Annotated in this window: 52 protein-coding genes (1 of these 52 only partly in view); 18 read left to right on the top strand and 34 right to left on the bottom strand. The window is 58.3% G+C overall.

Annotated elements, in window-relative coordinates; translation table 11 throughout:
• On the top strand, positions 1-737 hold the end of the coding sequence (locus IM284_RS02190; RefSeq protein ID WP_047368622.1) for an MFS transporter. 751 nt of this gene lie to the left of the window's left edge; only the last 737 of its 1,488 coding nucleotides appear in the window; its start codon lies beyond the left edge, outside the window; the stop codon is at positions 735-737.
• A 66-nt stretch (positions 738-803) separates the two neighbouring features.
• On the opposite strand, the gene IM284_RS02185 is transcribed toward IM284_RS02190, so the two are convergent.
• From IM284_RS02185 to IM284_RS02155, 7 genes are read right to left on the bottom strand one after another with little or no spacing between them, the layout of a single operon-like run.
• Entirely contained in the window at positions 804-2,030 is a 1,227-nt protein-coding gene (locus IM284_RS02185; RefSeq protein ID WP_193055709.1) for a Zn-dependent hydrolase, read from the bottom strand.
• Positions 2,027-2,509, bottom strand: a complete 483-nt coding sequence (locus IM284_RS02180) for an L-2-amino-thiazoline-4-carboxylic acid hydrolase (protein ID WP_028013263.1) — start codon at positions 2,507-2,509, stop codon at positions 2,027-2,029. Before IM284_RS02180 ends, IM284_RS02185 begins: the two co-directional genes overlap by 4 nt.
• 17 nt (positions 2,510-2,526) lie before the next feature.
• Complete coding sequence (locus IM284_RS02175; RefSeq protein ID WP_041909827.1) at positions 2,527-3,684, bottom strand: branched-chain amino acid ABC transporter substrate-binding protein; 1,158 nt, start codon at positions 3,682-3,684, stop codon at positions 2,527-2,529.
• Positions 3,685-3,712: 28 nt separating this feature from the next.
• Complete coding sequence (locus IM284_RS02170) at positions 3,713-4,432, bottom strand: ABC transporter ATP-binding protein (RefSeq protein ID WP_047368620.1); 720 nt, start codon at positions 4,430-4,432, stop codon at positions 3,713-3,715.
• Positions 4,425-5,192, bottom strand: coding sequence for an ABC transporter ATP-binding protein (locus tag IM284_RS02165; protein ID WP_028013260.1), 768 nt, complete (start codon positions 5,190-5,192; stop codon positions 4,425-4,427). Before IM284_RS02165 ends, IM284_RS02170 begins: the two co-directional genes overlap by 8 nt.
• Complete coding sequence (locus tag IM284_RS02160) at positions 5,189-6,295, bottom strand: branched-chain amino acid ABC transporter permease (protein WP_047368619.1); 1,107 nt, start codon at positions 6,293-6,295, stop codon at positions 5,189-5,191. The genes IM284_RS02165 and IM284_RS02160 overlap by 4 nt, the downstream gene beginning before the upstream one ends.
• A gap of 8 nt (positions 6,296-6,303) precedes the next feature.
• Positions 6,304-7,254 (bottom strand): branched-chain amino acid ABC transporter permease, encoded by a 951-nt coding sequence (locus IM284_RS02155; RefSeq protein ID WP_047368618.1) that lies wholly within the window; start codon positions 7,252-7,254, stop codon positions 6,304-6,306.
• Between the two features lie 170 nt (positions 7,255-7,424).
• On the opposite strand from IM284_RS02155, the gene IM284_RS02150 reads away from it, so the two are divergent.
• Complete coding sequence (locus tag IM284_RS02150; protein ID WP_047368617.1) at positions 7,425-8,369, top strand: LysR substrate-binding domain-containing protein; 945 nt, start codon at positions 7,425-7,427, stop codon at positions 8,367-8,369.
• A 55-nt stretch (positions 8,370-8,424) separates the two neighbouring features.
• On the opposite strand, the gene IM284_RS02145 is transcribed toward IM284_RS02150, so the two are convergent.
• Together IM284_RS02145 and yddG are read right to left on the bottom strand one after the other, a co-directional pair.
• Positions 8,425-9,534: a porin OmpC gene (locus tag IM284_RS02145; protein ID WP_028013256.1), complete on the bottom strand. Its 1,110-nt coding sequence runs from the start codon at positions 9,532-9,534 to the stop codon at positions 8,425-8,427.
• A gap of 476 nt (positions 9,535-10,010) precedes the next feature.
• Positions 10,011-10,889 carry an aromatic amino acid DMT transporter YddG gene (gene yddG / locus IM284_RS02140; RefSeq protein ID WP_028013255.1) on the bottom strand — a complete coding sequence of 293 codons (879 nt, stop codon included), beginning with the start codon at positions 10,887-10,889 and terminating at the stop codon, positions 10,011-10,013.
• Positions 10,890-11,110: 221 nt separating this feature from the next.
• On the opposite strand from yddG, the gene fdnG reads away from it, so the two are divergent.
• From fdnG to fdnI, 3 genes are read left to right on the top strand one after another with little or no spacing between them, the layout of a single operon-like run.
• Entirely contained in the window at positions 11,111-14,158 is a 3,048-nt protein-coding gene (gene fdnG / locus IM284_RS02135; protein ID WP_120247360.1) for a formate dehydrogenase-N subunit alpha, read from the top strand.
• An 11-nt stretch (positions 14,159-14,169) separates the two neighbouring features.
• On the top strand, positions 14,170-15,054 hold the full coding sequence (gene fdxH, locus IM284_RS02130) for a formate dehydrogenase subunit beta (RefSeq protein ID WP_047368615.1): 885 nt from the start codon (positions 14,170-14,172) through the stop codon (positions 15,052-15,054).
• Positions 15,047-15,703, top strand: a complete 657-nt coding sequence (fdnI, locus tag IM284_RS02125) for a formate dehydrogenase-N subunit gamma (protein ID WP_193055708.1) — start codon at positions 15,047-15,049, stop codon at positions 15,701-15,703. Before fdxH ends, fdnI begins: the two co-directional genes overlap by 8 nt.
• Before the next feature lie 48 nt (positions 15,704-15,751).
• On the opposite strand, the gene IM284_RS02120 is transcribed toward fdnI, so the two are convergent.
• The 3 genes from IM284_RS02120 to ppk2 all read right to left on the bottom strand — a co-directional run bounded on the left by IM284_RS02120 (position 15,752) and on the right by ppk2 (position 17,184).
• A complete protein-coding gene (locus tag IM284_RS02120; RefSeq protein WP_047368614.1) occupies positions 15,752-16,075 on the bottom strand; it encodes a CcdB family protein in 324 nt (107 codons plus the stop codon).
• A complete protein-coding gene (locus IM284_RS02115) occupies positions 16,075-16,263 on the bottom strand; it encodes a type II toxin-antitoxin system CcdA family antitoxin (protein ID WP_045260590.1) in 189 nt (62 codons plus the stop codon). Before IM284_RS02115 ends, IM284_RS02120 begins: the two co-directional genes overlap by 1 nt.
• A gap of 102 nt (positions 16,264-16,365) precedes the next feature.
• Positions 16,366-17,184 (bottom strand): polyphosphate kinase 2, encoded by an 819-nt coding sequence (gene ppk2 / locus IM284_RS02110; RefSeq protein ID WP_045630464.1) that lies wholly within the window; start codon positions 17,182-17,184, stop codon positions 16,366-16,368.
• Between the two features lie 164 nt (positions 17,185-17,348).
• Here ppk2 and araJ point away from each other — a divergent pair, with 164 nt between their 5' ends.
• Positions 17,349-18,524: an MFS transporter AraJ gene (gene araJ / locus IM284_RS02105; RefSeq protein ID WP_041909850.1), complete on the top strand. Its 1,176-nt coding sequence runs from the start codon at positions 17,349-17,351 to the stop codon at positions 18,522-18,524.
• 6 nt (positions 18,525-18,530) lie between these two features.
• Here the strand turns inward: araJ and IM284_RS02100 are convergent, their stop codons facing one another.
• From IM284_RS02100 to IM284_RS02070, 7 genes are all read right to left on the bottom strand, one after another.
• Positions 18,531-19,622, bottom strand: a complete 1,092-nt coding sequence (locus IM284_RS02100; RefSeq protein ID WP_047368613.1) for an alkylhydroperoxidase domain protein — start codon at positions 19,620-19,622, stop codon at positions 18,531-18,533.
• 10 nt (positions 19,623-19,632) lie between these two features.
• On the bottom strand, positions 19,633-20,622 hold the full coding sequence (locus IM284_RS02095; RefSeq protein ID WP_047368612.1) for a putative FMN-dependent luciferase-like monooxygenase: 990 nt from the start codon (positions 20,620-20,622) through the stop codon (positions 19,633-19,635).
• Positions 20,619-22,226, bottom strand: coding sequence for an ABC transporter ATP-binding protein (locus IM284_RS02090; protein WP_047368611.1), 1,608 nt, complete (start codon positions 22,224-22,226; stop codon positions 20,619-20,621). Before IM284_RS02090 ends, IM284_RS02095 begins: the two co-directional genes overlap by 4 nt.
• Positions 22,223-23,074 (bottom strand): ABC transporter permease, encoded by an 852-nt coding sequence (locus tag IM284_RS02085; protein ID WP_047368610.1) that lies wholly within the window; start codon positions 23,072-23,074, stop codon positions 22,223-22,225. Before IM284_RS02085 ends, IM284_RS02090 begins: the two co-directional genes overlap by 4 nt.
• Complete coding sequence (locus tag IM284_RS02080) at positions 23,071-24,015, bottom strand: ABC transporter permease (RefSeq protein WP_047368609.1); 945 nt, start codon at positions 24,013-24,015, stop codon at positions 23,071-23,073. Before IM284_RS02080 ends, IM284_RS02085 begins: the two co-directional genes overlap by 4 nt.
• A 10-nt stretch (positions 24,016-24,025) precedes the next feature.
• Complete coding sequence (locus IM284_RS02075) at positions 24,026-25,645, bottom strand: TIGR04028 family ABC transporter substrate-binding protein (RefSeq protein WP_047368608.1); 1,620 nt, start codon at positions 25,643-25,645, stop codon at positions 24,026-24,028.
• Between the two features lie 140 nt (positions 25,646-25,785).
• Positions 25,786-26,988, bottom strand: a complete 1,203-nt coding sequence (locus IM284_RS02070; RefSeq protein ID WP_193055707.1) for an NAD(P)/FAD-dependent oxidoreductase — start codon at positions 26,986-26,988, stop codon at positions 25,786-25,788.
• A gap of 130 nt (positions 26,989-27,118) precedes the next feature.
• On the opposite strand from IM284_RS02070, the gene IM284_RS02065 reads away from it, so the two are divergent.
• On the top strand, positions 27,119-27,625 hold the full coding sequence (locus IM284_RS02065; protein WP_028013240.1) for an Rrf2 family transcriptional regulator: 507 nt from the start codon (positions 27,119-27,121) through the stop codon (positions 27,623-27,625).
• 43 nt (positions 27,626-27,668) lie between these two features.
• Here the strand turns inward: IM284_RS02065 and adhP are convergent, their stop codons facing one another.
• From adhP to IM284_RS02035, 6 genes are all read right to left on the bottom strand, one after another.
• Positions 27,669-28,679: an alcohol dehydrogenase AdhP gene (gene adhP / locus IM284_RS02060; protein ID WP_041909867.1), complete on the bottom strand. Its 1,011-nt coding sequence runs from the start codon at positions 28,677-28,679 to the stop codon at positions 27,669-27,671.
• Between the two features lie 196 nt (positions 28,680-28,875).
• On the bottom strand, positions 28,876-30,588 hold the full coding sequence (locus IM284_RS02055; RefSeq protein WP_047368605.1) for an ABC-F family ATP-binding cassette domain-containing protein: 1,713 nt from the start codon (positions 30,586-30,588) through the stop codon (positions 28,876-28,878).
• A 351-nt stretch (positions 30,589-30,939) separates the two neighbouring features.
• Complete coding sequence (locus IM284_RS02050; RefSeq protein WP_028013235.1) at positions 30,940-32,637, bottom strand: NAD-dependent malic enzyme; 1,698 nt, start codon at positions 32,635-32,637, stop codon at positions 30,940-30,942.
• Positions 32,638-32,813: 176 nt separating this feature from the next.
• On the bottom strand, positions 32,814-32,951 hold the full coding sequence (gene sra / locus IM284_RS02045) for a stationary-phase-induced ribosome-associated protein (protein ID WP_008501714.1): 138 nt from the start codon (positions 32,949-32,951) through the stop codon (positions 32,814-32,816).
• Between the two features lie 95 nt (positions 32,952-33,046).
• Positions 33,047-33,262 carry a biofilm-dependent modulation protein gene (gene bdm / locus IM284_RS02040; RefSeq protein ID WP_023335793.1) on the bottom strand — a complete coding sequence of 72 codons (216 nt, stop codon included), beginning with the start codon at positions 33,260-33,262 and terminating at the stop codon, positions 33,047-33,049.
• 232 nt (positions 33,263-33,494) lie between these two features.
• Positions 33,495-34,346, bottom strand: coding sequence for a Vmh family MBL fold metallo-hydrolase (locus IM284_RS02035; protein WP_047368604.1), 852 nt, complete (start codon positions 34,344-34,346; stop codon positions 33,495-33,497).
• Positions 34,347-34,456: 110 nt separating this feature from the next.
• Between IM284_RS02035 and IM284_RS02030 the strand changes: the two genes are divergently transcribed.
• Positions 34,457-35,332: a LysR family transcriptional regulator gene (locus IM284_RS02030; RefSeq protein WP_047365094.1), complete on the top strand. Its 876-nt coding sequence runs from the start codon at positions 34,457-34,459 to the stop codon at positions 35,330-35,332.
• A gap of 7 nt (positions 35,333-35,339) precedes the next feature.
• Here IM284_RS02030 and IM284_RS02025 read toward each other — a convergent pair whose 3' ends face one another.
• On the bottom strand, positions 35,340-36,299 hold the full coding sequence (locus IM284_RS02025) for a hypothetical protein (RefSeq protein ID WP_047368603.1): 960 nt from the start codon (positions 36,297-36,299) through the stop codon (positions 35,340-35,342).
• A gap of 115 nt (positions 36,300-36,414) precedes the next feature.
• On the opposite strand from IM284_RS02025, the gene IM284_RS02020 reads away from it, so the two are divergent.
• Positions 36,415-36,843, top strand: a complete 429-nt coding sequence (locus IM284_RS02020; RefSeq protein ID WP_028013230.1) for an OsmC family protein — start codon at positions 36,415-36,417, stop codon at positions 36,841-36,843.
• Between the two features lie 23 nt (positions 36,844-36,866).
• Here IM284_RS02020 and IM284_RS02015 read toward each other — a convergent pair whose 3' ends face one another.
• Positions 36,867-37,772 carry a LysR family transcriptional regulator gene (locus IM284_RS02015; RefSeq protein WP_047368602.1) on the bottom strand — a complete coding sequence of 302 codons (906 nt, stop codon included), beginning with the start codon at positions 37,770-37,772 and terminating at the stop codon, positions 36,867-36,869.
• A 112-nt stretch (positions 37,773-37,884) separates the two neighbouring features.
• Between IM284_RS02015 and IM284_RS02010 the strand changes: the two genes are divergently transcribed.
• On the top strand, positions 37,885-38,634 hold the full coding sequence (locus IM284_RS02010; RefSeq protein ID WP_047368601.1) for an SDR family NAD(P)-dependent oxidoreductase: 750 nt from the start codon (positions 37,885-37,887) through the stop codon (positions 38,632-38,634).
• On the opposite strand, the gene IM284_RS02005 is transcribed toward IM284_RS02010, so the two are convergent.
• From IM284_RS02005 to IM284_RS01975, 7 genes are read right to left on the bottom strand one after another with little or no spacing between them, the layout of a single operon-like run.
• A complete protein-coding gene (locus tag IM284_RS02005) occupies positions 38,631-39,560 on the bottom strand; it encodes an ABC transporter ATP-binding protein (RefSeq protein ID WP_047368600.1) in 930 nt (309 codons plus the stop codon). The genes IM284_RS02010 and IM284_RS02005 overlap by 4 nt on opposite strands.
• Entirely contained in the window at positions 39,553-40,539 is a 987-nt protein-coding gene (locus tag IM284_RS02000; RefSeq protein ID WP_047368599.1) for an ABC transporter ATP-binding protein, read from the bottom strand. The genes IM284_RS02005 and IM284_RS02000 overlap by 8 nt, the downstream gene beginning before the upstream one ends.
• Complete coding sequence (gene ddpC / locus IM284_RS01995) at positions 40,539-41,432, bottom strand: D,D-dipeptide ABC transporter permease (protein WP_041909883.1); 894 nt, start codon at positions 41,430-41,432, stop codon at positions 40,539-40,541. The genes IM284_RS02000 and ddpC overlap by 1 nt, the downstream gene beginning before the upstream one ends.
• Positions 41,429-42,451, bottom strand: a complete 1,023-nt coding sequence (locus tag IM284_RS01990) for an ABC transporter permease (protein WP_041909885.1) — start codon at positions 42,449-42,451, stop codon at positions 41,429-41,431. The genes ddpC and IM284_RS01990 overlap by 4 nt, the downstream gene beginning before the upstream one ends.
• A 23-nt stretch (positions 42,452-42,474) precedes the next feature.
• Positions 42,475-44,007 (bottom strand): ABC transporter substrate-binding protein, encoded by a 1,533-nt coding sequence (locus IM284_RS01985; protein ID WP_047368598.1) that lies wholly within the window; start codon positions 44,005-44,007, stop codon positions 42,475-42,477.
• Positions 44,008-44,021: 14 nt separating this feature from the next.
• Entirely contained in the window at positions 44,022-44,597 is a 576-nt protein-coding gene (ddpX, locus tag IM284_RS01980; RefSeq protein WP_047368597.1) for a D-alanyl-D-alanine dipeptidase, read from the bottom strand.
• A gap of 12 nt (positions 44,598-44,609) precedes the next feature.
• Complete coding sequence (locus IM284_RS01975) at positions 44,610-45,464, bottom strand: MurR/RpiR family transcriptional regulator (protein WP_045630451.1); 855 nt, start codon at positions 45,462-45,464, stop codon at positions 44,610-44,612.
• A 266-nt stretch (positions 45,465-45,730) separates the two neighbouring features.
• On the opposite strand from IM284_RS01975, the gene IM284_RS01970 reads away from it, so the two are divergent.
• The 8 genes from IM284_RS01970 (at position 45,731) to IM284_RS01935 (ending at position 56,716) form a co-directional block, all read left to right on the top strand.
• The gene (locus IM284_RS01970; RefSeq protein WP_047368596.1) at positions 45,731-47,212 is read left to right on the top strand and encodes a carboxylesterase; all 1,482 of its coding nucleotides are present in this window, start codon (positions 45,731-45,733) and stop codon (positions 47,210-47,212) included.
• Positions 47,213-47,307: 95 nt separating this feature from the next.
• Entirely contained in the window at positions 47,308-48,519 is a 1,212-nt protein-coding gene (locus tag IM284_RS01965; RefSeq protein ID WP_028013219.1) for a diguanylate phosphodiesterase, read from the top strand.
• Between the two features lie 88 nt (positions 48,520-48,607).
• Complete coding sequence (locus IM284_RS01960; protein ID WP_047368595.1) at positions 48,608-49,498, top strand: aminoimidazole riboside kinase; 891 nt, start codon at positions 48,608-48,610, stop codon at positions 49,496-49,498.
• Between the two features lie 172 nt (positions 49,499-49,670).
• Positions 49,671-51,188, top strand: coding sequence for a carbohydrate porin (locus IM284_RS01955; protein WP_028013217.1), 1,518 nt, complete (start codon positions 49,671-49,673; stop codon positions 51,186-51,188).
• Between the two features lie 66 nt (positions 51,189-51,254).
• Positions 51,255-52,625 carry a sucrose-specific PTS transporter subunit IIBC gene (locus IM284_RS01950; protein WP_193055706.1) on the top strand — a complete coding sequence of 457 codons (1,371 nt, stop codon included), beginning with the start codon at positions 51,255-51,257 and terminating at the stop codon, positions 52,623-52,625.
• Positions 52,625-54,031, top strand: a complete 1,407-nt coding sequence (locus IM284_RS01945) for a sucrose-6-phosphate hydrolase (protein ID WP_047368593.1) — start codon at positions 52,625-52,627, stop codon at positions 54,029-54,031. Before IM284_RS01950 ends, IM284_RS01945 begins: the two co-directional genes overlap by 1 nt.
• A gap of 28 nt (positions 54,032-54,059) precedes the next feature.
• The gene (locus IM284_RS01940) at positions 54,060-55,076 is read left to right on the top strand and encodes a LacI family DNA-binding transcriptional regulator (protein ID WP_047368592.1); all 1,017 of its coding nucleotides are present in this window, start codon (positions 54,060-54,062) and stop codon (positions 55,074-55,076) included.
• 89 nt (positions 55,077-55,165) lie between these two features.
• Positions 55,166-56,716, top strand: coding sequence for a methyl-accepting chemotaxis protein (locus IM284_RS01935; protein ID WP_047368591.1), 1,551 nt, complete (start codon positions 55,166-55,168; stop codon positions 56,714-56,716).
• The last annotated feature ends 329 nt before the right edge of the window (positions 56,717-57,045 follow it).

Raw genomic sequence — 57,045 nt, 5'->3', positions numbered from 1 at the left:
TCGACATGCGCCTGTTCTGCCATCGCATCATTCTGAGCGGCGTGGTCATGGCGATGACGGCGATGATCGCCCTGGTGGGCTTTGAGCTGCTGATGGCGCAGGAGCTGCAGTTTGTTCACGGCTTTACGCCGTTTGAAGCGGGTATGTTTATGCTGCCTCTGATGGTCGCCAGCGGGTTCAGCGGGCCGATCGCGGGCGTGCTGGTTGGGCGATTAGGGCTACGCATCGTCGCGGCGGGCGGCATGGGGCTCAGCGCCGTCAGCTTTATTGGCCTGTCGATGCTCGACTTCAGCACGCAGCAGTGGCAGGCGTGGGGGCTGATGGTTCTGCTTGGTTTTAGCGCCGCAAGCGCGCTGCTGGCCTCGACCTCCGCCATTATGGCTGCCGCGCCGAAGGAGAAAGCCGCTGCCGCAGGAGCGATTGAAACCATGTCCTATGAACTGGGCGCCGGGCTGGGGATCGCTATTTTTGGTCTGCTGTTGACCCGCAGCTTCTCGGCGTCCATTGACCTGCCGCAGGGGCTGAATGCCTCGCTCGTCGATAAAGCCTCGTCATCCATTGGTGAAGCGATGAAGGTGGCGCAGGAGCTGACGCCGTCCCTCGCGGAGCCGGTGATTGAGGCGGCGAAAAGTGCGTTTATTACCTCCCACAGCGTGGCGCTGGGGAGTGCGGGCGGAATGCTGCTGTTGCTGGCAGTGGGGATCTGGTTTAGCCTGGCGAAGGTGCCGAAGCCGTAAAACACGCCCGGTGGCGCTGCGCTTACCGGGCCTACGGGCGCGGTTGTCCGAGCCGCGCCACCCGGTTTATTTTTCCCGGGCCGCGGACAGGACGCTGAGCAACAGCACGTTCGCCCCTTTCTCCGACCACTCTGGCAGGATCCTTTCCGCTTCGTTATGGCTGATGCCCTTCACGCAGGGGATAAAAATCATGCTGGCAGGGGCAATTTTGCTGACATAGCAGGCGTCATGTCCCGCGCCGGAGACCATCGGTTTCGCCGAGTAGCCCAGTTCCGCCACGGCCTTCTCTGTGCGGGCCAGACATTCGGCATCAAACGCGATGGGCGCGTAGTCAAAGATGCGCTCAACGACAGCCGCCACCCCGCGCAGGCTCAGGCTTTCAGCCACCTTATGCAGCGCCGCCTCCATGGCTTCCAGTGCCGTCAGCGCCGGATGGCGAAACTCCACGCTGCAGACCACCCGAGACGGCACGACGTTGCGCGAGTTTGGCGTAACCTGCGCCATACCGATGGTCGCACGTCCGTCCGGCGCGTGCCGATAGCCAATCTCCTCCACCTTCAGCGCCAGCTCCGAGAACGCGGTCAGCGCGTCGCGTCGGCTGTGCATTGGCGTGGTGCCCGCGTGGGCGGCAAACCCGTCCAGCGTCAGGGTAAACCAGCGCTGGCCCATTGCCGCGCGGACTAACCCGATATCCAGGGCTTCGTCTTCCAGAATCGGGCCCTGTTCGATGTGCAGCTCGTAGCAGGCGTGAACCGGAAACGCGCGGGCAGGGGCTTCACCCCGGTAGCCGATGCTTTCCAGCGCTTCACCCACGCTGATACCGTCGCTGTCCGCGCGGGCATGGGCGTACGCTTCGCTAAATTGCCCCGTCCAGACCCCTGAAGCGAGCATGGCTGGCGCAAAGCGCGCGCCTTCTTCGTTGGTCCAGTTGACCAGCACGATGTCACGCTCCGTCTCAAGGTGATGGTCATTGAGGGTGCGCAGCAGCTCCAGCCCGGCCAGCACGCCGTAAACGCCGTCGTAGTTCCCTCCCAGCGGCTGGGTATCCACGTGCGAACCGGTCATGACTGGCGCGAGTTGCGGGTTTTTCCCGGCGCGGCGGATAAACATATTGCCCATGCTGTCGACGTCACAGGTAAAACCGGCGTCCAGCGCCCAGTCGCGCAGCAGGTTACGCGCAATACGATCTTCCTCGCTCAGTGCCAGACGGGTGACGCCACCGGCGGGCGTGCCGCCGATCTGCGCCATCATCTCAAGCGTTGACCACAGCCGTTCGGCATTGACGCGGATCATGGCTTGTCCTTACCGCTGCGGTAGCGGAAATCACAGCACGCACCGCCCTGCATAATGGTCGTGGTGCGGGTTAGCTCTACGTCCGGCGCATAGCCAACGATGAATTTCTCATCGCGCGCGCAGGAGAGCAGATGACCAATCTCGCCCAGCCCCATCTCGTGGTACATCTCCGCGTAGCGACAGCGGGTTACGTTGTAGTTGTACTGCTGGTCGTCAGCGTCGATCACCTTCACGTCCAGGGCGTTATCTTTCTCCCACAGATACTGCAGGGCGATAAAGCTCTTGATGTTCGCGCCGTTGGGTTCTTTGCTGGCAAACCCTTTACCAGCATCAATCGCAGCCTGCTCAATGGCCTCGCCAATCACCGCCTGGGCGCGGGCTTTCCCTATCTCGCGCACCAGGATTTCATAAATTGGCTTAATAATTTCAGCTTCAATTTTGCGGCGGGCGAGAATGCCCAGCTCATTATTATCACTCATCACATTGCCTCGCTGCGTTACTTCGCTTTTGCGCCGCCCAGCACGGTCTGCGGCTGCCATTTGCCGTCGACAACCTTATAGACCGTGAACGACGGCGATTTCAGGTTGCCCTCTTTATCAAACGCGATCTGTCCGGTAACGCCGGAATAGCTGATGGCGCGCAGGGCGGGCAGATAGTCTGATGGCTCAACGGAGTCTGCTTTTTCCATCGCCGCAACCAGCACGCGGGTGGCGTCATAGGCGAACGGGGCGTGCAGTTCGATATGGGTGTGGTAGCGGGCCTGGTAGGCCTGTTCGAATGCCTTTCCACCCGGCATCTGGTCAACGGGCAGGCCCGGCTCCAGCGCCACAACGCCTTCGCCTTCTTTCTGCGCCAGCTTCAGGAACGTCTGGCTGACGAATCCGCCTGCGCCCATCAGCGTGGCATTCATGCCCAGCTGTTTAATGCGGCGAGCCAGCGGTGCGGCCTGGCTGTCGACGCCGCCGAAGAAGATCAGATCGGCGTTTTTACTGCGGATGGCGGTCAGCACGGCGCTGAAATCGACCGTTTTGTCATCCACGTACTGACGGTCGACAATTTTCACGCCCTGGGCTTCCAGCGATTTAATAAACTGGTCTGCAAGCCCCTGACCGAAGGCGGTACGGTCGTCGATTACCGCAATGCGTTTGGCTTTGAGGGTGTTAACCGCGTACTGACCGGCGAGCTGGCCGCCGTCATCGTCGTGTCCCATCACGCGGAAGCTGGTATCAAAACCTTGTTGCGTATAGGCGTGACCGGTTGCGACCGGTGCTACCTGGGCGATGCCCGCATCGTGATAAACGCGGGCCGCTGGAATGCTGGTGCCGGTGTTCCAGTGGCCGACCACGCCCGCCACATCGCTGTCCACCAGACGCTGCGCGACGGCTACGGCAGTGCGCGGGTCAGACTGATCGTCTTCGGACTGCAGTTTGAAGGTGACCGCTTTGCCGCCGATGGTCGGATGCTGCTTGTTAATGTCGTCAATCGCCAGCTGCGCGCCGTTCTCCAGATCTTTCCCGATACGGGCGGACGGGCCGGTAAGCGGGCCTGCCAGACCGATTACCACGGTTTCGCCGTCGGCGGCCCACGAAGACGTTGAGGCAAGACCGCCGAGCAGAATAGCGGCGCTGAGCGCACTGATTTTTACTGTTTTCATTGTATTTCCCTGATGTTGGCTGGTGTGGTTAAACGGGCATTTCGCCCAAATAAATGTGTGCAATCTGGTCGTCGTGAAGCAGTGCTGTCGATTCGCCATGATGAACAATGCTGCCGCTGTCCATCACCCACGCGCTGTCGGTCACTTCCAGCGCGAGCCGGGCGTTTTGTTCGATAAGCAGCAGGGCGACGCCGCGCTCGCGCAGCCCGGCAATAACGGCAAATATGTTCTCGACCATCTTCGGGGCAAGGCCCATCGACGGCTCGTCGAGGATCAGCAGGCGCGGGCGGCTGAGGAGGGCGCGGTTCAGGGCCAGCAGCTGTTGCTCGCCGCCGGACAGCAGCCCGGCAAGCTGATGCTGGCGCTCGCCCAGACGCGGGAAGCGTTCGAAAATCTCGTTCATCTCGAGCTTAACGGTGACAGTGTCACGTCTGAGCCAGGCGCCCATCTGCAGGTTTTCCAGTACCGTCATGCGGGAGAAGATCCCGCGGCCCTCCGGGACCATGACCAGCCCGTCGCGAAGCAGGGTCTCCGGGCTCTGTTTACGGACCGGCTTACCGTTGAATTCAATACTGCCGCTAAAGCTTTCCAGCCCGGTAATGGCGCGCACGGTGGAGCTTTTCCCCGCGCCGTTAGCGCCGATCAGCGTAGCCTGTTCGCCCTCGTGCAGGGTAAAGGAGACATCGCGTACGGCCTGAATCCCGCCGTAATGCACGTCCAGACGTTCTACCTTCAGTAATTCAGACATGGGCGTTACCTCCAAGCCAGGCGGCGATCACTGCCGGGTCGCGCCGCACGCTTTCCGGCGTACCGCTGGCGAGCGTTTTACCGTAATCAAGCACCGTCAGGCGATCGCAGATGCCCATCACCAGCTTGACGTCATGTTCAATCATCAGCAGGGTTTTGCCGTCATCGCGGATGCGGATGAGCAGCTCGCCGAGCGCCACTTTTTCCGCCGCGTTCATTCCTGCGGCGGGCTCGTCCAGCGCCAGCAGCAGCGGATCCGTCGCCAGCGCGCGGGCGATTTCAAGGCGACGCTGATGACCATAGGCCAGATCGCAGGCGCGATAGTGGGCGAACTGCGCAATGCCGGTATAGTCCAGCCAGTGCCAGGCCAGTTCGCGGGTCTGCTTCTCTTCCTCGCGGGCGCGTTTATGGCGGCTCAGCGCGGCCCACAGGCCGTTACGGGTGCGCACGTGGCGGCCCACCATCACGTTTTCCAGCACCGACATCTCGTTGAAGAGGCGCACGTTCTGGAAGGTGCGGGCAATCCCGGCGGCGGTGACTTTCTCTATGTGCTTTGGGAAGTAGGGCTTATCGGCAATCGAAAACTCACCGCTGTCCGCCGGATAAAGCCCGGTGATCAGGTTAAAGCAGGTGGTTTTTCCCGCGCCGTTGGGGCCAATCAGCCCGTAGATTTCCCCTCTGTTGACGGTAATCGAAACGTCATCTACGGCAGTCAGCCCGCCGAAGCGTTTTGACATGTTGCGTACGGTTAACAGGCTCATGCCTTCACCTCCTTGTGGCGTACCGGCCAGAGGCCTGACGGGCGCACCAGCATGACCAGCACCAGTGCCAGACCGTAAAACAGCTGGCGCAGCACTTCCGGGTCAATCAGTACCGTACCGAACAGCGCCTGCTGAACCGGCGCTGCCTGGCTGCGCAGCAGTTCCGGCAGGGCGGTAAGCAGTACCGCGCCCAGGATCACGCCCGGTATGTGCCCCATACCGCCCAGCACCACCATCGCCAGTACGGCAATCGATTCCTGTAAGGTGAAGGATTCCGGGGAGACAAAGCCCTGAAACGCGCCGAACAGCGCACCTGCTATGCCGCCAAAGGAGGCGCCCATCGCAAAGGCGAGCAGCTTATAGTTACGCACGTTGATGCCCATCGCGCGGGCCACGTCTTCATCCTCGCGGATGGCGTGCCAGGCGCGGCCAATACGGGAATGCTGCAGGCGCAGGCAGACAAAAATAATCGCTACAATCACCAGCATCAGCAGGTAGTACCACAGCCACAGGGCGGGCACTTTGAAACCAAACCAGTGGTAGACGCCGCTAAACTTCAGGCCGAACAGGTTCAGCGTATCCACCCCGGTAATGCCCTTTGCGCCGTTGGTGATGTTTACCGGACGGTCGAGGTTGCGCATCAGGATGCGGATAATTTCGCCAAAGCCGAGGGTCACTATCGCCAGGTAGTCCCCGCGCAGCTTCAGCGTGGGCGCACCGAGTAAAATCCCGCAGACTGCCGCCACGAGGGCCGCCAGCGGAATAATAAGCAGATACGAGGTGTGCAGCCCGTCCGGGAACCAGACGCTGAGGATCGGAAACACCTCCAGCAGGTGTGGGGAGGCCATCAGTGCCGCGAGGTAGGCGCCGACGGCGTAAAAGGCGATAAAGCCCATGTCCAGCAGGCCGGTATAGCCGACCACAATATTGAGCCCGAGCGCCAGCATGATGTAGAGCAGGGCGAAGTCGATAACGCGCACCCAGTAGTTGCCGCCGAGCTGTGTGGCCACCACGGGTGCAATCAGCAGCGCGAGGCAGAACAGGCTCATGCCTGACCAGAATTTGCGCGTCGTCGCCGGGGCCTGAATTTGAAGTGTTGTCATGGTATTCCTTACGCCCTGTGCGCTACGCGCTCGCCCAGCAGGCCAGCCGGACGGAAGACCAGCACCAGGATCAGCACCATAAAGGCAAAGACATCCTGATAGTTGCTGCCAAATACACCGTGGGTCAGTTCACCCAGGTAGCCTGCGCCCAGCGCTTCGATAATGCCGAGCAGGATGCCGCCAATCATGGCACCCCGAATGTTGCCAATGCCCCCCAGCACGGCGGCGGTAAAGGCCTTGATCCCGGGTAAAAAGCCCATCGAGAAGCTGGCGTTACCGTAGTTGCTGGCCATCATTACGCCTGCCAGCGCGGCAAACGCCCCGCCAATGGCAAACGTCAGGGTGATAATGGCGTTTGGGTTAACCCCCATCAGCGTGGCCACGCGCGGGTTTTCCGCCACGGCGCGCATGCCGCGCCCCAGGCGGGTGTATTCCACCAGCAGCCAAAGCCCGGTCATCACCGCCAGCGCCAGCGCCACGGTGACAATACCGGTAACGGTCACGATGGCGGGAGGGTGCATTTCACTTCCTGACGTCACGGTAATCGGATCCATGGGCAAGATCTGCGGAAACATCAGCGGGTTGCGCGTCCAGATAATCATCGCCACGGTTTGCAGCAGGACGGAGACGCCGATACCCGAGATCAGCGGCGCCAGGCGCGGAGCGTTGCGCAGTCGACGGTAGGCAAAGCGCTCCACGGCCATGGCCAGTAGGGCGCACACGGCCATGGCAATCATCAGGGCAACGCCGAGCTGCAACAGCAGCGGCATATGCGGGAAGGTGGTATTCAGGGCGTTAATGGCGGAGAGCGTGGTGAGCGCGCCGACCATCAGAATATCGCCGTGGGCAAAGTTAATAATGCGCAAAATGCCATACACCATGGTATAGCCCAGCGCGATCAGCGCGTAGATGCTTCCCAGCATCACACCGTTGATCAGTTGTTGTATGAGTGTATCCAACGTCTGTTCCCGCAAAGTGCTCGTTCTGCGGCTACCATCCAATAAATGAATTAAATTGTAAAATACGCATCTATTATTTCTTATGATAAATAAATATTGTTTTATGTTTATGATTTAAATGAAAATAGTTAATGCCTGCTTTTGGGTAAAAAGCCTAAAGAAATCAACATATGAATAAAACAGAACAATTGGTGAGCCTGACGGCGTTTGCAGAGAGCCGCCTGGCAAACGATCCGCCGCTTCGGGCCGTACGTGCATTCGAGGCCATCGCCAGGCTGGGGAGCGTCACGCTGGCCGCGCAGGAGCTGGATATCTCTCCGTCGGCCGTCAGCCATCAGCTCAAGGTGCTCGAAGGATACCTGCAAATGCCGCTCACGGAACGTCAGGGACGCAGGCTGGTGCTGAGCCAGCACGGGCGGGAATATTACCGCTCGATCCGTGCGGCCTTTAACGTGTTGCGCCAGGCGACGGAGCACCTGGCGGAGCAGGCGCAAACGCGTCAGGTCACCATCAGCCTGATTCCGCTTTTTGGTATGGGGTGGTTTATCCCGCGCTTGCCTGCGTTCATGCGCGCCAATCCCCAAACCGAGATCAACGTGGTGTATGCCAACCACCGTAACTATCTGAGCGACGCGTCGGATATGTCGATTCGTTTTGGTAACGGGCAGTGGGCGGGGTATCAGAGTGAAAAGCTGATTTCCGGCCAGATGGTGCCGGTGTGCAGCCGCGCGTTTTTGCGCGTTCATGGCCATATCGACACGCCTGAACAGCTGCTGCAAATGCCGTTGCTGCACGATGAAGAGCGTACGAGCTGGACGCAGTGGTTTTTGTTGCAGGGGGTAAAACGTCCACTCCGGCGCAGCGGCCCGCTGTTTGAAGACGGGCTGTTGACGCTGGCGGGCGTTCAGGCCGGGCTGGGATGTGCGCTCATGCGTGAGCCGCTGATTGCGCCATATCTGGAGAGCGGCGAGCTGGTCAAGATATTTGACTTACCGATTGATGACGGGCGCGATTATTACCTCTGCGTGCGTTCAGATTCAGAGATGACCGAAGACGGCAAGCTGCTGCAAACCTGGCTGCGTCGGGCGGCAGGCGGGGAGTTGTCTGTCGGGTAAAAGCGGAAGATAAAAAAAGCCAGCGTGTTACGCTGGCTTTTTGACAGACAAGATTTTAGAACTGGTAGGTCAGACCCAGCGCCACGATGTTGTCGGTACCGATACCTGCCTGGCGAGTGAACTGGTTGTCGTCCAGCAGGTTGATTTTGTAATCCACGTAGGTGGACATGTTTTTGTTAAAATAGTAGGTGGTGCCGACATCAATGTATTTAACCAGATCCTGGTCGCCGAAGTTCTCGATGTCTTTACCTTTAGACTGCAGGTAAGCGATGGATGGACGCAGGCCAAAGTCGAACTGATACTGAGCCACAACTTCGAAGTTTTGCGCCTTGTTTGCAAAGCCGTAGATGTCGCTGCGGTTACCGTTAGAGGTGCCGAAACGGGTTGCGTTATAGGTCTGAGAGTACTGCGCCGCGAGGTAAACGTTGTTCGCGTCGTACTTCACGCCGCCGCTGTACACTTCAGCGCGGTCGCCTTCACCGTATACGCCAGCCGCATTCTGGTCAGCGGTACGGCGAGAGGAAGACATTGCACCACCGACGCTGAAGCCTTCACCCAGATCGTAAGTCAGGGACGCACCGTAGCCGTCGCCGTTCTGGTTCAGCAGGCTGCGGCCGTTGGTGTTTTCACCGCTTACGCTGCCGTTTTTACCCTGGTACTGCAGGGCAAAGTTCAGGCCGTCAACCAGACCGAAGAAGTCCTGGTTACGGTAAGTTGCCACGCCGTTTGCACGAGACTGCAGGAAGTTGTCGGCACCGTAGGTGTCACCGCCGAATTCTGGCAGAACGTCGGTCCAGGAGGTCACGTCGTAAATCACGCCGTAGTTACGACCGTAATCGAATGAACCGGCTTCAGCGAACTTCAGACCTGCGAAGGCCACACGGGTCCAGGACTGGTTGTCGCCTTCGTCCTTGTTACCCTGAATCTGGTATTCCCATTGGCCGTAACCGGACAGCTGGTCGTTAACCTGGGTTTCACCCTTGAAGCCGATACGCATGTAGGTTTTATCACCGTCTGCGCCTGCGTCATCAGAGAAATAGTGCAGACCTGTCACTTTACCGTACAGATCCAGCTTGTTACCGTCTTTGTTATAAATCTCAGCTGCGTTTACAACGCCTGCTGCCAACATGGAAGTGACTGCCACTGCAACTAATTTAAGTTTCATCTTAAATATTCCTTATAATTTTTTTCAGTATTTCCTGAACCATCGCGAACGATTTCTAAACGAGGCTGTTCGTCAACGGCGTGCTATTTTTAAAAATCTTGTAGTTGTCTTTCAATAATAAGTTTCAAAATATGAGTAATAATTTCATTTAGTGTGATCGAGATCGGATTAACGACGGCTGAATAAAATTTTGTGGCGATTATTTAATCAGAATGAGTTTATTTTTTTGGCAACGATGATGGCGAATATTATTGCATTTCGTGTTATTAATAGCGGTAATATTCGCAGGGAAGTAGTTACGCAGCGGTGTCAGGTTATGTCAATTTGATGTCGGCGGAATTGACGAAGGAAGCTAATATAAACAGAACATCAACAAATGCACTAATGTTCTGATTAATATATTACGATGTGATCACATATTAAATTTATGTTAATTTTTATGCCGGATTTAATCGAACCCGGCATAAATCTGAACCCTATTTTCGTGTAGCGTACCAGCAGAGCAATGACCCGGCGCAGACCATCAGCGCGCCCTGCCAGAACGAAAAAGAGAGGGGTGAGCTTAGCAGCACGGCTGCAAGCGCGGCGGAGAGCACGGGAGTAAAATAGGATACGGCAGCCAGCACCGTGACGTTACCGTGCAGAATGCCAATATTCCATGCCGCATAGCCAAACCCAAGCGCAATGCCGCACATAACGAGCTTCACGATAACCGGAAAGCTGAACACCATTTCTGGCTGATCGCTAATGGTATATTTCACCCACAGGCTCAGCGCAGTGAGCAAAACAAAGAGGGTAATACCGTTTTGCCCTTTGGCAAATTTGGCGGTTACGGTGCAGTAGGCGGCCCAGATAAATGCTCCGGCAAAAGCAAGCGTATAGCTAAGGGGATTAGAGACGACATTGCGGATTATTTCATCAATGTGTAATCCTTGCTCACCTCCTAATACCCAACACACGCCGAGCAGAGCGATAGCTAAACCGGGGACGACCCACAGCGTTGATTTCTGTCCGTTGAATAAAATAGCAAAGACGATCGTCAGGCTCGGCCAGAGATAATTAACCATACCGACTTCTATGGCCTGCGCTCGTGTGGCGGCATAGCCTAACGACAGCGCCAGACAAATTTCGTAACTGACAAACAGTACGCTGCCTGCAATAAGATACCCGGGTGAAAAACGTTTAATATCAGGAAATCCTACCGTTACCAGGCACAATAACCCGCTGAGGGTGTAAATCATCGCCGCGCCGCCGACCGGCCCCAGCCCCTCGCTTACGCTGCGAATCAGGCCCACCATTGTGCTCCATAGCAGTATCGCCGCCAGCCCCGTGAGCGTTGCTCTCTTTCTGTCCATTACGTTTTCATCGCTAATAAAATCAAAGGGAAAATGTATAGCATTAATTCTGACCCTGTCGCGAATTATTCTCTTACGTGTTTAACCCTTAAGGGGTATTCAAACGCGGCAGCGGTGACTATTAAGGGGGCGACGTCAGGCGACCTTGATTTGACGCAAAAAAAACAGGGGCTTTAATGTTAGTTTGCGGCGCGAAGTCTTATCAGATAACGAGGACAACAATGGACGTCAGCCGCAGACAATTTTTCAAAATCTGCGCGGGCGGTATGGCCGGAACCACAGCCGCAATGCTGGGATTTGCTCCCAAAATGGCGCTGGCTCAGGCACGCAACTATAAGCTGCTGCGTGCGAAAGAGATCCGTAACACCTGCACATACTGCTCCGTGGGTTGTGGGCTATTGATGTATAGCCTGGGCGATGGCGCGAAAAACGCCAGAGAAGCGATTTACCATATTGAAGGGGATCCGGATCATCCGGTGAGCCGTGGGGCGCTGTGCCCGAAAGGGGCGGGACTGCTGGACTATGTCCACAGCGAAAACCGCCTCCGCTACCCGGAATACCGCGCGCCGGGCTCCGACAAATGGCAGCGCATCTCCTGGGATGAGGCGTTCTCCCGTATTGCAAAACTGATGAAAGCCGACCGTGACGCCAACTTTATTGAAAAGAACGAGCAGGGCGTGACGGTCAACCGCTGGCTCTCTACCGGGATGCTGTGCGCATCTGCGGCAAGTAATGAAACCGGCATGCTGACGCAAAAATTTGTGCGCTCTCTCGGCATGCTGGCGGTAGACAACCAGGCGCGCGTCTGACACGGACCAACGGTAGCAAGTCTTGCTCCAACATTTGGTCGCGGTGCGATGACCAACCACTGGGTTGATATTAAAAACGCCAACGTCGTGGTGGTGATGGGCGGTAACGCCGCTGAAGCCCATCCGGTGGGTTTCCGCTGGGCGATGGAAGCGAAAAACAACAACGATGCGACGCTCATCGTCGTCGATCCGCGCTTTACGCGTACGGCATCGGTGGCCGATATCTATGCGCCAATCCGCTCCGGTACGGACATTACGTTCCTCTCCGGGGTTCTGCTGTACCTGATCGAAAACAACAAAATTAACGCGGACTACGTTAAGCATTACACCAACGCGAACCTGTTGGTGCGGGATGATTTTGCCTTCGATGACGGGCTGTTCAGCGGCTATGACGCTGAAAAACGCCAGTACGACAAAACGTCCTGGAACTATCAGTTCGATGAAAACGGCTATGCGATGCGGGATGAAACGCTGGCGCATCCGCGCTGCGTGTGGAACCTGCTGAAGCAGCACGTTTCCCGCTATACGCCGGACGTGGTGGAGAACATCTGCGGCACGCCGAAAGCGGACTTCCTGAAGGTGTGCGAGGTGCTGGCCTCCACCAGCGCCGCTGACAGAACCACCACGTTCCTGTATGCGCTGGGCTGGACGCAGCACACCGTGGGCGCGCAGAACATCCGTACCATGGCGATGATCCAGCTGCTGCTCGGCAACATGGGAATGGCCGGTGGCGGCGTGAACGCCCTTCGCGGCCACTCTAACATTCAGGGCTTAACCGATCTCGGTCTGCTCTCCACCAGCCTGCCGGGCTACCTGACGCTGCCGTCGGAAAAGCAGGCCAGTCTGCAAGCGTATCTTGAAGCTAATACGCCAAAAGCAACGCTGCCGGACCAGGTGAACTACTGGAGCAACTATCCGAAGTTCTACGTCAGCCTGATGAAATCCTTCTACGGCGACGCGGCGCAGAAGGAGAACGACTGGGGCTTTGAGTGGCTGCCGAAGTGGGATCAGGCTTATGACGTCATTAAGTATTTCAACATGATGGATAAGGGCGACGTCACCGGTTATATCTGCCAGGGCTTTAACCCAGTGGCGTCATTCCCGGATAAAAACAAAGTCGTTCGCAGCCTCAGCAAGCTGAAGTACATGGTGGTTATCGATCCGCTGGTGACCGAGACCTCCACCTTCTGGCAGAACCACGGGGAATCTAACGATGTCGATCCGGCGTCGATTCAGACCGAAGTGTTCCGCCTGCCATCTACCTGCTTTGCGGAAGAGGACGGCTCTATTGCCAACTCCGGCCGCTGGCTGCAATGGCACTGGAAAGGGCAGGACGCACCGGGCGAAGCGCGTAACGACGGCGAAATCCTGGCCGGCATTTATCATCGTCTGCGCGAAATGTACCGCACCGAAGGCGGCAAAGGCGCTGAGCCGCTGCTGAAGATGAGCTGGCACTACAAGCAGCCGGATCGTCCTGAGTCTGAGGAAGTCGCGAAAGAGAACAACGGCGTGGCGCTGGCGGATCTCTACGACGCCAACGGCAGCCTGGTGGCGAAGAAAGGCCAACTGCTGAACAGCTTTGCGTTGCTGCGTGACGACGGTACCACGGCATCGTCCTGCTGGATCTACACCGGCAGCTGGACGGAGCAGGGTAACCAGATGGCCAACCGCGACAATGCCGACCCGTCCGGTTTGGGCAACACCCTGGGCTGGGCATGGGCGTGGCCGCTGAACCGTCGCGTGCTGTACAACCGCGCGTCCGCCGACGTGAACGGTAAGCCGTGGGATCCGAAACGGATGCTGATCCAGTGGAACGGGGCGAAGTGGACGGGGAACGACATTCCGGACTACAACACCGCCGCGCCGGGCAGCAACACCGGGCCATTCATCATGCAGCCGGAAGGGCTGGGGCGCCTGTTCGCCCTCAACAAGCTGGCAGAAGGGCCGTTCCCGGAACACTACGAGCCGATGGAAACGCCGCTGGGGACCAACCCGCTGCACCCGAACGTGGTCTCAAGCCCGGTGGTGCGCATCTACGAAGAGGACGTGCTGCGCTTAGGCAAAAAGGACAAATTCCCGTACGTGGGGACGACCTACCGCCTGACCGAGCATTTCCATACCTGGACCAAGCACGCGCGGCTTAATGCCATCGCGCAGCCGGAACAGTTTGTGGAGATAAGCGAAACGCTGGCGAAGGCGAAAGGCATTGCCAACGGCGATCGCGTGAAGGTAAGCAGCAAGCGCGGCTTTATTCGCGCCGTGGCGGTGGTGACCCGTCGTTTGCAAAGTCTGAACGTGCACGGCCAGCAGGTGGAAACCGTCGGTATTCCGCTGCACTGGGGCTTTGAAGGGGTGGCTCAGAAAGGCTATATCGCCAACACCCTGACGCCAAACGTCGGCGATTCCAACTCGCAAACGCCGGAGTACAAAGCGTTTCTGGTCAACATCGAGAAAGCGTAAGGAGCGATTAAATGGCGATGGAAACACAAGACATTATTAAACGCTCCGCGACCAACCCGATCACCCCCGCGCCTCGCGCGCGGGACTATAAGGCAGAGGTCGCCAAGCTTATCGACGTCTCCTCCTGCGTGGGCTGTAAGGCCTGCCAGGTGGCCTGCTCAGAGTGGAACGACATCCGCGACGAGGTGGGGCACTGCGTCGGGGTTTACGATAACCCGGCGGATCTGAGCGCCAAATCCTGGACGGTGATGCGCTTTAGCGAAACCGACCAGAACGGCAGGCTGGAGTGGCTGATCCGCAAGGACGGCTGTATGCACTGTGAAGATCCGGGTTGCCTGAAGGCGTGTCCGTCTGCCGGTGCGATAATTCAGTACGCCAACGGGATCGTCGACTTCCAGCAGGATAACTGCATCGGCTGCGGCTACTGCATCGCGGGCTGTCCATTTAATATCCCGCGCCTCAATAAAGAGGATAACCGGGTATACAAATGCACCCTGTGCGTCGATCGCGTCAGCGTCGGGCAGGAGCCTGCGTGCGTGAAGACCTGTCCGACCGGTGCGATCCACTTCGGCACCAAAAAAGAGATGCTCGACGTGGCGCAAGAGCGCGTGGATAAGCTGAAAGCGCGCGGCTACGACAAGGCGGGCATTTACAACCCGCAGGGCGTGGGCGGCACGCACGTGATGTACGTGCTGCATCACAACGACCAGCCGGAGCTGTATCACAACCTGCCGAAAGAGCCGGCGATCGATACCTCCATCAACCTGTGGAAAGGGGCGCTTAAACCGCTCTCAGCGGCGGGCTTTATCGCCACCTTTGCGGGGTTGATTTATCACTACATCGGTATCGGGCCGAATAAAGAGGTGGATGACGACGAGGAGGAGCATCATGAGTAAGTCGAAAATGATAGTGCGCACCAAATTTGTCGATCGCGCCTGTCACTGGACGGTGGTCATTTGCTTCTTCCTGGTGGCGGTATCCGGCATTTCGTTCTTTTTCCCGACGCTACAGTGGCTTACGGAAACCTTCGGTACGCCGCAGATGGGGCGCATTCTGCACCCGTTCTTCGGCGTGCTGATTTTCGTGTTGCTGATGTTTATGTTCGTGCGCTTTGTCCATCACAATATTCCGGACAAGCAGGACATTCCGTGGGTGAAAGGGATTGTCGAAGTCCTGAAGGGCAACGAGCATAAAGTCGCGAAGGTGGGAAAATACAATGCCGGACAGAAGATGATGTTCTGGACCATCATGAGCATGATTTTTGTGCTGCTGGTGACCGGCGTGATGATCTGGCGTCCGTATTTTGCACAGTACTTCCCGATCCAGGTGGTGCGTTACGCGCTGCTAATTCACGCGACGTCTGCCATCATCCTGATTCATGCCATCCTGATCCATATGTATATGGCGTTCTGGGTAAAAGGGTCGATCAAAGGGATGATTGAAGGGAAGGTGAGCCGCCGCTGGGCGCAGAAACATCACCCGCGCTGGTATCGTGATGTGGAACGGCTGGAGGCGAAACAGGAAAGTACGGAAGGGATGAAGTAAGACCTGCGCCGTCGGCTCTGCCCGGCGGCGCTGCGCTTGCGCGGGCCTTCATGTGTTAGTCAATAAACGATCAATTGCCGCTATAACGTCATGACGTGCGTTGCGTAAATTACAAACAAAGTCTTTAGGGTTGATTTTATTGTTGTTAATGTTTGTTATCATCGGTGAATAAATCAGAAACGTTTCAAAGTCGATATTTATCCCCGGAGCCAGATGGCTTTGCCATAACGGCAACTTATTATTTCTCGCGAGCGGTACAATTACGCGTGTGGCAAGATCATCATAACAATCATCCTGAATGAGCATATAATAGGGAAGTTTGTCCCGTGTAGCCGCAGATGTATTACGGTAAACATTAAATTGTCTCAGCATTAAAGCACCCTGAAAAACTCATCATCAGTGATGGTTCCGTGTTTCTCCACAAAATCATTCATTGCCCGTATAAATGCACGATCCTCTTCTGATGGCTGCCGCCGCCTGGTTGAGTTTTGTTCTGCATGACACAAGGGCTTACGCGATGTGATGTTCTGGCCCAGCTCTGCTTCTGTGGTATGTTTCATCGTTATCTCCTTTGTTGGTGCGGTCATTATCAACCGCCGCCAACAAAAAACAATACTGTATCCCCTGGTAATCTATATTCTGCGAGCCACCTTCCAATTATATCAGAATCGCTCCTCTACATACCGGAACGGGTATTTTGTGGGTTTAACTTTGCCGATTTTGCGCTTCGGTAAATCCACCTTGTCGACGTGAATTTCTTTATACGGGATCTGCGAAAGCAGATGCGAAATAATATTCAGACGCACGCGTTTTTTATCTTCAGAACGCGCGACAAACCACGGTGCCCAGGCGGTGTCAGTGGCTTCAAACATGGCGTCGCGCGCGCGGGTGTACTCGTCCCAGAGGTTAAAGGATTTAATATCCATCGGCGACAGCTTCCAGATCTTACGCCCATCGTTAATGCGGTCGCGCAGGCGCCGCTCCTGCTCTTTCGGCGTCACCTCCAGCCAGTACTTCAGCAAGATAATCCCGGCATCAACCATCGCTTTTTCCATAACCGGCGCGCCGTCCAAAAATTTCTCCGCCTGTTCCTCCGTGCAGAACCCCATCACCCGCTCCACGCCCGCGCGGTTGTACCAGCTGCGATCGAAGATCACGATTTCGCCCGCCGAGGGCAGGTGAGGCACATAGCGCTGGAAGTAGAGCTGGCTTTTCTCTTTATCCGTTGGGGCAGGAAGCGCAACAACGCGAAACACGCGTGGGCTGACGCGCTCGGTGATCGCTTTAATGGTGCCGCCTTTGCCGGCGCCGTCGCGTCCCTCAAAAACAATGCACACCTTCAATCCTTTGGCGACGACCCACTGCTGGAGCTTAACCAGTTCGACGTGCAGGCGGCGGAGCTCTTTTTCATACTCTTTGGTCTTAAGGGGGGCATTCGATACGACATCAACAGCGACAGGGGTTTTCTTTTTGCTTCCCATGATTGTCATCCTCAGGTTGTCCGGCGTGGAAAAAGCGAGGCCGCACTATGAAGTGTAATCCACCTGAATTAATGGATTAACGTGTCAGCCAGCTGATTTGAACTGGCTCACCATACAAGATTATTTAATAATGCCCTCGCAATTGATTAACCGGTGGTTGAGGCATGAAAAAGACAATATTTTCGTTGGCGCTTGGCACATTTGGCCTGGGTATGGCTGAATTTGGCATTATGGGGGTGTTAACCGAACTGGCGCACGACACCGGCATTTCGATTCCCTCCGCCGGGAATATGATCTCGTTTTATGCCTTCGGCGTGGTGATTGGCGCGCCGATTGTGGCGCTGTTCTCCGGCAAGTTCTCGTTAAAAACGACGCTGCTGTTTCTGGTTGCCATGTGCGCAGTCGGAAATGCCCTGTTTACGTTTTCTACGTCGTATTTCTGGCTAGCGCTGGGGCGTTTGATCTCCGGTTTTCCGCACGGGGCCATTTTTGGCGTCGGGGCGATTATCCTCTCTAAAATTGCGCCACCCGGGAAGGTGACGGTCGCGGTGGCCGGGATGATCGCCGGGATGACCGTGGCCAACCTGGTGGGCGTCCCGCTCGGCACCTGGCTGGGGCACCAGTTCAGCTGGCGCTATACCTTTTTCCTGATTGCTGCGTTCGACGCGCTGGTTATCCTCTCGGTTCTGCTCTGGGTGCCGGATATCCATGACAAATCAGAAATCAAATTGTCCGAGCAGTTCCACTTCCTGAAGAAACCGGAACCCTGGCTGATTTTTGCCGCCACCATGTTTGGCAATGCTGGCGTGTTCGCGTGGTTCAGCTTCGTTAAGCCGTTTATGGTCAACGTTTCTGGCTTTTCCGAAGGGATGATGACGGCCATCATGATGCTGATGGGCCTTGGCATGGTCTTGGGCAATCTGCTGAGCGGCAAACTCTCGGGGCGCTTTAGCCCGCTGCGCATTGCGGCCATCACCGATATGGTGATTGTCGCCTCGCTGCTGCTGCTTTTCGCCCTGGGCGAACTGAAAACGGCCTCGCTGGTGATGGGCTTTATCTGCTGTGCCGGGCTGTTTGCGCTCTCTGCACCGCTGCAAATTTTGCTTCTGCAAAATGCGAAGGGCGGTGAGATGCTGGGGGCGGCCGGAGGGCAGATGGCGTTTAATCTCGGCAGCGCGATCGGGGCGTACTTTGGTGGGATGATGATTACCCTCGGCTTTAGCTGGCGCTACGTCACGCTGCCTGCGGCGTTCCTCTCGTTCTCGGCCATGAGCGCGCTGTTGATCTACGGTTACCTGCGGGCCAGACAGGCTCAGGCTAACGCTCGCGCGCTAGCCTGATTGTATTCAGGCAAGCCAGGGCTCACCCAGCGTCAGCATCAGGCGGTTGGCCCAGGCGAAGAACGCAGCGGACTGCACCAGGTCCAGCTGGGCTAAGGTGTCCAGCCCCTCTTTTTCCAGAGCGGCGAGGTGCAGCGGCGTGGCGGCAGGCGGGGTAACCGACAGCGCTGCCGCAAAATTAATTTCCGCCTGCCAGCGCGCAGATTGCCCCTCGCTCAGGGAGCGTCCCGGACGCACGGCCAGCAGGGCCTCTACCGCCGCGTCATCCTTTGACAGCTGGCTGGCTTTGCGCGCATGGACAGAGGCGCAGTAGATGCAGCCGTTAATTTTACTGGTTACCGTTGCGGCCAGCTCGCGCTCGGCGCGCGGCAATCCCCCCGGCGTATAAAAAATTCCTTTATCAGTTAGCGTGCGCTGTTCAAGCACCGGCAGGTTGCGCCCCAGCAGGCGGAAGTAGTCGGAATCGGTATGGCCAAATTTTGCCAGAACGGCAACCTCGTCATCATGGAAGTCCGCCAGCGGTTTGGCGTCGATCCACGGCTCCCAGCCCAGCTCCTGCTGGGTGAACGCGACGGGAGCCGTCTTCCCGGAGACCGTGGTTGCGGTTGTATGCCAGATGCCTGCCGCCACCGGCGCATCGCTTGCCACCACCGGCTTGTCATTTAGCAGCCGCAGCCCGGCGACGAGTCGGCTCTGAAAGCTGACAAACGCAACAAGCTGCGCCAGGGTAACAATGCCTTCCTTGCTCCAGCCCGCGCGGGTCAGCGCCGTCAACGCGGACGGCGTGGCTTCGACGGGAGAGAACGTCAGCAGGCGCGCGAAGTGCAGCGCCGGGGTCAGGCGTTCGGATGTGGGGTCGGCCAGGCCAAACCCCGCATAGTGCGCGGCCAGCGCCTCCGCGTTGTGCCACCTGGCGACTTTTGCCGCGACGGCGAACCGCTCGTCCAGCGCAAAATCGCTATCCTGCTGGGTAAATAAGATTTCGTAGCTACCCTGTGCGTGGCGTGTGGCGGCGTCCCGCGTGGCGCGCGCCTCTGCCAGAGGGGAACCGGGTTTAATTTCCGCCAGCTCGGCGAGAATGTCCTGACTTAATGACATAGGTGTCTCCTCAAAGGATGTGGGGGGCAATATGTTCGGCGATCAGTTCGATGGATCGCAGCGTGTCGCGATGGGTGGGCTCGACCGAATGAACCTGGAACGAGATATCCGTGGCGCGCCTGAGAACGGAGTCCGCATGCAGTGAACGCAGTACCGTATCTGGCGAACCGATATGGGCGTCGAACTGGCGACGGAAATCTGTGACAGTGTCACCTTTAACCGTATGTCCAGCGGCGCGATGCTGCTGGGCCTGCCTGGTGAGACCCGGCGTGGCGACCTTCAGCGCGTAGTCATCGCTGTCGGCGACGAATGCCGTACGGGAGGCCAGAATGCGCGGTGCGATACCGGCGGGCAGTGCCTCAAGGTAGGCATCCACAATCGGGTTCTGGATCGCGTCGAGCGTCAAATCCAACTGGTCTGCCGGGCGCGGCTGCGTGCGGGAGAGCATCAAACCGTGTCCGGCCCGCGCGGCGCGAACGGCACCGTCGACGGAAAAGGTGGCAATCCAGATCCGTTCAGCCAGCTGTGGCGCTGGCGGATAAAGGTGGTTATCCGGATGGGTGAGCGAATCCCCGCGCCAGGCGCTCTGGATCACATGCAAATGGTCAGCAAAGGCCGCGCCGCGCTGTTCAAACGTCAGTCCAAACGGCAGGAAAGAGGTCGGCGTGCCGCCCGAACCAAAACCGACTTCGAGACGACCATCGGCGAGTAAATCCAGCACCGCCGCATCTTCCGCCACGCGCAGCGGGTTTTCCATCGGCAGGGTAATGATGGCCGTCCCCAGGCGGATGGTTTCGGTATGCGCCGCAACGTGGGCCAGGAACAGCAGCGGCGACGGCAGGCCGCCTTCACTTTCGTGGAAGTGGTGCTGGGCAATCCAGGCGCTGTCAAAACCGTGGCGTTCGGCGTGGCGGATCTGTTCGGTTGCCAGACGATAGCGCTCCTTCGGCGTGGCGTCGTCAAGCAGGCGGGTGAAAAATCCCAGGCGTTTTCGCGTCATGCGAACTCCTCCGTAGCGGGTGAAAAATGGGGAATGGCGGCAATCAGCTCGCGGGTATAGTCGTTCTGTGGTGACGTGAATAAGGTCTCGACGTCACCGTGTTCGACCACCTGACCGCTGCGCAGCACCGTGACGCTGTGGGCGATCCGGCGGACGATAGAGAGATCGTGCGTGATAAAGAGGTAGGTCAATCCCAGCTGCTGCTGTAACTGCTGAAGCAGAGCCAGAATCTGCGCTTGTACGGTGACGTCCAGCGCGGAGGTGGCCTCGTCCAGCACCAGAATAGTCGGCTCCAGAATCAGCGCCCGGGCGATGGCTACGCGCTGGCGCTGCCCGCCTGAAAGCTCCCTTGCGGTGCGGGTCAGGAGTTCAACGGGCAGGGCAACCCGCTGCGCCACGGTCTCTACACGGAGCTTGCGCTCCGCCTTGCTGAGGCGAGCAAAGTTCTTCAGCGGCTCTTCGATGATGTCAAACAGGGTTTGACGCGGGTCGAGAGAGGCGAACGGGTTCTGGTAGACAAACTGGATCTTCTGGCGCAGCTGACGACGGGCCTCGCGGCTGAGGTCGGTGGCATCAATATCATCAATAATGACCTGTCCGCTGTCCGCCTGTTCAAAACCCAGCAAAATACGGGCGAGGGTGGTTTTCCCGGAGCCGGATTCCCCGACCAGCGCATGCGTGCTGCCGCGCCTGACGTCAAACGTCACCCGATCCAGCGCCTGAAGGTGATGACCTTTGCCCAGCGAGAACCGTTTGCTGATGGCGCGGGCGCGAATGGCCGGTGACGCCAGCGGAAGGCCAGCTACCGGGGCGATGGTCAGGCGCTGGCCCAGGAGATCGCTCAACAGCTGGCGGGTGTAGGCGTGCTGCGGCGTGCGGACAATGTCGGCGGTGTCGCCGTGCTCCTGAACCTCGCCGTTGCGAAACACCAGCAGCCTGTCCGCGCGCTGGGCAGCCAGCGCCAGATCGTGGGTGACAAACAGAACCGCAGTACCCGATTCCCGACGCAGGATATCCAGCAGATCGAGAATGCGTTTTTGCACCGTCACGTCCAGCGCGCTGGTGGGCTCATCGGCGACGATCACGTCCGGGCGCAGGGCAATGGCGATGGCAATCAGCACGCGCTGTTTCATCCCGCCGGAGAGCTGATGCGGATACTGCTTCATGCGCTGTTCGGGATGGCTCAGGCCGACCTTTGTCAGCAGGGCGAGCACCTGCGCGTCGCGCTGGAGTGCCGTTACCTTTTGGTGCTGCTGAATAATTTCCCCGACCTGTACGCCGATCGTCTTAACCGGGTTGAGTGAATTACCCGGATCCTGCGGAACCAGGCTGATTCGCGCGCCGCGAAGGGTATCGAGACGCTTCGCTGACCACCGGCTAATCTCCTCGCCGTTGAGCACGATTTTCCCGGCATCGCGTCGGGCGTTATCCGCCAGCAGACCAATGATCGCCTGTGCCGTGGTGGTTTTGCCTGAGCCAGATTCACCGACAAACGCCAGCATTTCCCCCCGCCGGAGGGTGAAGCTGACGTTATGCACCACCTCGCGCCACTGGCGCGCGGTACGGTAGCTGATGGTCAGGTTTTCTACCGAGAGTACGGTCATTTCAGGCCTCCGCTGAACTGCTGGCTGATACGGTTGGTGGCAAGCACGACGGCGATGACGACCACGCCGGGGAAGGTGGTTAACCACCAGGCGGTAGAGAGATAGTTACGGCCTTCGGCAATCAATAAGCCCCATTCCGGAACGGGCGGCGGGGTGCCGTAGCCGAGAAAGCTCAGCGTGGAGAGGGCCAGAATGGCCTGACCAAACTGCAGCGTGGCAAAGGCGAGAACGGCGGTTAAGGCGTTGGGCAGGATGTGTCGCCACAGGACCGCTACGAACGTCCCGCCGCTGCCAAACGCCGCCTCGACATAATCCGTATGGCGGATACGCACCACTTCACCGCGCGCGAGGCGGGCGAAGCTGGCGATGGAGGCCACGCCGACGGCAATGGCGGCGTTAACGGTGCCAAACCCGAGCAGAATAATGACCGTCAGCGAGAGCAGCAGAGACGGAATGGACAACAGCACATCGACAAAACGCATCAGGAAAGATTCGACGCGTCCAGCGAACGCGCCGGCGATCACCCCCAGACCGGTGCCCACCACCAGCCCCATCGTGACGGCAGCGAGCGCTGCGCTCAGGGAGTGGGACGCACCATACACAATGCGGGTGTAAACATCGCGGCCAAGCTGATCGGTGCCGAGCCAGTGGCCCGCCTGCGGTGCCAGGCGTTGTGCCCCGGCGATGCCCTCAATCGGGCTGTAGTGGGTTAACAGGCCGGGGGCTACGGCAGCAAAAATCGCGAGAATAATCACCGCCCACGCCAGCCACAGTCCCGGCTGCCACACGACGCCCTGCCAGCCGGGAACGCGTTTTCGCGCGGCGGCAGCGTAATCGACCAGGCTCATGATGCACCTCCGGTAACGGTTTGCAGACGGGGATCCAGCAGCGGCATCAGCAGGTCCACCAGCAGATTGATCAGGACAAAACCGAGAGCGGAAATCATCACCACCGCCTGAAGCACGGCGATGTCCTGGTTGTTCACCGCCTGCTGGGTCAGCTGCCCGAGCCCGCTGCGGCCAAATACGGTTTCGGTGATCAGCGCCCCGGCAATCAGTTCGCCCAGCAGCAGCCCGGCAATATTGAGTACCGGCAGCAGCGCGTTGCCGGTGACGTGGCGCCACAGGACGGCGGTTTCACTCAGCCCTTTGGCGCGGGCGACGGCGACAAACGGCTGCGTCGCAACCTGGTCCAGGCTGCGCATCAGAATTTGCGCCAGCGGGGCGGAGATCGGGATCGCGACGGTGACGATCGGCAGGATCAGCCCCTGCAGCGGCGTCGGGTTAATCACCGGGATCAGCCGCAGCTGGAAAGAAAAGAGCTGGATAAGGGCAATCCCCAGCCAGAACGTGGGTAAGGAGATAAACAGGACCGGCAGAGACTGAAGGGTATTACTCAGCCAGCGCAGACCCGGCAGACGCGACGCAAAGGCCAGCGCAAACGCCAACAGGACCGCGAGTAAAAAAGCGGGCAGGGCGAGGCTCAGGGTATCCGGCAGATTGCTGGCAATCAGCTCGCTGACCGGCACCCCTGCCTGTAATGAATAGCCGAAATCTCCGCGCAGCATCGCCAGCAGCGTGTGGCCGTATTGCTGCCACAGTGGGCTGTCCGCGCCGTAGGCCACGCGCATCTCCTCGATTTGCGCCGGGCTTAGGCCCAGGTCCGGGTTCTGAAATTTAATCAGCACCGCGTCGCCAGGCAGCACCTGGAGCAACACGAACGAGAGGGTAAAGGCGGCCCACAGCACCAGCAGCCCGTGCCCAAGACGTTGAAGAAGTGCGTGGCGCATCGTCATCTCCTCAGTGTTTCTCAATCCACGCGCCGTAGAACGACGGGCGGCCGACCGCTTCAAAATTGACGCCTTTTAGCCACGGCGCACCGGCAAAGACCTGCGGCTCCTCGAAAATCGGAATAACGTAGGCGTTATCCAGCAGGTAGCGCTGGGCATCGCCGGTCAGCTGCAGGCGTTTTTGCGGATCGACCTCTGAGGAGATATTTACCAGCAGCGCATTCAGCTTGTCGTCACGGAAGCTTTTGACCTTGTCGCTGGAGCCGCCTTTTTGCAGCAGCGCGTCGCGGTTAGCCGGGTAGAACATGCTTTTCACCACGTCCGGATCGGCGCGGCCCACTTCGGAGACGGTTAACGGGGTTTTCTGTGGATCAAGGTTATCCAGCGTGCGGCTGCCAGCGTCACCGGCTTTTACGTTCAGCACTACGCCCACCTGACGCCACTGCTGGGCAACCAGCTGCAGCACCTCTTTGTTTTGCGGCTGCGGCAGGGATTCATACACCGTCAGCGCCAGCCGCTGCCCGTCTTTGGCGCGGATCCCGTCGCTGCCCGCTTTCCAGCCCGCCTCGTCCAGCAATTGATTCGCTTTTGCCGGGTCAAAGGTCAGTTTGTCGCTGAGATCGACAAAGCCTGCGGCGGAATCGGCAATCACCGACTTCGCCTGCGGATAGTTGGCCGAGAAGAGGGTCTCGACCACCTGCTTTGCATTCGTGGCATGCAGCAGCGCCTGGCGCACGCGAATATCGGAGACCAGCGGGTTATCCGGGCGGAAGCTAATGCTGTCGTTCACCCCGCGCGTTGGAGCGGCGTAGATTTTATAGCCCTGGTCTGTCGCCTGCTTTTCGTCATACGCCTGCACCTGGCGAATAAAGTCGGCCTGACCGGCCAGCAGGGCACCGACGCGCACGCTGTCTTCCTGGGTGACGATAAACTTGATGCCATCCAGATTGGCTGGACCCTGTTGCGTCAGGCTTTTGGGCCCCCACTGGTAGTCCTTACGGGCTTCGAGCGTCACTTCGCGACCGAGCTTCTCGTCCTTCACCACAAACGGGCCGGAGCCGATGATATGCCGGGCGTCTCCCAGCTCTTCAAAGTTGCGCTTCAGCGTGCTGAGCGAGACCAGACCCGAGCCAATCGTGGCGGTGCCCTGCAGGAAACCCGGCGACGGTTTTTTGAAGTAGAACTTCACGGTCAGTGGGTCGACCACTTCGCTGCGATCGTAGTTATTGATCACTTCTGACACCGGCAGGCGCTGCGCCTTATTGCCCAAACCGTAGGTATCAAAGTTTTTTGCTACGGCGTTGGCGTCCAGCGGCGTGCCGTCGGAGAAAGTGATCCCCGGGCGAATTTTGAAGGTGTATTCGGTTTTATCGGCGTTGGTGGTCCAGCTTTCGGCCACCCACGGTTCGACCTGCAGCGTCTTTGGATTTTGCCACGTCAGTTTGTCGGTGATCTGGTTCAGAATGCCGCCGTTCGGGTAGAAGCCGCCGGCAGGCGGATAGAGGTTGGTGTGCGCCTGTTGCTCCAGATAAATCAGCGTGCCGCCTTTGACCGGCGCATCGGCGGACCAGGCTGCGGTTGTCGTCAGAATCAGCGCCGTCAGCAGCGGCAGACGAAATGGGGTTTGCATGGTGAATTCCTTTGTTATCTTCTTGTTAGCCTCGGATTCATCATCGGGCGCGGGGGAAAACAAGGGAACAAAGGAATTAAGATAAGGATTGCCGGAAACTGAAAATAAAAACGCCCCGTTAGCGGGGCGATGGCGGGGGCCTAAACGAATTTCGCCAGCGGGTCGGCGGCGGCAAAGGCGACCGTTTTGTCTGCTAATGGCGGATAGATCAGCTCATTCGTGATGGCGATTTTGATCTTCTTCGCCTCGTCGCGGACGGATTTGACGGCCTGTTCCCAGCCCTCGGTATAGACCGCGCCCCACGCGCCTAAATCCAGACAGGTAACATAGTTCACCTGACGATAAGGGTAAGGAGTAACGTTCAGCAGGCTGGCGGCAGCGTTATGACCGGCAAATTTCCCTAGCTGGATCGCGTGCTGGCAGGTCATCAGCGCCGTGTTGCCCGCATCGTCTGTTTTGGCGTGAGCCATATCGCCGGTGGCATAGACGTCAGGATGTGCGGGGACCTGCAACGTTTCTGTCACAACCAGGCGGCCCTGGCTATCGCGTTCACCGCCTATCTGCAGGCTGAGAGGATTTGCCTCGACGCCTGCGGTCCAGACGACGGTCGCAGCAGCAATACGTTCACCGTTTTTCAGCGTTACGCCGTGAGCATCAATGGCTTCAACTTCACTCTTCAGCCGCCATTCAACGCCCAGCGCCTCACTCGCCTCTGCAATTGTTTTACGCAATGCGTCGCTATAACGGCCGCCAATGACTGGTCCTCTCTCAACTACGACTATTTTAATCTCCGTATTGTCGCCAAAACGGGCACGCAGTCGGGCAGGTAGCTCCGTTGCCAGCTCGATGCCGGTAAAGCCGCCTCCGCAGACTACCACGGTGTTGCGCTCGGGCGTGGAGGGACGTAACGCCAGTGAATCAAGGTGACGCTCAAATACCTGTGCGGATTCCAGCTGGTCGATGTCAAAGGCGTAGTCAGCCAGGCCGGCAATCGGTGGGCGTTTGGTCTGGCTGCCCGTAGCGAGGATCAGCCTATCGTAGGAAGCCGTAGCATGCGCGCCATTGGACATCCGGTATAAAACGGTTTTCGCCGTGGTATCAATTTGTTCCGAGTGTCCGGCAATGAATGTGATATCAAGCTCGTCAAACAGGTCAGTCAACGGGGCGACCAGCGTTGACACCTTCTCCTCATAGAAGCGTGGCCGAACGCGCAGTTCGGGTAAGGGAGCCAGAACCGCAATCTCCAGACTGTTATTACCCTGCTGCTCAGAGAGACGTGCCGCGCTCACGGCTGCCCACATACCCGCAAAACCACTGCCTACGATTAAAATCTGCTTTTTCATATTCGATCCTTTCTCCCGCCAGGCTTCGTGCCTGACATAACTGCCACTATACTTGTCGGAGTTAACTCCGACAACTTCTTTCTGAGTTAAAAATCGTTATAATGCTCCGAACACTAATTCGGAGTTAACCATGGCGTTTTACAGTTCCGGTGTGGAATACGGCATTCACAGCCTGATGTGTATGGTGGATGCGAAGGGCAACGAGCGTGAGATGAGCGTCCGGGAGATGGCTGCCTTGCAGGGCGTGCCGTATGACTACCTCGGCAAAATCTTCACACGCCTGTCACGTGCCGGGCTGGTCATCAGTACGGAAGGCAAGGGCGGGGGCTTTAAGCTGGCGCGTCCGGCGGAGCTGATCAGCGTGCTGGATGTGGCGCATGCCATTGACGGCGAGAAAAACATGTTCGAATGTCGTGAAGTGCGCCAGCGGCTGGCCGTGTTTGATGAAGCACCGCCTGCCTGGGTCTGCGACGGCCCGTGCGGAGTACGTTCAGTCATGGATAGCGCGCAGCAGCGGATGGAAGAGGAGCTCGCGCGTCATACTATTCTCGACCTGGCGCGTAAAATGTACCGAAAAGCGCCGGACACCTTCCAGATTGAGGTTCAGGAGTGGATTTCAGTTCGTCGTTCGTCGTAGCAATGAGCCGGGTAAGGCGTAGCCACTACCCGGCAAAAGGTGTTTACGAGCGTAAGTCGATCACCATACGGCCACGGATCTGGCCCTGTTCCATCTCTTTAAAAATGGCGTTGATGTCCTCGATAGGACGCATCGTCACTTTCGGCACCACTTTGCCCTCGGCCGCAAACTGGAAGGCTTCCTGCAGATCCTGACGGGTGCCAACCAGCGAACCTACCACCTGAATACCGTCCAGCACCAGACGCGGAATGTCCAGGCTCATCGCTTCCGGCGGCAGGCCAACGGCGACCACGCGGCCACCGGCACGCACGGCATCTACCGCCGAGTTGAAGGCCGCTTTTGCGACGGCGGTGACGACTGCGGCATGCGCGCCGCCGGTTTTTTCCTGCACAATCTTAGCGGCATCTTCGCTGCGTGAGTTGATGGTTAAATCCGCACCCATGCTCGCGGCCAGCTTCAGCTGTTCATCGTTAACGTCCAGAGCGATGACTTTGGCATTAAACACGTTTTTGGCGTACTGCAGCGCGAGGTTGCCCAGCCCGCCCAGACCGTAAATCGCGATCCACTGGCCCGGTTTTATACCGGAGATTTTCACCGCTTTGTAGGTGGTGACACCGGCGCAGGTGATGCTGCTGGCCGCCGCCGAATCCAGACCATCCGGCACTTTTACCGCGTAATCCGCGGTGACGATGCATTCTTCCGCCATGCCGCCGTCAACGGAGTAACCGGCGTTTTTCACGTCACGGCACAGGGTTTCGTTACCGGTATTACAGTATTCGCAGTGACCGCATCCTTCAAAGAACCAGGCCACGCTTGCGCGGTCGCCGACTTTCAGCGACGTCACGCCAGGGCCGACTTCTTTCACGATACCAATACCTTCATGGCCCAGGATTACCCCGGTTTTATCGCCAAAATCACCGTTCTTCACGTGGAGGTCGGTATGGCATACACCACAGCACTCCATTTTCAGCAGGGCTTCCCCATGCTTAAGCGGGCGTAAGGTTTTTTCAGTAACATTGACCTGATGATCCTGAGTAACAACAGCAGCCTTCATGTGTATCTCCTTGTTCATGATAAGAATCTGCATAGCAGGTGTAGTACCCCTTAAGGATTAATACATTAGCCTGGTAATGCAAGGCTGCGGCAACATAATGTCATCATTTGATTCGATTTCAGATTAAGAATACGGCGATCCTCTAATAATTAAGGGGGAAAATGCTGGCCCGGCGAGGTGCTCGCCGGGCGCAGATTTACAGCTGGGCTTCGATCTCCTCAATTTCTCTACGCCATTGCGCCTGCAGCTGCGGCTTCTGATGTTTCGGCTTACGCGCCAGATCGTCTTCCAGCAGCGTTTCCAGCGCGATCAGCCGCTCCAGCAGATCGTCGTACGGCGAGGGTTGAACTTCCCCAGCGGTGACGACGGGCGCGGCTGATGTTCCCAGCCCCGCGCTTTCACGCAGCCGCTCAAACACGGCTTCAGCATCGTGCCACTCGCTCAGCCAGCCGTCCTCAATCAGCCAGAAACGGTTACAGCTTTGGCTAATTAACTGGCGATCGTGGCTGACCAGCAGCACGCCGCCTTCGAACTGTTGCAGCGTTTCCGCCAGTGCCTCTTTGCCTTCCATGTCGAGATGGTTGGTGGGCTCATCCAGCATCAGCAGGCTGTAGCGGGCAAGCGTCAGCCCGACGAACAGCAGGCGAGAGCGCTCGCCGCCGCTGAGCGTGCTGACTTTTTGCCCGTGGCGCGCCCACGGGAACCCGGCGCTGATGAGCGCCATCTTCCTGTTTTGCGGGTCGGGAGCGAAAGGTTCCAGCGCGTCGAGCAGCGTGGCGTCATCCGGCAGCTGATGCAGCGTCTGGTCGTAGTAGCCCGGCGAGACGCGCGGATGGATTTTCAGCCCGCTGTCCGTCGGTTCATTCACAAAATGTCGCCAGATAAGCTTCATCAGCGACGATTTACCGCAGCCGTTACGACCGACAATTGCCACGCGATCGCCGCTTTTCAGCCGCGCCGTTTCGATGTTAAACAGCGGCGGTAGCCCGGGCGCAGGCGGGACGCTGAGGTTTTCCATCTCCAGCAGACGGTCCGCCCGCAGCGCGTCGCCGCGCAGGGTTAGCGTCCATGGACTGCCCGCCGTGAGCGCGGTCTGGCTTTCTTTGAGTCGTTCGACCTGTTTTTCCATCTGTTTGGCTTTGCGGGCCAGGTCTTCGTTGTCGTAAACCTTACCCCAGGTCGCCAGCCGCTTCGCGCTGGCGGTCACGCGGTCGATCTCCTTTTGCTCCGCCTTGTGGCGCTGCGCATCGCTTTCGTCTTTTGCTGCAAGCGCTTTACGGGCGGCCGTGCAGGGAAGGGCAAAGTAGTGCAGCGTCTTATCACGCAGGATCCAGCTGCCGTTTGTGACGGCATCCAGCAGCTGTCTGTCGTGCGAAACCAGCACGAAGCTGCCTGACCAGTTCTGTAAAAAGTGTTCCAGCCAGAGCATGGTCGGCAGATCCAGGTGGTTGCTGGGTTCATCCAGCAGGAGCAGATCCGGCTCGTGAATCAACGCCCGCGCCAGCAGCAGGCGGGTGTGCTGTCCGCCACTCAGGGTGGCGGATTGCAGCGTCATATCCTGCGGCGTGAAGCCCATGCTCGCCAGCAGCGTTTCAGCTTTCCAGCGCAGGCTGTCGTGCTCAGCTAAAGGCAGTTGCGCGAGTACGGCATCCAGCATGGTCAGCGGGAAAATGGCGTCCGGGAGATGTTGCTCCACGCGCGCCATCAGGCAGTGCCCGGCCAGCGCTACCGTTCCGGCGGCTGGGATATCTGTTCCGTCCAGCACCTTTAAAAGCGTACTTTTGCCGCAGCCGTTGTCGCCCAGCAGGCCGATGCGGTCGCCTTTTTTCAGCGTAAAGGAGAGTGAGTCGAAGAGCGTGCCAAACGCCGTATCAACGCGTAAAGATTGTGCAGTGAGTAAAGTGCTCATTGTTGCTTACCCAAGAGTTACAGGCATGTTTATGCCTCGTCAAACATCGCTGACGATAACTCAGTAAGCCCGAGAGAAGGGATTTCAGGGGGTGGTGTCTTCGCTCAAGCAGAAGTTATCGCAGCACGATACCGATAACGCTTGAGCTGGTGCGATCACCAAATGTATGTGAAACATTGAAAATTTCACGATACAGCATAATTGGCCTCCTTATATATTCAGTGGGTTAATGGATGAAAGGAGTGTAGCGGGGGAAAGGGGGTTTGGCTAGTGGGTATTCGATGGTGCGGTCTGTTGCCCCTCATCGTAACCCTCTCCCCAACGAGGAGAGGGAACGGTTCGGGCGCAGAATTAAATCGAGGTACGGCGATAGCTGCGGTATTCAGGCATCCAGAAGTTATCATCAATAGCCTGCTGCAGCGCGTCGGCAGAGGTTTTCACCGCCACGCCCTGCTGCTGCGCCATTTTACCCACCGCAAACGCGATAGCGCGCGACACCTTGTGAATGTCCTTCAGTTCCGGCAGCACCAGCCCTTCGCCGTTGTTGACCAGCGGCGAATAGCCCGCAAGGGTTTCGCTCGCTGACATCAGCATCTCATCGGTAATGCGGGACGCGCCGGAGGCGATCACGCCCAGACCAATGCCCGGGAAAATATAGGAGTTGTTGCACTGGGCGATCGGATAGGTTTTATCCTTCCACACCACCGGATCGAACGGGCTGCCGGTGGCAACCAGCGCGTTACCTTCGGTCCAGGCGATGATGTCCTGCGGCGTCGCTTCCACGCGGGAAGTCGGGTTAGACAGCGGCATCACGATAGGGCGCTCGCAGTGCTTGTGCATCTCGCGAATAATCTCTTCGGTGAAGAGACCGGTTTGCCCGGAAACGCCGATCAGAATATCCGGCTTCACGTTGCGCACCACGTCCAGCAGGGAGAGCACTTCGTTGTCGGTGTCCCAGTTCTTCAGGTTCTCGCGCTTCTGCACCAGCTTGGTCTGGAACGGCAGCAGGTTCGGCATACCGTCGGTCAGCAGGCCGAAACGGTCAACCATAAAGACGCGGGAGCGGGCCAGCTCTTCGCTTAAGCCTTCGCGCTGCGTCTGGGCAATAATCTGCTCGGCGATGCCGCAGCCCGCAGAGCCTGCGCCCAGGAAGACGATTTTCTGGTAGCTCAGCTGGCTGCCGGCCGCGCGGCTGGCGGCGATAAGCGTGCCCACGGTCACCGCTGCGGTGCCCTGGATGTCGTCGTTAAAGGAGCAGATCTCATCGCGATAGCGGTTCAGCAGCGGCATCGCGTTTTTCTGCGCAAAGTCTTCAAACTGCAGCAGAACGTCCGGCCAGCGGTGCTTCACGGCCTGAATGAAATCGTCGACAAACTGATAGTACTCGTCGTCGGTAATGCGCGGATGACGCCAGCCCATGTACAGCGGATCGTTCAACAGTTGCTGGTTGTTGGTGCCGACATCCAGCACCACCGGCAGGGTGTACGCCGGGCTGATGCCGCCGCAGGCGGTGTAGAGAGAGAGTTTACCGATTGGGATCCCCATCCCACCAATGCCCTGGTCGCCCAGGCCGAGAATACGTTCCCCGTCCGTCACCACAATCACTTTAATATTGTGGTTCGGCACGTTCTGCAGAATGTCGTCCATGTTGTGACGGTTCTGATAAGAGATAAAGACGCCGCGTGAGCGACGGTAGATCTCAGAGAAGCGTTCGCACGCCGCACCCACCGTTGGGGTGTAGATCACCGGCATCATCTCTTCGAGATGGTTTTGCACCAGGCGATAGAAGAGGGTTTCGTTGGTGTCCTGGATGTTGCGCAGGTAGATGTGTTTGTCGATCTCGGTTTTGAAGCCCTGATACTGGATCCACGCGCGCTCTGCCTGCTCTTCAATGGTTTCAACCACTTCCGGCAGCAGGCCAAGCAGGTTAAAGCTGCTGCGCTCTTCCATGCTGAAGGCGCTGCCTTTGTTGAGCAGGGGGAATTCGAGTAAAACCGGGCCGGCATAAGGGATATATAAGGAACGATGTTTTTTCAGTTTGTTGTCCATGTCACTCACTCTTTTTTTGAAGATCCGTCCCTGACACTGCTGTTTGTCATCTTTCTGGCCTGTGCTACGGGGTGCGGTCGGGCGGTATTATAAAGGAGCTAAATATTAATTACCGCAACACATAAACAAAAACACCATCGGTTTTGCCGATGGTGTTCTGGATCTCAGTCTGGAACTTACTTGCCCGCGTGGCGTTTTCTGCCGGTGGCGTGAGTGACTTGCGTTTCATGGTCGCCTTCAATCACCACTTTACGCTGATTAGAAAGCTTGTAGTTCAGTCCCAGAATGTGGCGTGCCTGACGGTTCGATTTCATGTTAACTCCTCAATCCTGTTGATAGTTTTAAGGACCAGTTTGCTTTCGCAAACGAAATGTAACCCCTTAGGTTGCAGATCCAGCTTAGCAGGTTTTTACAAAGGTGCGTTTTGCCCGCTGACGACGTAGTTAATGGTCTGCTGGTAGATGTCACTGAGGATGTCATTATCCGTGGATTCCACCCACTTGGTCAGTTCCATTAAAATGTCATCTTCAGTCACAGCACCGTGCTCGGCGTGAAGACCCTGCGCAATCGCGTTAACGAGTTCAGGTTGTGCTGCTGTGGTATTAGCCGGGTAATAAGTAAACATGCTGCCTCCGTGTCGTTGTCTGTTTAATGGTACGGCTCGCAAAAAAATTAATTCATAAACAGAATGGCAAATATTTCCCCGGTTGTGTCTCAGATTCATCTTAGAAATAAAAATGACATAAGTGCATGCTTTTATGCGCTTTTAAAACGGAGGGATATATTGGCGTGAGGCAGTGCGGATATTATGGCGGTGCTCCTGCTATCGCGGGAATATAGCAGGAGCCGTTTTTAAATTACCACTTCATTTCGCCAGTATTCACTTTTGCGCTTAATTCCAGAGAGCTCTCTTCTGCCAGATCCGGATACTGTTTTTTCAGTGCACCGATGACGCCCGCAGAGTTTTTATGTGCCGATAACGCCTGTTCAAAATGCTGCAGATAGCCACGGGTAAAATCAATAGCCCCGGTTCCGGACGGTGGTGTGCCCAGATAGTGGCCTGGGATCACGCGTTCCGGCTTGTGCGCGGCCATGTTGTCCAGAGTCTGCTGCCACTGCTGCCGGCGAGCCGGCGTCTGGGTATCAGCCGTCCAGACGTGAATCCCCCAGGAGACCCCGGTGCCGCCGAGGATGGTTTTCACGGACGGGATCCACACGTAGGCCGCGTAGCTGTCCGGCTGCTCGATATCGACCTTTTCCCCGTCAATCATAAAGGTGGTGGAGGCGAGCACCAGCGGCACCACCAGTTCCGTTGGCGCGCCGTCTTTCATCTGCGGGCCCCAGAAGGCGAGCTTGGCGTCTTTGGTGGCCTTAATATGGTCAACCACCTGCTGCGTGGCCACCACTTTGGCGTTCGGGAAGGCCTTCACCAGCGGCTGCAGGCCAAAATAGAAATCCGGATCGCCGGAGGTGATCACAATCTTATTCAGCGTTTTACCGCTGCGGCGAATTTTCTCTACCAGCGCTTCGCCATCCTTCACGCTGAACTGCGCGTCAAACAGCACCGCCTCTTTCGGGCCGGAAACGAGCGTGGAGGAGACCGCGAAAATGCCTTTATCCTGCGGGTTATAGGTATCAATCGTCAACGGCGCGGCAAAAACGGCCGGAGCGAAAAGGGTGGAAAGCAGGGCAATATGAGGGAATTTCATGCTGTTGTCTCTGTTGTTCAGGAATGTCTCTATTGTACGGATATTCTCATTTGCCAGAATTCCTGAAACAAGACATGCTTAGTTTCATAAATCGAGCAGATGGAGCTTATATGGATCGCGTTATTGCCGCTCAGGTCTATAACCGGATATGCGAGCTGGGAAGCCTGAGCGCGGCGGCCCGCGCGCTGGGCATTTCCCGGCCGATGGTGAGCCGTTACCTTGAACAAATGGAGAAGTGGGCGGGGACGCGGCTGGTAAACCGCTCCACGCGCAAGTTGACGCTGACGGCGGCAGGGGAAAAGGTGCTGCAAAAAACGCGGACGCTCTCGCAGATCTCGCAGGAAATCGAAGGTCAGTCGGAAAAAGATCTGCCGTCCGGCACGCTGCGGGTAGCCTGCGCGCACTTTACCGCCATGCACCTGATTGCGCCGGTCCTGCCCGGCCTGCTCTCGCGCTATCCGCAGCTGCGCATTGAGCTGGACGTGAACAACCATCCGGTCAGCCTGGTGGGAGAGCGCATTGACGTCGCGGTGCGCATTACCGATAACCCGGAGCCCGGCATGATCGCCCGCCGGCTGGGGGAGTGTCGATCGGTGCTCTGCGCCTCGCCGGCGTATCTGGCACAGCACGGCACGCCCGTCAGCCCCGAAGAACTGGCGCAGCATAACTGCCTGCACTACAGCTTTTTCGCGGGGCAGTCCTGGCACTTCCTGACCCCGGAAGGCGAAAGCCTGAGCGTGGCCGTCAGCGGCAACCTGAGCGCCAGTATCTCTTCACTGCTCATGAACGCGGCGATCGAGCACTGCGGCATCGCCATGCTGCCGGAGCGCGAAGCGCGCGCCGCGCTGGAGCAGGGATTACTGGTGCCGGTACTGGCGTCGCTGGAGCCAAAACCGCTTGCCATCCACGGCATTTATCAGTCACGGGAATACCAGCCTGCCGCGCTGCGCGTGTTTCTTGACGAACTGTCCCGCCACCTTGCCTGAGGGGCGATTATTTTGCCTTTAGCCAGGGAGAGGCCGTGCTCCAGAAAATAATATCGGCCCCGAGATAATTTTCGCCGAAGCGGACAAACTCGGCTTTGGTGAACGGTTTTCCGGTCTGAGGATCCTTATAGGTCAGAGTCGGCTCCTGAACCGCCATGGCAATGAGCGGCAGCGCCTGTTTATTTTTATGGAAGAAGGGATAGGCATTCTTCATGTGCGCCTTGCGGTTGGGCACAATGTCCGGCCCGCCCAGGCCGATATTGTTGGCGCTGGCATACGCAAAAAGACGTCCCATATAGTTGTGGTCGTTATCCCACTCGCACGGCCAGAAGTTAACGTACTGCACCACATGTGATTTCTGAAAAACCTTGCGCGCAAAGGCCAGATTTTCCATCTCACCCGCGAAATAGCTGTCGCAGGTGAAGCCCGCTGGCGGATTTTTCTCGTCAATATCAATCGCGGTTTCAGGCAGGTTTACGCCATACACCTCGCCATCAAAGCGTTTTGCGAGCGCTGCCAGCAGTGCCTGGTAGCGCTGGCGCACCGTGGGGTCCCACTGACGTGCTACCCATCCCGCGCCGACAGGCTTGCCCTCGCCGGGGTTATCAAACTGCGGCGCAATCCCGCCGCTGTATTGCTTATCGTGCATCAGATAGTCCGGAACGTAGCGGGCGTCCGGCTCAAAGAAACGATCCTGGATCTGAATAAAGAGTTTTTTCCGGGCGGCCTTAAGACGCGCCAGATCCTGCTCAATCCGCGAGAAGTCATAGCTGTCCTTCTCGGGTTCAAGCTGGCGCCAGTTGTACACGATCTGCACGCCGCCGATGTCGCCACGCGCAACCAGCGGGAGCGCCGCGTCGAGATCGCCTGAGCTGGTATAGATAAAGTTTTCCGGCGTTTTGGCCAGTGAAGAAAGAGAGAGAGCCAGCGTGGCTATCGCGACGGCCATCCTGATTTTTAGCGTCATATCATTATCCTTGTTGTCGGTACAGCAGGTGAAAGACACGGAATCGTCTGTGTTCCAGGGCGTGTCAGATGCGTAGTCTATACTTAACCCTTTGTAAGCCAAAAGGAGAGCAAGAATGACGATTCATAAGCACGGTTCGGCACACTGGTCTGGCGACATTAAGCGCGGGAAAGGAACGGTTTCCACCGAGAGCGGCGTTCTCAACCAACAGCCTTACGGCTTTAACACCCGCTTTGAGGGTGAAAAGGGGACCAACCCGGAAGAGCTGATCGGCGCGGCACATGCGGCTTGTTTTTCCATGGCGCTGTCGCTGATGCTGGGTGAAGCGGGCTATACTGCTGATTCGATTGATACGACCGCGGACGTCTCTCTGGATAAAACCGACGGCGGCTTTGCCATCACTAAGGTTGCGCTGCAAAGTAAGGTCACCGTACCGGGCATTGCGCCACAGCAGTTTGACGGCATTATTCAGAAAGCCAAAGCGGGCTGCCCGGTGTCGCAGTTGCTCAAGGCCGAAATTACCCTGGACTATAAGCTTAACTAAATCACAGCCGGGTTTGTGCCCGGCTATCCCTTCAGCGCGGCGGGGAACACCTCCGCCAGCCAGGCGATAAACACCTTCAGTCTGTGCGTTAAATGCCGGTTCTGCGGGTAGACCACGTGAAACGGGTACGCGGCAGGCTGCCAGTCACCCAGAATCGCCACCAGCGCTCCCGTCTGCAAATAGGTCTTTGCTGAATACTCAAAGGTTTGAACGATCCCCAGACCCGCCGCGGCAGCCGCCAGATGAGCGTTACTTTCATTGACGCCGAGATAGTGCGGAAGAGTGATTTCCAGCGCCTCGCCGTTCTGCCGGAAGCGAAACGGAAACGGCCGCCCGGTGACGGGAGAGAGATAACTAACAAGCTTGTGGCCGTTGCGCAGCTCCTGCGGATAGGCCGGAACGCCGTGGTTTTTAAGGTAACCCGGCGTCGCGCAGGTGACCATCTGAGCGTCACCGAGATGACGGGCGATAAGCGTTGAATCGTTCAGCGGGCCGCCGCGGATCACGCAGTCTACGTTACCGCTGATAAGATCGACCGGACGATCGGCAACGCCAAGATCGATACGGATATCCGGGTAGCGCTGCATAAAATCCGGCAGCAGGGGGATGAGCACGTCCCGTGCTGTGGAACCGCCCACGTCAACCCGCAAATGTCCCTTGGGCGTCGCGCGGGAAACGCGAAACGAGGTGTCGATATCTTCGATATCAATCAGCACCCGGCGCGCTTTTTCATAGTATTCCAGCCCTTCAGGCGTCGTGACCACCCGACGAGTCGTGCGGTGAAGGAGACGTATCGCCAGGTGCGCCTCAAGGGATTTAACCAGTTTGCTCAGCGTGGCGATCGGCATATTCAGCGAGTCCGCCGCGCGGGTAAAACTGCCGGATTCCACCACCCGCGTGAAGGCGCGCATCGCCATAAGCTGATCCATGATGACCTCTGATTATTTCCATAGATGAATAGTCATTTTCATTTTTGCCCATTTTTCACAAATGTCGCAAGGGATAAAGTCTGTCCAACGCAAACACAAAAAGGTAAATGACATGAACACGACTCTCTCAGGAAAAATTGCACTGGTCACCGGCGGCAGCACCGGTATTGGTCTTGCCACGGCGCAGGAGCTGGCGGCACAGGGCGCGAAGGTGTACATCACCGGGCGTCGTCAGGCCGAACTTGACGCCGCGGTAGCAGAGATTGCTTCTGACGCAGTGGGCATTCGCGCAGACGTCTCTAAGCTTGCCGATCTGGATGCGGTTTATGCCCGGATAGCAAAAGAAGAAGGCCGTCTCGATATTCTGTTCGCCAATGCGGGTGGCGGCGATATGCTGCCGCTGGGCGCGATCACCGAAGAACAGTTTGACCGGATTTTTGGCACCAACGTTCGCGGGGTGCTGTTCACGGTGCAGAAGGCGCTGCCGCTGTTATCAACCGGCTCGTCGATCATTCTGACCGGCTCGACGGTGTCGATTAAGGGGACGGCCAATTTCAGCGTCTACAGCGCCAGTAAGGCCGCGGTGCGTAACTTTGCCCGCTCCTGGGCGCTGGATTTGCAGGGCCGTGGGATCCGCGTCAATGTCGTAAGCCCGGGCCCGATCAAAACGCCTGGTTTAGGGGATCTGGTGCCGGAAGAACACCGCCAGGGGCTGTACGACGCGCTGGCCGCGCAGGTGCCGCTCGGACGTTTAGGTGCGCCGGGCGAGGTGGGTAAAGCGGTGGCGTTTCTGGCCTCCGACGCGGCCAGCTTTATCAACGCCACCGAGCTGTTTGTGGACGGCGGGATGGCGCAAATTTAACCCAGGCTGCGCCAGCAGCGAACGTGACGGCCCTCGCGAGAGGGCTGTAGCGGCTGAGGACGTTCGCACCCCTGCGCGGCCATCGGGCAGCGGTCGCGGAAAAAACAGCCTTCGGGCAGATGACGGTTGCCGGGAAGCTCCGTTTTGCGTAACGCCAGCGTTTCATCCAGCGGCTCTCCGGTGCGAGGAACCGAATCAAGCAGCAGGCGGGTATAGGGATGGCGCGGTTCGCCAAGTACCTGCGCGGCGCTGCCCAGCTCCACAATCTGTCCGAGATACATCACCGCCACGCGGTCGCTCATGTGTCTGACCACCGAGACGTTATGCGAGATCAGTACGTAAGTCAGATTACGCTGCTGCTGTAGCGTCACCAGCAGGTTGAGGATTTGCGCCTGCACGGAGATATCCAGCGCGCTGGTGGGTTCATCGAGCACGATGATATCCGGATCGGACGAAAGCGCCCGGGCGATGGCAATGCGCTGGCGCTGCCCGCCGGAGAAGGCGTGTGGAAGGCGGTCGAGATATTCCGGGCGAATGCCCACCTGCAGCGCCAGATCCGCCGCCAGCTGACGGCGCTCGCGCTCGCTGCTGCGTTTTTGCACCCACACCGGCTCGGTAATGATGCGCCAGACCGGCAATCGCGGGTCGAGCGAGGAGAGCGGATCCTGAAACACCATCTGCATGCCACCGGCATGGTGGGCACGCTGACATGCGCCGGTGCTGGGTTTAAGCATCCCCATCAGCAGCTGGGCCAGCGTGCTTTTCCCGCAGCCGGATTCCCCGACAACGCCCAGCGTTTCGCCCCGACGGATCTGGAGATCCAGCCCGTTGAGCGCATGGACCCGTTCCGTCACGCGGCCCAGCCAGTTTTTGCGCGCCGCAAAGTTCACGTGCACGCTATCCAGTTCCAGCAGTACATCAGACATGGTGTTTCTCCCGTTGTGGATACCAGCAGGCAGCCAGTTGGCCCTCTGCGCCATGCGGCTGCAGGCGCGGCGTTTCGCTGCATTTTGCCCCCGCGGCAAAGCAGCGCTCGCGGAAAGCGCACCCCTGCGGAAGCTGGCTCAGGTTGGGCACCGTTCCGGGAATGGCGGGCAGCAGGTCGCGCGGCTGGCCGTTTTCCGGCGCGCACCGCAGCAGGCCGATAGAATAGGGATGCACAGGGCGGTGGATCAGCGTTTGCGTGGCGCCGCTCTCTATCACGCTGCCCGCATACATCACGTACATTCTGTCGCAGAGCTGGGACACTACGGCCATATCATGGCTGATAAACAGCACCGAGGTGCCGCTGGCCTTCGCCTTATGCTTCAGCAACCGCAGCACCTGGAGCTGGACGGTCACGTCCAGCGCGGTGGTCGGCTCGTCGGCGATGATCAGCTCCGGCTCGCAGGAAAAGGCAAGGGCGATCATCACCCGCTGGCGCATGCCGCCGGAGAGTTCAAACGGATAACGCGCCATGACCTCCTTCGCGTCCGGAATTTGCATCTCTTCCAGCAGGGCGATCGCCTTCTGCTGTGCCTCGCGCCGGGAAAGCGGCTGATGCTGGCGGATCACCTCCACCATCTGTTTGCCAATCCGCCGCGTCGGGTTGAGTGCGGTCATGGGCTCCTGAAAAATCATCGCTACTCTAGCGCCGCGCCACTGGCGAAGCTGTTTCTCGGACGCCGTCAGGGCGTTTTCACCGAGTAATCTCACCTGACCGTGATGAATACGGTAGCTTCCCTCTGGCAGCAGGCGCATGGCGAGCATGGCGGTAACGGATTTGCCCGACCCTGATTCGCCCACCACGCCGACAATTTCGCCCCTGCCGATCTCAAGCGAAACGTGGTTCAGCGCGTGGACCTCCCCGCGAAAAACCGGGAAGCTCAGATGCAGGTCTTCAATATTGAGTACCGGTTCGGTCATTACTGTTTGCCTCCTGACTTCGGATCCAGCAGATCGCGGATACCGTCGCCAAACAGATTAAAGCCCACGGCGGTAATCAAAATTGCCGCACCGGGAAAGGCGCAGTACCACCACTGGTCAAGGACGTAGTTACGGCCCACGGCCACCATCGCGCCCCATTCGGCGGTGGGCTGCTGCGCGCCCAGGCCAATAAACCCCAGCGTGGCGGCCATCAGAATGGCGCTGCCGATATCCAGCGACGCCTGCACTATCAGCGGCGGCAGGGCGTTGCGCAGGATGTGCCAGCGGATCAAATGCCAGCGGGAGGCGCCAAAGGTGCGGGCGGCCTGAACGTAGGTGAACTGTCGCACCACCAGGGTTTGCCCGCGCGCCAGCCGCACGTAGAACGGTATGCGGACAATCGCAATCGCCAGCATGGCGTTAAACAGGCTCGGACCGAGCGCGGCGGCCAGCGCCATGGTCAGCACCAGAGAAGGAATGGAGAGCATAATGTCCATCACCCGCATGATGACGGCGTCGCCGCGCCCGCCCAGGACGCCGGACAAACAGCCCAGTAGCGAGCCAATGCCGCCCGCAATCACCACCACCGCCAGCCCGGCGGTAATCGACTGCTGGCTGCCCGTCAGCACGCGGCTGAACAGGTCGCGTCCCACCTCATCGGTGCCAAACCAGTGTTGCGCAGAGGGTGCCTGCAGGCGGGCGGTGAGATCCAGCGCGTTCGGGTCATGCGGCACTATCCACGGCGAGGTCACCATCAGCAAAAGCATCGCGATCATAATGACGCCGCCGACAATCGTGAGCGGGCTTTGGCGCAGCATCCAGAACAGCTTTGCCCAGTTGATGCGTTGTCTGGCGGTTTTCACCGGGACGGGTGTTTCCTGCGTTAACATCATTCGGCACCTCCGCGCCCGATTCGCGGGTCAATCCACAGGTAAAGCAGATCGACCACCAGATTAACCAGCACGTAGGCCAGCGAAACGACGACGGCAAAGCCCATCACCGCCGGGAAGTCCAGCGCCTGAATGGACGTCACCACCCAGGCGCCCATACCCGGCCAGGCAAAGACGGTTTCGGTCAGGACGGCGCCGTAAAGCAGGTCGCCCAGCGCCAGCCCGAGCACGGTAATGGACGGGATCATCGCATTCGGCAGGGCGTAGCGCAGGACGATGTACCAGCCGGGCAGGCCGCTGGCACGTGCGGTGCGGATGTAGTCCTCGCTAAGCTGCTCCAGCATCGCCGAGCGCACCTGGCGCGCCACGATGCCCAGGTGAACAAACGCCAGCGTCAGCGAGGGTAAAATCAGGTGCTGCAGCGCGTTGAAAAAGACTTCACCGTTGCCTTCCAGCAGGGCGTCCAGCAGATAAAACCCGGTGACGTGCGTCGGCGGATCGAGCCAGTCGTCCAGCCTGCCGCCGCCCGGCAGAATCTGCAGATGCCCGTAAAACAGGACAATCACGCCCAGCCCAAGCCAGAATGCAGGCGTGGAAATCCCGGTCATCGCCATTAAACGCACCAGGTGATCCAGCCAGCGGTTGCGGTACACCGCCGACAAAATCCCCAGCGGCACGCCGATAACCAGCGCCAGCAGCAAAGAACAAAAGGCCAGCTCCAGCGTGGCGGGGAAAAAGGCCTTCAGGTCTTCCGCAACCGGGCGTCCGGTACGGATGGAGGTGCCTAAATCACCGTGGGCCAGGGCGTCCACGTAGCGGCCAAACTGCACATACAGCGGCCGATCCAGCCCCAGCTGCTGGCGAATGTTCTGCACGATTTCGTCGCTGGCGCGATCGCCCGCCAGCAGACGCGCCGGGTCGCCGGGGATCATGTGTGAAATAATAAAGGTAATAATACAGACACCGGCCACCACCAGGAGTAACCCCCAGCAGCGCTGGCGCACGATGCTCCAGAACGTCATACGCTTTCCCCCGACGAGAACTGTTATTTACTCATGGTGGCGATGTTGAACACCTGCTCGAGCATCGGATTAAAGGTGAAGCCTTTGACCTCTTTATTCATCGCCAGCTGGTAGTTCTTCTGGAACAGATAGACGTAGGCCGCTTCGTCAATCACCACCTTTTGCGCTTGCTGGTAATCTTTGGTGCGTTCCGCCTGGTCGGTGGTTTTCAGCGCGGCCTGCAGCAGCGAATCCACCTCTTTGTTCTCATAGAACGAGCGGTTGCCCGGCAGCCCTTTTTTGTCCGATTCGAACCAGTAGTTCATGAACATATATGGGTCGGCAAAGTCCGGGCTCCAGTTGCCGATGGCAATGTCGTAATCGCCTTTACCGACGCGGTCGCGCATGGTGGCATTGGCCAGTTTTTCCAGCTTGACGTTAATGCCGATCTTGCCGAGGCTCGCCTGAGTGGAGAGGGCGATAGGCTCCCAGTTCGGATCGTTGTCCGAGTAAAGGAAGGTCAGGCTGGCGGGCTTGTCTTTGACCTTCTCCAGCGCCGCTTTGGCTTTGGCCTCGTCGAAGCTGTACTGCATTGCCGCGGCGTCAAAGCCCCACATGCCTTCCGGGATCGGGCCGCGCATCTGCTTGCCGTTGCCGCTCAGAATGCCTTTTACCATTCCCTGATAGTCCGTCGCCCAGGAGATGGCCCGGCGTAAATCCACCTGATTGAGCGGCGCTTTGCTGTTGTTGAGATAGAGATAGGTCACGCGCAGGGAGGGGTATTCCGCGACGGCGACTTTGCCTTCCTGCTTCAGGGCTGCAAGCTGATCGACCGGCAGGGAGTCGGCAATGTCCAGATCGCCGCGGGAAAGCTGCAGTCGGCGCGAGGCGCTTTCACCGATAATTTTCACCGAAACGCGCTTAAAGTGCGGCTTCGCGCCCGACCAGTGGGGGTTCGGCACCAGGATCAGCTGCTGGCCTTTCTGCCAGCTCTTCAGCATAAACGGCCCGGAACCGGCGGTATTTTGCGCCAGAAAACCGCGCGCGTCGTCCGCGGCATTGGCCTTCAGCACCGCCGGGTTAATGATGGACGCCCCGTCGTTTGCCAGCGTGTAGAGGAAAGGCGCGAACGGCTGGCTGAGGGTGAATTTCACCGTGTGGTCATCGACGGCATCAATTTTGAGATCTTTCGGGAAGGCTTCAGACGGCCCCTGGCCGAGCTTGAGCAGGCGCTCAAAGGAGAGTTTGACCGCTTCGGCGGTGACCTGCGTGCCGTCGGAGAATTTGGCGTTATCCGCCAGGGTAAAGGTCCACTCTTTCTGGTCGTCGGACGCCTTCCAGCCCGTCGACAGATCGCCCTCCACCTCGGTAGAGCCGGGCTTGTACTTGACCAGACGCTGGTAGGACGGATAGGTGACGGTCCAGTCGTTGTTATCGATGGTGATGGCAGGGTCGAGCGTTTGCGGGTCGGCGGCTTTACCGATCGCCAGCATGTCTTTCGGGACGGCGGCCAGCGCCAGCGGGGCGCTCAACGCCAGCGTGGCGGCAATCAGGGTCGTGAGAAGCGATGTTTTCATGGCAGTGCTCCAGGTTAAAGAGAGGTGTGCGTCAGGGGAAAACAGGCAAAACGGTCATCAAGCAGCGGGTAGCTGGCGGCGTTCGGCAGTTCGAAGTGCCACCATTCGCTGCTAATCCCCACAAAACCGCCGCCGAACATGATGGCGTTCAGCAGCAGACGGTTTCGCTGGGCGTGTGGGGGTACGGAAGGGTGATAGGGATGCGAGCGGTCATGCATTTCGTCAAAACCGGCGCCCATATCCAGCACGCTGTTATGCTCGTCCATCAGCGTGACGTCGATGGCCGTACCGCGGCTGTGATTGGAGCCAATTGCCACATCGACCACATACTCCGGGTTCGGGCAGGCGTCCCACAGCTGGGCCTGCGCCTGCTGCGGCCGATAGGCGTCGTACACCACCAGCTTCAGCCCGGCCAGGGCGGCAATGCTGATGGCTTTTGCCAGCGCGGTGGCGGCCTCGGTATGCAGCAGGCACAGTGCCTCCTGATAGATCGGCCTGCCGGTGATGTTGTCGGCGGTGGCGTACTTCAGGTCGATATGCAGCGTGGGAAACGTCTTCGCCACGTCAATCAGTTCACTCTCATCGGGCATAGCTCCGCTCCTTTAGCGTTCGAATTGACCAAACTCTTGTTGTAATTGTCGGTTTACCGCCAGACGCGCCGGGAGCGCATCACCCAGCGCTTCCACCACGCCCGACAGCAGCAGGTTGAACAGACAGCTCACGGGGGCAAGCGAATCCCAGAAATGACCGGTATCGGTTTTCACCTGCAGTAAATCCATCGGGTAATCCCGCGCCCACGGGCACCAGATGTCGGTGATTAAGGCCAGCGGGATCCCTTTTTCGCTCGCCACGCGGCAGTACTGGCGGGCCATCGTGGAGTAGGTGCGCGTATCGGTCAGCACAACGTAAGGGTGCGAAAACCCGGAGTTGAGGGATTCCACCCAGCTGCCGGACGCGCCTTCGGAATAGCTCACGCGCGGGCGAAGGTACTCGAGATGGCTGAAGAAGGCGTTGGCGATCCCGCGCGTGGACTGGATCCCCAGCACAAACACCGCGTCGGCGTGGGCCAGGTTGTGCACCACCTGACGGAAGGCGTCCGTTTGCGCCAGCTGATACACCTGCGTAATGGCGTCCACCTCCAGCGACAGGGCATGCTGAAGGCGGTTGGGGAGGGGACGCTGCTGCTGCCAGGAGTCCAGCCGCTCGTTCATGCCCCAGGGCTGATACGGATCGCGCAGGCTCTTTTTGACATCTTCCAGGTTGCGATACCCCAGCTTGCGCAGGAAGCGTCCGACGGTGATCCCGCTGGTCCCGCTTGCCAGACCGACGCTTTCCGCGGTTTCGAACGGGATTTGCGCGGCGTGCGCCAGCAGCCAGCTCCCGACACGCTTTTCGCTGGGAGTGAGCTGGCTGAACGTCGCTTCGATACGGCTCAACATCTCGGGTTTCGTCGTCATACCGCCTCGCTGTTAACTGGCTGTCAAAAGCTGGATTTGTGTTACAGGGTTAACAATGCACGACGCGTGCCATGTTCGCGGTGAGATAAAAACTCGCCGCGCTGTTAATTTCACGCAATATTTAGTTAACCAATGATCAACATTTGTGCAGCGTAGTTCACTTTTGGTGCAGCGGCTGACGCGGCAGGTATGAATTTGATGAATACGTCAGTCCGTTCACATTTTTGATAAGATAAAAGGACAGTGAACATAAAAGGGATCCCGGCATGGCGAATTTGCCCTGGCGAATCAGCGTGCGCCTGGCGGCGCTTGCAAAGAAAACAGGGATGGTCGTGGGGATCGTCCTGGTCGTCCTGTTGGCGGTGCGGGTCTATCTCTCGCAGCAGGGGCCGGACCTGCACCTCTGGCACACCTGGCGGGCGGACGAGATGTCCGTGCGTGAACTCGATAACACCAACTTTGCCGGGTATGTTGCCCGGGAAAACGCCATTTTCGCCGAGCTTGATAGGGCGGTGACGGCGAAAACAGCGGGCCAGGAACAAACGCCGCTAAACCGCTATTATCGCCAGAGCCTGGTTTGGCCGGGACAGTTCACGCCCGATGCCAACCGTTCGTTTGTGCTGATGCCAGCAGGAAAACCCCGTGGCGCGGTGGTATTGCTGCACGGACTGACTGACTCGCCTTACAGCGTCAGGCACCTTGCCGAAAATTATCAACAGCATGGTTTCGTGGCCGTGGTTCCGCGCCTGCCCGGACACGGCACCGCGCCCGGCGCGCTAACCGACGTTGACTGGGAGATGTGGCTCGCGGCGACGCGTCTTGCCGTGCGGGAAGCCACGCGCCTGACGGGAGATAATGTGCCGCTGCATCTGGTGGGGTACTCCAACGGCGGGGCGCTGGCGATGAAATATGCTCTCGATGCGATGGATTCCTCTGCGCTTCGTCGACCACAGCAGGTAATCCTGCTCTCACCAATGATCGGCGTGACGGCCTTTGCGCGTTTTGCCGGTTTTGCGGGGCTACCGGCGCTGCTGCCACCGTTTGCCAAAGCGGCGTGGCTGAATATCTCTCCGGAATATAATCCGTATAAATACAACTCGTTCCCGGTGAACGCCGCCCGCCAGTCGTGGCTGCTGACGAAGGCTCTGCAGGAGCAGATTGGCCGCGAGGCGCGGGAGAACAGGCTGGTGAATTTGCCGCCTGTGCTGGCATTCCAGTCGGTCATGGATTCTACGGTCAGCACCCGCGCGGTGGTGACCGGCCTGTTTGACCAGCTTCCGGCAAACGGCAGCGAGCTGGTGGTGTTTGACATCAATCAGGCGGCCAGCTTCCGCCCGCTGTTCAAGCCGTCGTCGTGGACGGCAACCTCGGCGCTGCTGCCGGTTGCGCAGAGACGTTACGGTGTCACGATTATTACCAATGCGGACGCACACAGTTTCTCGACGGTGGCGAAAACAACGCCAGCAGGCAGCACGCGGGAGACGGTTGTGCCGCTTGTGCAGACCTGGCCGCAGGATGTCTATTCCTTGTCGCATATCGCCGTGCCGTTCCCGCCGGATGACGATCTCTATGGCCGCGAACCTGGGGTGAAAAACCGCTACGGGATAAGCCTGGGAACGATTGCGCTGTGGGGAGAAACGTCCGTGTTGAGCGTCGGTAAAGAGGCGCTGATGCGGGTCACCTCGAACCCGTTTTACGACTATATGCAGGAGAGGATCGACAGCAGGATTGGCGATGGGGAAAAGTAATGTTCCCTTGTGGCGTGAATATGTTAGGTCGCATTGATTAAGTATGTTACATAGTAGCTTCAAGGCACCTCTCATTATCATTGGAACCCCTTTTTGTGCTGACGACGCTGATCTACCGAAGCCAGTTGAATTTATCCCGCCCGTCCACCGAACTGCGGGAGCTGGTGGAGCGCGCCAGAGGCCGCAACACAAAACTGGATATTACCGGCGTCCTCCTGGCAAAAGGGAATGACGTTCTGCAGATCCTCGAAGGGTCGGAAGAGAGTGTGGTCAAACTGTTCCACACCATCCGTGAGGACAAGCGTCACAGTGGGGTGGTTGAACTGCTGCGGGACTATGGTCCGCGCAGACGCTTCGAAAACGTCGGTATGCTGCTGTTCGACCTGCAAACGCAGTCGCCGAAAGAGGTGCTGCAGTCGGTGCTGCGCTACAGCAAGCTGGACAGCTATCTGACATCTGATGACCGGGTGTTCAAATTTATTCAGACCTTTATAACCGGTAAACGTCCGGCCCCGTCGGGGACGCGTTACACCTCGGACAAATGGACGCTCTCGACCGAAGCGCTACCCTTTGGCGAACATCTGGGCCTGATTGCCGGGCAAACCTGCCAGTTTGCGCTGCAGCCAATTGTCGAGCCCTCGGAAGGGAAAATCAGCTCCCTTGAGGCGCTTATCCGTAGCAATGACGGCGGCAGCCCGGAACATTTCTTCAGCTCCCTGGACCCGGCGAAAATCTATGAAGTCGATCTCCAGACGAAAGCGTATGCCTTCGCGCTGGCGGAAAAACTGGGCATTGGTAGCCATAAAATCGCGGTAAACCTGCTGCCCATGTCGCTGGTGAATGTCCCTGGCGCGGTGGAATTTTTGGTCGATGAGATTAAAAAACATGGCCTTCAGCCGGAGCAGGTGGTCATTGAAGTTACTGAAAACGAGATGATCTCCGGGTTCAACCAATTTAACAGCGCCATCAAGCGGCTTCGCGGTGAGGGGGTTGGCCTGGCGATTGATGATTTCGGTTCCGGCTATGCCGGTCTTTCGCTGCTGACCCGCTTCCAGCCGGATAAAATCAAAATCGATCGCGAAATCATCAGCGATATCCATCTCAGCGGCCCGAAGCAGGCGATTGTGCGCTCCATCATCAGCTGCTGCTCCGATCTTGAAATTACCCTGGTGGCCGAAGGGATCGAGAAAATAGAGGAGTGGTGCTGGTTAGAATCTGCCGGGATCCGCCGCTTCCAGGGCTTCCTGTTTGCCCGTCCGCAGCTTAACGGCGTTGGCGATATTCGCTGGCCGCATCTGAAGCGTTAGGCAATTTTCCTCCCGCGTTATTTCCCCTTTTCCCTGCCTGTGCTTAAATAGCTAAAACGGTTTAACATAGTTTAGCTAAGAGGGTCACATGGAAAAAATCTGGGTACTTGGCGATGCGGTGGTGGATTTATTGCCCGATGGCGAAGGGAAATTACTGCAGTGCCCCGGTGGCGCACCGGCAAACGTCGCGGTGGGCATTGCCCGGCTGGGGGGCAAAAGCGCGTTTATCGGCAGGGCTGGCGACGATCCTTTCGGGCGCTTTATGGCGAAAACGCTCGCTGACGAGCGGGTCGACGTGAAGCATATGCGCCTTGACCCGTCGCACCGCACCTCTACGGTGGTGGTGGATCTGGACGACCACGGCGAACGCTCGTTTACCTTCATGGTGCGCCCGAGCGCCGATCTGTTTCTGGAACCCGCCGACCTGCCGACGTTCAGCGCGGGCGAGTGGCTGCACGTCTGTTCCATCGCGCTAAGCGCAGAGCCGAGCCGCTCGGCGACCTTTCAGGCGATGGCCGACATTCGGGAAGCGGGAGGCTACGTGAGCTTCGACCCCAATATTCGCCCGGATCTCTGGCCGGATGAGAACGCGCTGCGTCGCTGCCTGGAACAGGCCCTGCAGAGCGCCGACGTGGTCAAGCTCTCCGTTGAGGAACTGGCATTTTTAACCGGCGATGCGGATGTAAGAGAAGGTCTGAACACGCTGATGCAGCGCTGCCCGGCGCGCCTGGTGCTGGTCACCCAGGGAAAAGAGGGCGTTATCGCCTGGCATCAGGGCGCGGTGAAACACTATCCGGCTACCCCTGTGCAATGTGTCGATACCACTGGCGCGGGCGATGCCTTCGTCGCCGGGCTGCTCTACGGGCTGGCCGCCGGTCAGGAGCTGGTTCCGGCAATCGCCTTAGCCCAGCGCTGTGGCGCGTTAGCCACCACGGCAAAGGGGGCGATGACCGCGTTGCCCTGGCAGCACGACCTGTAATCCTTACTTCACTGGCCGCCGTCCGGCGGCCTGAATTGTCGCCTCGATCACACTTACTAAATCGGTTTAGCAAAAAAGATTGCCGATCCAAAATTCCCGGGTTTAGTATCAGCAGCCTAAACCGGTTTAGCAATTTAGCACGTTCGATTAATACTTTTAGGGATGCGACAAAATGTATAAAAAACGCAGACTTGCCGTGATGATAGGCATGCTGGCCGGCAGTACCTCTGTTTTTGCCCAGACGGATATGACAAGTATCGAAGCGCGCCTTGCCGCGATGGAGCAGCGCCTTCAGGCTGCTGAAGCGCGTGCGCAGGTCGCTGAAAAACGCGCCACCGAAGCCGAACAAAAAACGCAGCAGCTGGTCGCCGCCCAGCAGCAGACGCAAACCACAACCCAGGCGGTGGCGCAGCGTACCGCCGCGCTGGAGAAAAAAGCGGATCAGAGCAGCGGATTTGAGTTCCACGGCTACGCCCGTTCCGGCCTGCTGATGAACGACGCGGCCTCCAGTAGCAAAAGCGGCCCGTACCTGACGCCAGCCGGGGAAACCGGCGGTGCGGTAGGGCGTCTGGGTAACGAAGCCGACACCTACGTCGAGTTGAACCTGGAGCACAAGCAAACCCTGGATAACGGGGCGACCACGCGCTTCAAGGCGATGCTGGCCGACGGTCAGCGAACCTATAACGACTGGTCAGCCGATACCAGCGATCTCAATATTCGCCAGGCCTTTGCGGAGCTGGGCAACCTGCCTGATTTTACCGGCGCGCTGAAGGGCAGCACCTTCTGGGCGGGTAAACGCTTCGACCGCGACAACTTTGACATTCACTGGCTGGATTCCGACGTGGTATTCCTGGCCGGTACCGGCGGCGGCGTCTACGACGTGAAGTGGAACGACTCGCTGCGCAGCAACTTCTCGATCTACGGCCGCAACTTCGGCAGCGTGGAGCAGACCGACAACAACGTTCAGAACTACATCCTCAGCATGAACCACTTCGCCGGGCCGCTGCAGGTGATGGTGAGCGGCCTGCGGGCGAAGGATAACGACGACCGTAAAGACGCTAACGGCGATCTCATCAAAACCGACGCGGCCAATAACGGCGTTCATGCCCTGGTGGGGCTGCACAACGAGAGCTTCTATGGCCTGCGGGAAGGGAGTGCCAAAACGGCGCTGCTGTACGGTCACGGCCTGGGCGCAGAAGTTAAGAGCATCGGTTCCGACGGGGCGCTGCTGTCTGATGCCGATACCTGGCGCTTCGCAAGTTACGGTGTCACGCCTGTTGGCGGTGGCTGGAGTATCGCGCCTGCCGTGCTGGCGCAGAGCAGCAAAGATCGCTACGTCAAGGGCGACAGCTATGAGTGGGTGACGCTCAACACCCGCCTGATTAAAGAGGTGACCCAGAACTTCGCGCTGGCGTTTGAGGGAAGCTATCAGTACATGGACTTACATCCGGAAGGCTATAAGGACCGGAACGCCGTTAACGGCAGTTTCTACAAGCTGACCTTTGCGCCAACGTTAAAAGCGAGCAAAATCGGCGATTTCTTCAGCCGCCCGGAGCTGCGCCTGTTTGCCACCTGGATGGACTGGAGCAGCAAACTGGATAATTACGCCAGCGATGATGCCTTTGGCAGCAGCGGCTTCAACGCTGGCGGGGAATGGAACTTTGGGGTCCAGATGGAAACGTGGTTCTAACCCATCACGCTCCCGCCCGGCGGGGGCGTTTCGCACATCATAAAAAGAAGTCAGGCAGAGGTATCTATGGATGTTAATCAAATCGCCCGCGAGCTTATTCCGCTGCTGGGCGGCAAGGAAAATATCGCCAGCGCTGCGCACTGCGCTACGCGTCTTCGTCTGGTGCTGGTCGACGACGCGCTTGCCGATCGGCAGGCGATTGGCAAGGTCGAGGGCGTGAAGGGCTGTTTTCATAACGCCGGGCAGATGCAGGTCATTTTCGGCACGGGCGTGGTGAATAAGGTCTACGCCGCGTTTATTCAGGCGGCGGGGATTAGTGAGTCCAGCAAGTCTGAAGCGGCGGATATCGCGGCGCGCAAGCTGAACCCGTTCCAGCGCATTGCGCGTCTGCTCTCCAATATCTTTGTCCCGATCATTCCCGCCATTGTGGCGTCCGGCCTGCTGATGGGCCTGCTCGGCATGGTGAAAACCTACGGCTGGGTCAATGCGGATAACGCCCTCTACATCATGCTGGACATGTGCAGCTCGGCGGCGTTTATCATTCTGCCAATCCTGATCGGCTTTACCGCGGCGCGGGAATTTGGCGGGAACCCGTATCTGGGCGCGACGCTGGGCGGCATTCTGACCCACCCGGCACTGACCAACGCCTGGGGCGTGGCCTCCGGCTTCCACACCATGAACTTCTTCGGCCTTGAGATCGCGATGATTGGCTACCAGGGCACGGTATTCCCGGTGCTGCTGGCCGTCTGGTTTATGAGCATCGTCGAGAAAAACCTGCGCCGCGCTATCCCGGACGCGCTGGATCTGATTTTGACGCCGTTCCTCACCGTCGTTATCTCTGGCTTCATCGCCTTGCTGATTATCGGCCCGGCAGGGCGCGCGCTGGGCGACGGCATCTCCTTTATCCTGAGCACGCTGATTGAACACGCGGGCTGGCTGGCCGGGCTGCTGTTCGGCGGGCTGTACTCGGTGATTGTGATCACCGGTATTCACCACAGCTTCCACGCGATTGAAGCCGGGCTGCTGGGTAACCCGTCGATTGGCGTAAACTTCCTGCTGCCGATCTGGGCCATGGCGAACGTGGCGCAGGGCGGCGCTTGTCTGGCGGTGTGGTTTAAAACCAAAGACGCCAAAATCAAAGCCATTACCTTACCGTCGGCGTTTTCTGCGATGCTGGGCATTACCGAAGCGGCCATTTTTGGTATCAACCTGCGCTTCGTGAAGCCGTTTATCGCGGCGCTGATCGGCGGCGCGGCGGGCGGAGCCTGGGTGGTGTCAGTGCATGTCTACATGACCGCCGTCGGGCTGACCGCTATTCCGGGCATGGCTATCGTTCAGGCCAGCTCGCTCCTTAACTATATTATCGGCATGATGATTGCCTTCGGCGTGGCGTTTACCGTCTCGCTGCTGCTGAAATATAAAACGGACTCTGAATAATGACGCAACTTTCCCGCTGGCCTGCGATCCTGCAGGCCGTTCTGAAAGGGCAGCCGCGGGCGCTGGCGGATAGCCATTACCCGCAGTGGCACCCCGCGCCGGTGACGGGGCTGATGAACGACCCGAACGGGTTTATCTGGTTTGCCGGACGCTACCATCTGTTTTATCAGTGGAACCCGCTGGCCTGCGAGCATCGCTTCAAATGCTGGGGGCACTGGAGCTCTGCGGACCTGGTGCACTGGCAGCATGAGCCGCTGGCGCTGATGCCCGACGAAGAGTATGACCGCAACGGCTGCTACTCCGGTAGCGCCGTGGACAACCACGGTGTCCTAACACTGTGCTACACCGGCAACGTTAAGTTTGATGACGGTAGCCGCACCGCCTGGCAGTGCCTCGCCGTGGAGCAGCCGGACGGAACCTTTACGAAGCTGGGGCCGGTGCTGGCGCTGCCGGAAGGCTACACCGGCCACGTGCGTGACCCGAAGGTATGGCAGCACGACGGGGAGTGGTACATGGTGCTGGGTGCGCAGGATGTGCAAAAGCGCGGCAAGGTGCTGCTGTTTAAATCAGCCGATTTGCATGCCTGGACGTCCTGCGGGGAGATCGCTGGTCACGGCGTCAACGGCCTGACGGAAGCGGGGTATATGTGGGAGTGCCCGGACCTGTTCGCCCTCGACGGAACGCACGTCCTGATCTGCTGCCCGCAGGGGCTGGCGCGCGAGCCGCATCGCTACCTCAATACCTATCCGGCCACCTGGATGAGCGGGGCGTTTGACTATGCCAGCGCCGCATTCGATCACGGCGAGCTTCACGAGCTGGACGCGGGCTTTGAATTCTACGCCCCGCAAACTACGTTAGCAGAAGACGGACGCCGCATTCTGATCGGCTGGATGGGCGTACCGGACGGAGAAGAGATGCTTCAGCCAACCCGGTCGCACGGCTGGATGCACCAGATGACCTGCCCGCGTGAACTCCGCTATCGTGACGGCAGGCTCTGGCAGACCCCGGCGCGCGAGCTGGCGGCGCTGCGTGAAGATGAGCAGCGCTGGCAGGGGCGCGCCAGCGAGGCGCCGGAACTGGACGCGACGCGCCTGGAGTTTGAGCTGGGCGCATCGCAGGTGAATGTCGATTTCGCAGGCGCGCTGCGCCTCACGGTCGATGAGCAGGGTTTACGCCTTGAACGCGCGAGCCTGAAAACCGGTGAAACATTGACCCGCTACTGGCAGGGAGAGGTTCGTCATTTACGCGTTCTGTGCGACTGCTCCAGCGTTGAAATTTTCATCAATCACGGTGAAGGGGTGATGAGCAGCCGCTATTTTCCTGACCATCCGGCCCGGGTGCGATTCGAAGGTGCGTCCGACATCACATTACGCTACTGGTCGCTGCGCGCCTGCATGATAGAATGAGGGTTTTGGCAGCCGGATCTAAGTCGTTGTGAGAAAAACAAAACGCGTCACCATTAAAGACATCGCGGAGCTGGCGGGTGTGTCAAAAGCCACCGCCAGCCTGGTCCTGAACGGGCGCAGCAAAGAGCTTCGCGTGGCGGAAGAGACGCGCGAGCGCGTGCTGGCGATTGCAAAAGAGCACCACTATCAGCCCAGCATTCACGCCCGCTCGCTGCGCGATAACCGCAGCCACACCATTGGTCTTGTCGTTCCTGAGATTACCAACTACGGTTTCGCCGTCTTTTCTCACGAGCTGGAGACGCTGTGCCGCGAGGCGGGTGTTCAGCTGCTGATCTCCTGCAGCGATGAAAATCCGGGGCAGGAGACGGTGGTGGTGAACAATATGGTGGCGCGTCAGGTGGACGGGCTGATTGTGGCCTCCAGCATGCTGAACGATGCGGACTACCTGAAGCTCAGCGAGCAGCTGCCCGTGGTGCTTTTTGACCGCCATATGAACGACAGCGCGCTGCCGCTGGTGATCACCGACTCCATTTCCCCGACAGCGGCGCTGGTAGCGGACATTGCGCGCCAGCATCCAAATGAATTCTACTTCCTCGGCGGCCAGCCGCGCCTGTCTCCGACGCGCGACCGTCTGGACGGTTTTAAGCAAGGTCTGCGAGAGGCCGGCGTGGAGCTGCGCCCCGAGTGGATCATTCACGGTAACTATCACCCGAGCTCCGGGTACGAGATGTTTGCTGAACTCTGCGCCCGCCTGGGGCGTCCGCCAAAAGCGCTTTTCACCGCCGCCTGCGGGCTGCTGGAAGGGGTGCTGCGCTATATGGGCCAGCATAACCTGTTGCAAAGCGATATCAGATTAGCCAGCTTTGACGATCACTATCTCTACGATTCACTGACGATCCCGGTGGATACCATTCGTCAGGACAATCGTCAGCTGGCGTGGCACTGCTTTGATCTGATTGGCAAATTGATCGAAGGGGAGACGCCGCAGCCATTGCAGCGCAAGCTGGATGCCACCCTGCAGCGGCGCTATAAGTCAGCGGTATAGCCCCAGGCGATATATCAATAACTTTAATTAATTTAAGTTTTGGAAGCGCCGATAACCATAAGGAATAATTCTCCTTGAGGTATTGGTTTATGTCGTTGAAAAAGTCGTCCCTGATTGTCCTGTTCTCGCTGCTTTTGTTCTTTATCGTCAGCACCGTGACGAGCGTTGGCCTCATCATTAAAAGTAATAACTCGCTGGATAACGTCAACAAAGAGATCCAGGTGGTACTGTCGATTATTGACCCCATCAACCACAGCCGTACGCTGCGCGTGCGGGTGATGGAGTACGTGAAGATGGTGGAAGCGGGCAACGCGGCGGACGAGTCTGCAAAGCTTGCCGCAGTGAAAGAGGCGCTGACCAAAGCGGACAATGCCTTTGCGGCGTTTATGGCTTCGCCGCGTCTGACGGATGAAGCGCCGCTGGTGAGTGCCTATCAGGACGCCTGGCAAAACTACCGCAACCAGGGGCTGGCGCCGCTGATCGATGCCGCTGCGGCGCACGATGTCGCCAAATTTAACGCGCTGATCCCGGAAGTTTCCCGTCTCGACCGCCAGTACGAAATCATTCTCGACCAGGTGCTTTCGGTCCACCAGAAATACGCTAAAAGCCTGAACGAGGATGCGAGCAGCAATTTCGTCTCCGGCCTGGTGATGATTGCCGTTATTGCTTGCCTGTTTGTGGTGGTGATCGTTGCAGTCAGCATCTTCATGAAGCGCTTTGTCTTTGCCCCGGTCAACCTGGCGCGCGAGCACTGCAGCCAGATTGCGGCGGGCAAGCTGGACATTCCGGTGCCGGTGAAGGGGAGTTCAAGCAACGAAATCGACCACCTGATGGGCTCGATGGAGCAGATGCGTCAGGCACTGCTGGCGACCATCGCCCAGGTGCGCGATGCGAGCCATACCGTGACGCACGCGGCGCAGGAGATTGCCTCCGGGAATATCGATCTGGCTTCGCGTACCGAGCAGCAGGCTTCCGCGTTGACCCAGACGGCGGCGAGCATGGAGGAGCTGAGCGCGACGGTGGCGAACAATACTGACAACGTCTATCAGGCCGGAAAACTGGTGCAGGACGCGGTGAAAAATGCCCACACCGGCGAAGCGGTGACCCGCGAAGTCATCGACACGATGAACACCATCGCGGCGAACTCGAAGCGCATCGAAGACATTACCAGCGTGATCAACAGCATCGCCTTCCAGACCAACATTCTGGCACTTAACGCGGCGGTTGAAGCGGCGCGCGCCGGAACGCAGGGCCGCGGTTTTGCAGTGGTGGCCAGCGAAGTGCGCACTCTCGCGCAGAAAAGCGCGGTGGCGGCTAAAGACATCGAGAGCCTGATTGCGCAGTCGGTCTCCAGCGTCAAAAACGGTGCGGAGCTGGTCAGCCGCTCGGGCGAGGTGATTGACGCGATCATTTCGTCGGTGAATAAGGTGAATACGCTGATGGAGCAGATCTCCGTCGCCTCCGAAGAGCAGAGCCGCGGGATCGGCCAGGTCGGGCAGGCGGTAACCGAGATGGATGGCGTGACCCAGCAGAACGCCGCGCTGGTGCAGCAGTCCGCGGCGGCAGCGGCCTCGCTGGAAGAGCAGGCGCAGCAGCTTTCGCGGAGTATTGCGAGTTTTAGGTTGCCGGTGCAGGCTTGATTTTATGAGGGAGGCTCCTGAGGGAGCCTTTTTATATCATCTCAAAGGTTGTGGCCTCTGAGCTTTTGATCTTAAAAAACGGCTTTAAAGTGCTGGCAACAACGGTAGAAAGATAATTAATGATGATTATATAGTTACGACTTTTTTAACATTAGAGGAAGGTGCAATAAACAGGAGAAATAAGTTTCAAAAAGATTTTCAATGCAATGTTTTTATGAGAGAGTTACAAATAAATTCTCAGTTGGATATTTGAATGGAGAACATATCTCTATCTAATAATATTGAAGAGATTGTTAATATTCTTCATGAGAAGTGCGCCTGTATTTTAA

The organism is Enterobacter cloacae complex sp. P12RS, assembly GCF_014895875.1.
In the GTDB taxonomy this organism is placed as follows: Bacteria; Pseudomonadota; Gammaproteobacteria; order Enterobacterales; family Enterobacteriaceae; genus Enterobacter; species Enterobacter bugandensis.
The sequence above is the reverse complement of the archived record's forward strand: the minus strand, read 5'-3'. Positions and strand labels throughout refer to the sequence as shown.

Excerpts from the sequence above, each read along its gene's own strand:
- IM284_RS02150 (WP_047368617.1), top strand. The coding sequence starts at position 7,425 with ATGAATAAAACAGAACAATTGGTGAGCCTGACGGCGTTTGCAGAGAGC.
- IM284_RS02095 (WP_047368612.1), bottom strand. The coding sequence starts at position 20,622 with ATGACGCGAAAACGCCTGGGATTTTTCACCCGCCTGCTTGACGACGCC.
- IM284_RS02185 (WP_193055709.1), bottom strand. The coding sequence starts at position 2,030 with ATGATCCGCGTCAATGCCGAACGGCTGTGGTCAACGCTTGAGATGATG.
- IM284_RS02025 (WP_047368603.1), bottom strand. The coding sequence starts at position 36,299 with ATGACGCTAAAAATCAGGATGGCCGTCGCGATAGCCACGCTGGCTCTC.
- IM284_RS02015 (WP_047368602.1), bottom strand. The coding sequence starts at position 37,772 with ATGGATCAGCTTATGGCGATGCGCGCCTTCACGCGGGTGGTGGAATCC.
- IM284_RS02145 (WP_028013256.1), bottom strand. The coding sequence starts at position 9,534 with ATGAAACTTAAATTAGTTGCAGTGGCAGTCACTTCCATGTTGGCAGCA.
- IM284_RS02000 (WP_047368599.1), bottom strand. The coding sequence starts at position 40,539 with ATGACCGAACCGGTACTCAATATTGAAGACCTGCATCTGAGCTTCCCG.
- IM284_RS01960 (WP_047368595.1), top strand. The coding sequence starts at position 48,608 with ATGGAAAAAATCTGGGTACTTGGCGATGCGGTGGTGGATTTATTGCCC.
- IM284_RS02005 (WP_047368600.1), bottom strand. The coding sequence starts at position 39,560 with ATGTCTGATGTACTGCTGGAACTGGATAGCGTGCACGTGAACTTTGCG.
- IM284_RS01975 (WP_045630451.1), bottom strand. The coding sequence starts at position 45,464 with ATGACGACGAAACCCGAGATGTTGAGCCGTATCGAAGCGACGTTCAGC.
- IM284_RS02030 (WP_047365094.1), top strand. The coding sequence starts at position 34,457 with ATGGATCGCGTTATTGCCGCTCAGGTCTATAACCGGATATGCGAGCTG.
- araJ (WP_041909850.1), top strand. The coding sequence starts at position 17,349 with ATGAAAAAGACAATATTTTCGTTGGCGCTTGGCACATTTGGCCTGGGT.
- IM284_RS01990 (WP_041909885.1), bottom strand. The coding sequence starts at position 42,451 with ATGACGTTCTGGAGCATCGTGCGCCAGCGCTGCTGGGGGTTACTCCTG.
- fdxH (WP_047368615.1), top strand. The coding sequence starts at position 14,170 with ATGGCGATGGAAACACAAGACATTATTAAACGCTCCGCGACCAACCCG.
- IM284_RS02085 (WP_047368610.1), bottom strand. The coding sequence starts at position 23,074 with ATGAGCCTGGTCGATTACGCTGCCGCCGCGCGAAAACGCGTTCCCGGC.
- ddpX (WP_047368597.1), bottom strand. The coding sequence starts at position 44,597 with ATGCCCGATGAGAGTGAACTGATTGACGTGGCGAAGACGTTTCCCACG.
- bdm (WP_023335793.1), bottom strand. The coding sequence starts at position 33,262 with ATGTTTACTTATTACCCGGCTAATACCACAGCAGCACAACCTGAACTC.
- IM284_RS02035 (WP_047368604.1), bottom strand. The coding sequence starts at position 34,346 with ATGAAATTCCCTCATATTGCCCTGCTTTCCACCCTTTTCGCTCCGGCC.
- IM284_RS01950 (WP_193055706.1), top strand. The coding sequence starts at position 51,255 with ATGGATGTTAATCAAATCGCCCGCGAGCTTATTCCGCTGCTGGGCGGC.
- fdnI (WP_193055708.1), top strand. The coding sequence starts at position 15,047 with ATGAGTAAGTCGAAAATGATAGTGCGCACCAAATTTGTCGATCGCGCC.
- IM284_RS02050 (WP_028013235.1), bottom strand. The coding sequence starts at position 32,637 with ATGGACAACAAACTGAAAAAACATCGTTCCTTATATATCCCTTATGCC.
- IM284_RS02055 (WP_047368605.1), bottom strand. The coding sequence starts at position 30,588 with ATGAGCACTTTACTCACTGCACAATCTTTACGCGTTGATACGGCGTTT.
- IM284_RS02010 (WP_047368601.1), top strand. The coding sequence starts at position 37,885 with ATGAACACGACTCTCTCAGGAAAAATTGCACTGGTCACCGGCGGCAGC.
- IM284_RS02100 (WP_047368613.1), bottom strand. The coding sequence starts at position 19,622 with ATGTCATTAAGTCAGGACATTCTCGCCGAGCTGGCGGAAATTAAACCC.
- IM284_RS02160 (WP_047368619.1), bottom strand. The coding sequence starts at position 6,295 with ATGACAACACTTCAAATTCAGGCCCCGGCGACGACGCGCAAATTCTGG.
- IM284_RS02070 (WP_193055707.1), bottom strand. The coding sequence starts at position 26,988 with ATGAAAAAGCAGATTTTAATCGTAGGCAGTGGTTTTGCGGGTATGTGG.
- IM284_RS02115 (WP_045260590.1), bottom strand. The coding sequence starts at position 16,263 with ATGAAACATACCACAGAAGCAGAGCTGGGCCAGAACATCACATCGCGT.
- IM284_RS02080 (WP_047368609.1), bottom strand. The coding sequence starts at position 24,015 with ATGCGCCACGCACTTCTTCAACGTCTTGGGCACGGGCTGCTGGTGCTG.
- yddG (WP_028013255.1), bottom strand. The coding sequence starts at position 10,889 with ATGGACAGAAAGAGAGCAACGCTCACGGGGCTGGCGGCGATACTGCTA.
- IM284_RS02165 (WP_028013260.1), bottom strand. The coding sequence starts at position 5,192 with ATGAGCCTGTTAACCGTACGCAACATGTCAAAACGCTTCGGCGGGCTG.
- IM284_RS02075 (WP_047368608.1), bottom strand. The coding sequence starts at position 25,645 with ATGCAAACCCCATTTCGTCTGCCGCTGCTGACGGCGCTGATTCTGACG.
- IM284_RS02020 (WP_028013230.1), top strand. The coding sequence starts at position 36,415 with ATGACGATTCATAAGCACGGTTCGGCACACTGGTCTGGCGACATTAAG.
- IM284_RS02180 (WP_028013263.1), bottom strand. The coding sequence starts at position 2,509 with ATGAGTGATAATAATGAGCTGGGCATTCTCGCCCGCCGCAAAATTGAA.
- ppk2 (WP_045630464.1), bottom strand. The coding sequence starts at position 17,184 with ATGGGAAGCAAAAAGAAAACCCCTGTCGCTGTTGATGTCGTATCGAAT.
- ddpC (WP_041909883.1), bottom strand. The coding sequence starts at position 41,432 with ATGATGTTAACGCAGGAAACACCCGTCCCGGTGAAAACCGCCAGACAA.
- IM284_RS01970 (WP_047368596.1), top strand. The coding sequence starts at position 45,731 with ATGGCGAATTTGCCCTGGCGAATCAGCGTGCGCCTGGCGGCGCTTGCA.
- adhP (WP_041909867.1), bottom strand. The coding sequence starts at position 28,679 with ATGAAGGCTGCTGTTGTTACTCAGGATCATCAGGTCAATGTTACTGAA.
- sra (WP_008501714.1), bottom strand. The coding sequence starts at position 32,951 with ATGAAATCGAACCGTCAGGCACGCCACATTCTGGGACTGAACTACAAG.
- IM284_RS01935 (WP_047368591.1), top strand. The coding sequence starts at position 55,166 with ATGTCGTTGAAAAAGTCGTCCCTGATTGTCCTGTTCTCGCTGCTTTTG.
- IM284_RS02170 (WP_047368620.1), bottom strand. The coding sequence starts at position 4,432 with ATGTCTGAATTACTGAAGGTAGAACGTCTGGACGTGCATTACGGCGGG.
- IM284_RS01985 (WP_047368598.1), bottom strand. The coding sequence starts at position 44,007 with ATGAAAACATCGCTTCTCACGACCCTGATTGCCGCCACGCTGGCGTTG.
- IM284_RS01955 (WP_028013217.1), top strand. The coding sequence starts at position 49,671 with ATGTATAAAAAACGCAGACTTGCCGTGATGATAGGCATGCTGGCCGGC.
- IM284_RS02065 (WP_028013240.1), top strand. The coding sequence starts at position 27,119 with ATGGCGTTTTACAGTTCCGGTGTGGAATACGGCATTCACAGCCTGATG.
- IM284_RS02090 (WP_047368611.1), bottom strand. The coding sequence starts at position 22,226 with ATGACCGTACTCTCGGTAGAAAACCTGACCATCAGCTACCGTACCGCG.
- IM284_RS02175 (WP_041909827.1), bottom strand. The coding sequence starts at position 3,684 with ATGAAAACAGTAAAAATCAGTGCGCTCAGCGCCGCTATTCTGCTCGGC.
- IM284_RS02120 (WP_047368614.1), bottom strand. The coding sequence starts at position 16,075 with ATGCTGAGACAATTTAATGTTTACCGTAATACATCTGCGGCTACACGG.
- IM284_RS01945 (WP_047368593.1), top strand. The coding sequence starts at position 52,625 with ATGACGCAACTTTCCCGCTGGCCTGCGATCCTGCAGGCCGTTCTGAAA.